General features: G+C 46.8%; 54 protein-coding genes (1 of these 54 only partly in view). 51 read left to right on the top strand and 3 right to left on the bottom strand.

The window, feature by feature from the left end:
• Positions 1-19: 19 nt before the first annotated feature.
• From AC0QUU_RS10295 to AC0QUU_RS10265, 7 genes are all read left to right on the top strand, one after another.
• Entirely contained in the window at positions 20-640 is a 621-nt protein-coding gene (locus tag AC0QUU_RS10295) for a hypothetical protein (protein ID WP_474542601.1), read from the top strand.
• Complete coding sequence (locus AC0QUU_RS10290) at positions 630-1,700, top strand: lysylphosphatidylglycerol synthase transmembrane domain-containing protein (RefSeq protein WP_474542600.1); 1,071 nt, start codon at positions 630-632, stop codon at positions 1,698-1,700. Before AC0QUU_RS10295 ends, AC0QUU_RS10290 begins: the two co-directional genes overlap by 11 nt.
• A 141-nt stretch (positions 1,701-1,841) precedes the next feature.
• On the top strand, positions 1,842-3,179 hold the full coding sequence (locus AC0QUU_RS10285) for an MATE family efflux transporter (protein ID WP_474545565.1): 1,338 nt from the start codon (positions 1,842-1,844) through the stop codon (positions 3,177-3,179).
• Between the two features lie 82 nt (positions 3,180-3,261).
• The gene (locus AC0QUU_RS10280) at positions 3,262-5,094 is read left to right on the top strand and encodes an ABC-F family ATP-binding cassette domain-containing protein (RefSeq protein WP_474542599.1); all 1,833 of its coding nucleotides are present in this window, start codon (positions 3,262-3,264) and stop codon (positions 5,092-5,094) included.
• Positions 5,095-5,266: 172 nt separating this feature from the next.
• A complete protein-coding gene (gene ilvN, locus AC0QUU_RS10275) occupies positions 5,267-5,764 on the top strand; it encodes an acetolactate synthase small subunit (RefSeq protein WP_474542598.1) in 498 nt (165 codons plus the stop codon).
• Between the two features lie 129 nt (positions 5,765-5,893).
• Positions 5,894-6,913, top strand: coding sequence for a ketol-acid reductoisomerase (gene ilvC / locus AC0QUU_RS10270; RefSeq protein ID WP_474542596.1), 1,020 nt, complete (start codon positions 5,894-5,896; stop codon positions 6,911-6,913).
• A 146-nt stretch (positions 6,914-7,059) separates the two neighbouring features.
• Positions 7,060-8,448, top strand: coding sequence for an MATE family efflux transporter (locus AC0QUU_RS10265; protein ID WP_474542594.1), 1,389 nt, complete (start codon positions 7,060-7,062; stop codon positions 8,446-8,448).
• A 37-nt stretch (positions 8,449-8,485) separates the two neighbouring features.
• Here the strand turns inward: AC0QUU_RS10265 and rpsT are convergent, their stop codons facing one another.
• Positions 8,486-8,749, bottom strand: a complete 264-nt coding sequence (gene rpsT / locus AC0QUU_RS10260) for a 30S ribosomal protein S20 (protein WP_474542593.1) — start codon at positions 8,747-8,749, stop codon at positions 8,486-8,488.
• A 255-nt stretch (positions 8,750-9,004) separates the two neighbouring features.
• On the opposite strand from rpsT, the gene gpr reads away from it, so the two are divergent.
• From gpr to rpsO, 14 genes are all read left to right on the top strand, one after another.
• On the top strand, positions 9,005-9,982 hold the full coding sequence (gpr, locus tag AC0QUU_RS10255; RefSeq protein WP_474542592.1) for a GPR endopeptidase: 978 nt from the start codon (positions 9,005-9,007) through the stop codon (positions 9,980-9,982).
• Positions 9,983-10,110: 128 nt separating this feature from the next.
• Positions 10,111-11,301: a stage II sporulation protein P gene (spoIIP, locus tag AC0QUU_RS10250; protein WP_474542591.1), complete on the top strand. Its 1,191-nt coding sequence runs from the start codon at positions 10,111-10,113 to the stop codon at positions 11,299-11,301.
• Positions 11,302-11,434: 133 nt separating this feature from the next.
• Positions 11,435-13,357 carry a DNA gyrase/topoisomerase IV subunit B gene (locus tag AC0QUU_RS10245; protein WP_474542589.1) on the top strand — a complete coding sequence of 641 codons (1,923 nt, stop codon included), beginning with the start codon at positions 11,435-11,437 and terminating at the stop codon, positions 13,355-13,357.
• Positions 13,358-13,372: 15 nt separating this feature from the next.
• Positions 13,373-15,622, top strand: a complete 2,250-nt coding sequence (locus tag AC0QUU_RS10240; RefSeq protein ID WP_474542587.1) for a DNA gyrase/topoisomerase IV subunit A — start codon at positions 13,373-13,375, stop codon at positions 15,620-15,622.
• 204 nt (positions 15,623-15,826) lie between these two features.
• A complete protein-coding gene (locus AC0QUU_RS10235) occupies positions 15,827-16,294 on the top strand; it encodes a ribosome maturation factor RimP (RefSeq protein WP_474542585.1) in 468 nt (155 codons plus the stop codon).
• An 18-nt stretch (positions 16,295-16,312) separates the two neighbouring features.
• The gene (gene nusA, locus AC0QUU_RS10230) at positions 16,313-17,551 is read left to right on the top strand and encodes a transcription termination factor NusA (protein WP_474542583.1); all 1,239 of its coding nucleotides are present in this window, start codon (positions 16,313-16,315) and stop codon (positions 17,549-17,551) included.
• Positions 17,552-17,571: 20 nt separating this feature from the next.
• The gene (gene rnpM / locus AC0QUU_RS10225; protein WP_474542581.1) at positions 17,572-17,850 is read left to right on the top strand and encodes an RNase P modulator RnpM; all 279 of its coding nucleotides are present in this window, start codon (positions 17,572-17,574) and stop codon (positions 17,848-17,850) included.
• Positions 17,837-18,166: a L7Ae/L30e/S12e/Gadd45 family ribosomal protein gene (locus AC0QUU_RS10220; RefSeq protein ID WP_474542580.1), complete on the top strand. Its 330-nt coding sequence runs from the start codon at positions 17,837-17,839 to the stop codon at positions 18,164-18,166. The genes rnpM and AC0QUU_RS10220 overlap by 14 nt, the downstream gene beginning before the upstream one ends.
• A 5-nt stretch (positions 18,167-18,171) precedes the next feature.
• The gene (infB, locus tag AC0QUU_RS10215) at positions 18,172-20,952 is read left to right on the top strand and encodes a translation initiation factor IF-2 (protein WP_474542578.1); all 2,781 of its coding nucleotides are present in this window, start codon (positions 18,172-18,174) and stop codon (positions 20,950-20,952) included.
• 25 nt (positions 20,953-20,977) lie between these two features.
• On the top strand, positions 20,978-21,352 hold the full coding sequence (gene rbfA, locus AC0QUU_RS10210) for a 30S ribosome-binding factor RbfA (protein ID WP_474542576.1): 375 nt from the start codon (positions 20,978-20,980) through the stop codon (positions 21,350-21,352).
• Entirely contained in the window at positions 21,345-22,328 is a 984-nt protein-coding gene (locus AC0QUU_RS10205; protein ID WP_474545564.1) for a DHH family phosphoesterase, read from the top strand. The genes rbfA and AC0QUU_RS10205 overlap by 8 nt, the downstream gene beginning before the upstream one ends.
• Entirely contained in the window at positions 22,325-23,275 is a 951-nt protein-coding gene (truB, locus tag AC0QUU_RS10200) for a tRNA pseudouridine(55) synthase TruB (protein WP_474542575.1), read from the top strand. The genes AC0QUU_RS10205 and truB overlap by 4 nt, the downstream gene beginning before the upstream one ends.
• Before the next feature lie 16 nt (positions 23,276-23,291).
• On the top strand, positions 23,292-24,185 hold the full coding sequence (locus tag AC0QUU_RS10195; RefSeq protein WP_474542574.1) for a bifunctional riboflavin kinase/FAD synthetase: 894 nt from the start codon (positions 23,292-23,294) through the stop codon (positions 24,183-24,185).
• Positions 24,186-24,322: 137 nt separating this feature from the next.
• Positions 24,323-24,589 carry a 30S ribosomal protein S15 gene (rpsO, locus tag AC0QUU_RS10190; protein ID WP_205150344.1) on the top strand — a complete coding sequence of 89 codons (267 nt, stop codon included), beginning with the start codon at positions 24,323-24,325 and terminating at the stop codon, positions 24,587-24,589.
• 62 nt (positions 24,590-24,651) lie between these two features.
• Here the strand turns inward: rpsO and AC0QUU_RS10185 are convergent, their stop codons facing one another.
• Positions 24,652-26,055, bottom strand: a complete 1,404-nt coding sequence (locus AC0QUU_RS10185; RefSeq protein WP_474542573.1) for an alanine/glycine:cation symporter family protein — start codon at positions 26,053-26,055, stop codon at positions 24,652-24,654.
• Positions 26,056-26,350: 295 nt separating this feature from the next.
• Between AC0QUU_RS10185 and AC0QUU_RS10180 the strand changes: the two genes are divergently transcribed.
• The 3 genes from AC0QUU_RS10180 to AC0QUU_RS10170 all read left to right on the top strand — a co-directional run bounded on the left by AC0QUU_RS10180 (position 26,351) and on the right by AC0QUU_RS10170 (position 30,776).
• Positions 26,351-28,447 (top strand): polyribonucleotide nucleotidyltransferase, encoded by a 2,097-nt coding sequence (locus tag AC0QUU_RS10180; RefSeq protein ID WP_474542571.1) that lies wholly within the window; start codon positions 26,351-26,353, stop codon positions 28,445-28,447.
• Between the two features lie 181 nt (positions 28,448-28,628).
• The gene (locus AC0QUU_RS10175; RefSeq protein ID WP_474545563.1) at positions 28,629-29,435 is read left to right on the top strand and encodes a nucleotidyltransferase domain-containing protein; all 807 of its coding nucleotides are present in this window, start codon (positions 28,629-28,631) and stop codon (positions 29,433-29,435) included.
• A gap of 27 nt (positions 29,436-29,462) precedes the next feature.
• Positions 29,463-30,776, top strand: coding sequence for a replication-associated recombination protein A (locus AC0QUU_RS10170; protein WP_474542569.1), 1,314 nt, complete (start codon positions 29,463-29,465; stop codon positions 30,774-30,776).
• An 80-nt stretch (positions 30,777-30,856) separates the two neighbouring features.
• Here AC0QUU_RS10170 and AC0QUU_RS10165 read toward each other — a convergent pair whose 3' ends face one another.
• The gene (locus AC0QUU_RS10165; protein WP_474542568.1) at positions 30,857-31,372 is read right to left on the bottom strand and encodes a hypothetical protein; all 516 of its coding nucleotides are present in this window, start codon (positions 31,370-31,372) and stop codon (positions 30,857-30,859) included.
• 221 nt (positions 31,373-31,593) lie between these two features.
• On the opposite strand from AC0QUU_RS10165, the gene spoIIIAA reads away from it, so the two are divergent.
• From spoIIIAA to AC0QUU_RS10030, 27 genes are all read left to right on the top strand, one after another.
• Positions 31,594-32,535 (top strand): stage III sporulation protein AA, encoded by a 942-nt coding sequence (gene spoIIIAA, locus AC0QUU_RS10160; RefSeq protein WP_474542567.1) that lies wholly within the window; start codon positions 31,594-31,596, stop codon positions 32,533-32,535.
• Positions 32,520-33,038, top strand: coding sequence for a stage III sporulation protein AB (locus AC0QUU_RS10155; protein WP_474542565.1), 519 nt, complete (start codon positions 32,520-32,522; stop codon positions 33,036-33,038). The genes spoIIIAA and AC0QUU_RS10155 overlap by 16 nt, the downstream gene beginning before the upstream one ends.
• 13 nt (positions 33,039-33,051) lie before the next feature.
• The gene (gene spoIIIAC / locus AC0QUU_RS10150) at positions 33,052-33,246 is read left to right on the top strand and encodes a stage III sporulation protein AC (RefSeq protein WP_474542564.1); all 195 of its coding nucleotides are present in this window, start codon (positions 33,052-33,054) and stop codon (positions 33,244-33,246) included.
• A gap of 12 nt (positions 33,247-33,258) precedes the next feature.
• Positions 33,259-33,645, top strand: coding sequence for a stage III sporulation protein AD (gene spoIIIAD / locus AC0QUU_RS10145; RefSeq protein WP_474542562.1), 387 nt, complete (start codon positions 33,259-33,261; stop codon positions 33,643-33,645).
• Positions 33,642-34,892 carry a stage III sporulation protein AE gene (locus tag AC0QUU_RS10140; RefSeq protein WP_474542560.1) on the top strand — a complete coding sequence of 417 codons (1,251 nt, stop codon included), beginning with the start codon at positions 33,642-33,644 and terminating at the stop codon, positions 34,890-34,892. Before spoIIIAD ends, AC0QUU_RS10140 begins: the two co-directional genes overlap by 4 nt.
• Positions 34,893-34,938: 46 nt before the next feature.
• Entirely contained in the window at positions 34,939-35,310 is a 372-nt protein-coding gene (locus AC0QUU_RS10135; protein ID WP_474542558.1) for a stage III sporulation protein AF, read from the top strand.
• Entirely contained in the window at positions 35,300-35,890 is a 591-nt protein-coding gene (locus tag AC0QUU_RS10130) for a stage III sporulation protein AG (RefSeq protein WP_474542557.1), read from the top strand. The genes AC0QUU_RS10135 and AC0QUU_RS10130 overlap by 11 nt, the downstream gene beginning before the upstream one ends.
• Before the next feature lie 16 nt (positions 35,891-35,906).
• The gene (locus AC0QUU_RS10125; protein ID WP_474542555.1) at positions 35,907-36,518 is read left to right on the top strand and encodes a SpoIIIAH-like family protein; all 612 of its coding nucleotides are present in this window, start codon (positions 35,907-35,909) and stop codon (positions 36,516-36,518) included.
• 117 nt (positions 36,519-36,635) lie between these two features.
• On the top strand, positions 36,636-38,228 hold the full coding sequence (locus tag AC0QUU_RS10120) for a peptide chain release factor 3 (RefSeq protein WP_474542553.1): 1,593 nt from the start codon (positions 36,636-36,638) through the stop codon (positions 38,226-38,228).
• A gap of 71 nt (positions 38,229-38,299) precedes the next feature.
• A complete protein-coding gene (locus AC0QUU_RS10115) occupies positions 38,300-38,686 on the top strand; it encodes an Asp23/Gls24 family envelope stress response protein (protein WP_474542552.1) in 387 nt (128 codons plus the stop codon).
• A 125-nt stretch (positions 38,687-38,811) separates the two neighbouring features.
• The gene (nusB, locus tag AC0QUU_RS10110) at positions 38,812-39,225 is read left to right on the top strand and encodes a transcription antitermination factor NusB (RefSeq protein WP_474542551.1); all 414 of its coding nucleotides are present in this window, start codon (positions 38,812-38,814) and stop codon (positions 39,223-39,225) included.
• The gene (gene xseA, locus AC0QUU_RS10105) at positions 39,222-40,448 is read left to right on the top strand and encodes an exodeoxyribonuclease VII large subunit (protein WP_474542550.1); all 1,227 of its coding nucleotides are present in this window, start codon (positions 39,222-39,224) and stop codon (positions 40,446-40,448) included. The genes nusB and xseA overlap by 4 nt, the downstream gene beginning before the upstream one ends.
• Before the next feature lie 49 nt (positions 40,449-40,497).
• Positions 40,498-40,677 (top strand): exodeoxyribonuclease VII small subunit, encoded by a 180-nt coding sequence (xseB, locus tag AC0QUU_RS10100; protein ID WP_474545562.1) that lies wholly within the window; start codon positions 40,498-40,500, stop codon positions 40,675-40,677.
• On the top strand, positions 40,667-41,557 hold the full coding sequence (locus AC0QUU_RS10095) for a polyprenyl synthetase family protein (RefSeq protein WP_474542548.1): 891 nt from the start codon (positions 40,667-40,669) through the stop codon (positions 41,555-41,557). Before xseB ends, AC0QUU_RS10095 begins: the two co-directional genes overlap by 11 nt.
• A 12-nt stretch (positions 41,558-41,569) precedes the next feature.
• Positions 41,570-43,444: a 1-deoxy-D-xylulose-5-phosphate synthase gene (dxs, locus tag AC0QUU_RS10090; protein WP_474542547.1), complete on the top strand. Its 1,875-nt coding sequence runs from the start codon at positions 41,570-41,572 to the stop codon at positions 43,442-43,444.
• A 1-nt stretch (position 43,445) separates the two neighbouring features.
• Positions 43,446-44,252 (top strand): TlyA family RNA methyltransferase, encoded by an 807-nt coding sequence (locus tag AC0QUU_RS10085; protein WP_474542546.1) that lies wholly within the window; start codon positions 43,446-43,448, stop codon positions 44,250-44,252.
• Between the two features lie 18 nt (positions 44,253-44,270).
• A complete protein-coding gene (locus AC0QUU_RS10080; protein ID WP_474542545.1) occupies positions 44,271-45,104 on the top strand; it encodes an NAD(+)/NADH kinase in 834 nt (277 codons plus the stop codon).
• A 4-nt stretch (positions 45,105-45,108) separates the two neighbouring features.
• Entirely contained in the window at positions 45,109-45,567 is a 459-nt protein-coding gene (gene argR, locus AC0QUU_RS10075) for an arginine repressor (RefSeq protein WP_474542543.1), read from the top strand.
• Positions 45,568-45,576: 9 nt separating this feature from the next.
• The gene (gene recN, locus AC0QUU_RS10070) at positions 45,577-47,253 is read left to right on the top strand and encodes a DNA repair protein RecN (RefSeq protein WP_474542542.1); all 1,677 of its coding nucleotides are present in this window, start codon (positions 45,577-45,579) and stop codon (positions 47,251-47,253) included.
• A gap of 291 nt (positions 47,254-47,544) precedes the next feature.
• The gene (gene spoIVB / locus AC0QUU_RS10065) at positions 47,545-48,555 is read left to right on the top strand and encodes a SpoIVB peptidase (protein ID WP_474545561.1); all 1,011 of its coding nucleotides are present in this window, start codon (positions 47,545-47,547) and stop codon (positions 48,553-48,555) included.
• A 125-nt stretch (positions 48,556-48,680) separates the two neighbouring features.
• Complete coding sequence (spo0A, locus tag AC0QUU_RS10060) at positions 48,681-49,475, top strand: sporulation transcription factor Spo0A (protein ID WP_474542540.1); 795 nt, start codon at positions 48,681-48,683, stop codon at positions 49,473-49,475.
• Positions 49,476-49,598: 123 nt separating this feature from the next.
• Complete coding sequence (glgA, locus tag AC0QUU_RS10055; RefSeq protein ID WP_474542538.1) at positions 49,599-51,047, top strand: glycogen synthase GlgA; 1,449 nt, start codon at positions 49,599-49,601, stop codon at positions 51,045-51,047.
• A 15-nt stretch (positions 51,048-51,062) separates the two neighbouring features.
• Positions 51,063-51,932 carry a methylenetetrahydrofolate reductase [NAD(P)H] gene (gene metF, locus AC0QUU_RS10050; protein WP_474542536.1) on the top strand — a complete coding sequence of 290 codons (870 nt, stop codon included), beginning with the start codon at positions 51,063-51,065 and terminating at the stop codon, positions 51,930-51,932.
• Between the two features lie 9 nt (positions 51,933-51,941).
• Positions 51,942-52,583 (top strand): vitamin B12 dependent-methionine synthase activation domain-containing protein, encoded by a 642-nt coding sequence (locus AC0QUU_RS10045; RefSeq protein WP_474542534.1) that lies wholly within the window; start codon positions 51,942-51,944, stop codon positions 52,581-52,583.
• A 54-nt stretch (positions 52,584-52,637) separates the two neighbouring features.
• Positions 52,638-55,019 carry a homocysteine S-methyltransferase family protein gene (locus AC0QUU_RS10040; RefSeq protein ID WP_474542533.1) on the top strand — a complete coding sequence of 794 codons (2,382 nt, stop codon included), beginning with the start codon at positions 52,638-52,640 and terminating at the stop codon, positions 55,017-55,019.
• A 219-nt stretch (positions 55,020-55,238) separates the two neighbouring features.
• Positions 55,239-56,687: a 4Fe-4S dicluster domain-containing protein gene (locus AC0QUU_RS10035; RefSeq protein WP_474542532.1), complete on the top strand. Its 1,449-nt coding sequence runs from the start codon at positions 55,239-55,241 to the stop codon at positions 56,685-56,687.
• Between the two features lie 106 nt (positions 56,688-56,793).
• Positions 56,794-57,671: the 5' portion of a 4Fe-4S dicluster domain-containing protein gene (locus AC0QUU_RS10030; protein ID WP_474545560.1), read on the top strand. It continues 631 nt past the right edge of the window; the window shows 878 of its 1,509 coding nt (coding positions 1-878); its start codon is at positions 56,794-56,796; the stop codon falls past the right edge of the window.

The following is a 57,671-nucleotide window of genomic DNA, read 5'->3' as shown; positions in this document are numbered from 1 at the left end:
GAGAATACAGGAGGAAAAAATGGCTGAGATTTACATTGCATTTGTGGATACGCCGGGTTTTTTTGCCGGAATTATACGCCGGGTGATCCATCAGAAATATATTCATGTAGCGCTGTCTCTGGATCCATATCTCAGGGAAACTTACAGCATCGGAAGAAGACATCCTTCCATACCGCTTATTGCAGGATTTGAGAAGGAGGATAAGAAGAAAATACTTAAAGCTTTCCCCGGGGCGGATTATATGGTATGCAGCATGACATGTACGGCCCGGCAGAAAGAGTATATTGAGCAGGAACTGAGAAAGGCCATGAAGACAAGGTTCCGTTACCATTATGCTGTGATCGGACTGCCTTTTATTCTTCTTGGCAGACCCTTTTATCAGAAGAATCATTTTACCTGTTCTTCTTATATTGCCAGACTTCTGGAAGAGGCGGGGGTGTGCAGATGGAACCGGCATTTTTCCCTTATTACGCCGAAAGATTTTTATGAGTATAAGGAAAAGCAGATCATATTTGAAGGCTCGCTTAAGGAACTGGTAGAGTGGGATCAGAGGCTGGAGGCTGAAAGAGTTCCGGCACTGCAGTTTATACGTCCGGCATTTGCCGGTATCCTGCCAAGAGGTGGATCCTATGAGCGGTAAGAAAAAAGTGATTCAGATTGCAATATTCCTGGCAGTAATGCTGCTGACTTTTTATGCGCTGTTCAGCGGAAGGGATCTGGAAGAGATAGCCCGCGCAGTCGGAAGAATGTCTCCTTTGTATCTGATTCCTGCCGTGCTGCTGGCAGTATTTTTTGTGTGTGCGGAAGGCCTTATGATCTGGTATCTGCTGAATGCTATGGGGGAAAAGAAAAACCAGGTATGGAGATGTATTCAGTATTCCTTTATCGGTTTTTTCTATTCGGGAATTACGCCTTCTGCTACAGGAGGACAGCCGGTGCAGCTGTATTATATGAATAAAGACGGGAACAGAGTCTCTGACAGTACAGTTGTACTTATGACAGTCGCAGTTGTATATAAATTTGTTCTTGTAATTATGGGGGCGGGAATTCTTATATTCTGGTACAGACCTCTGACAGAGGAGCTGAACCATTATTTTCCTCTGTTTATTCTGGGCCTGATGCTGAATGTAATTTTGGTTATTCTTATTCTTGGGGTAATGATTTTTCCTGAAATCATACGAAGAATTGCTCTGTTTTTTGAAAAGATTCTGATCCGTATGCATATATGGAAACCATCGGAGAAGAGACTGGAAAAAATCGATGGATTTATTGGAAATTATCAGCAGGCCGTAGGATGGCTGGGCAGGCACAAAGGAAAGCTGGGCGGGGTAGTCGTTCTTACATTTTTACAACGCTGCAGTGTATTTGTGCTGACTTATATGGTATATCTGGGGTTCGGGCAGACCGGTTCCAGTGCCCTGAAGGTAATTCTCCTTCAGGCTTCCGTATATATTGCTGTAGATATGCTGCCGCTTCCCGGCGCCCAGGGCATAACAGAACTGATGTACCAGACCGTGTTTGCCCATGTTTTTGCCGGCGCTTACCTGATCCCGTCCATGCTGGTAAGCAGGGGAATTAATTTCTATTTTCTTCTTGTTCTCAGCCTGGCTGTAGTGCTTGTAAACCGGTTTGTTTTTGACAGGAGAAGGGCCCGGCCTGTTGACAATCTGCAGAAACAACCGTATAATACCGCAAGATAAACTTTTGCTGTGGATTTTTCCGGACTTTTGTCATCTTTTCGCCACACAGTCGTTTTGACGGCTGTGCGGCGCTTTTTGTTTTACAAGGAAGAAAAGGAAGATCTGCGGCTGCAGGAGGTCATTCGGGTGAAAAATGAAGCAATGAGTGAAAACTTTATGAAGGAGAAACCGGTATTGCCGCTGATTTTGTCCATGGCGCTGCCTATGGTCATTTCCATGCTGGTAAATTCTCTGTACAATATTGTGGACAGTTTTTTTGTGGCAAAGATCAGTGAGGACGCTATGACGGCACTTTCCATGGTTTATCCGGTACAGAATTTTATCAATGCGGTCGGTATCGGCTTCGGTGTGGGCATGAATGCGGTCATTGCCCTGCATCTGGGCGCGGGAAATGAAGAAAAAGCCAACATTGCGGCTACACAGGGACTGGCTCTGGGCGTTGTCCATACAATTATTCTGACTGCAGGCTCTATTTTGATTATGCCTGAATTTCTTGGATTTTTTACGGACTCTGAAAAGATTATTAATCTGGGAATGCGCTACAGTGTAATTGTATTTGTTTTTACATTTTTCATTGTTACAGGTGTAGCATTTGAAAAAATCTTTCAGGCTGTCGGGCGAATGAAAGTTACAATGATCAGTCTGATGTGCGGCTGCATTCTGAATATAGTTCTGGATCCTGTGCTGATTTTCGGCCTGGGGCCCTTCCCGGAAATGGGAATCGAAGGCGCGGCTCTGGCGACAGGCCTGGGTCAGGCCAGTTCTCTCCTTTTTTATCTGGTGACATATTTTGTCAGTCCGATCAGGGTACGTATCGGACGAAAATATCTTGTGCCGGACAAAAAGATAATTTTCCGTCTGTATTCTGTGGGGATTCCGGCTACTTTGAATCTTGCCCTTCCTTCCATACTGATCTCGGCTCTGAATGGAATTCTGTCTTCTTTTTCCCAGGTATATATTCTGGTTCTGGGCATTTACTATAAACTGCAGACTTTTCTGTATCTGCCGGCAAACGGGTTTATTCAGGGCATGCGGCCTCTTGTGGGCTTTAACTATGGCGCGGGCGAATACAGACGGGTGAAACAGATCTATAATATCGTTCTGCTCATGAGCGGCGCGATTATGGCTGTGGGTACGGTTATCTGTCTGGCTGTTCCGGGACCGCTGATGGGGCTTTTTACGGAAAATCCGGAAACCATTCGGGCAGGAGAAACAGCGCTTCGGATTATCAGCGCCGGCTTTATCGTTTCTGCAGTTTCCGTAACTTCGTCCGGAGCTCTGGAAGGAATGGGAAAAGGGACCCCTTCCCTGATTATCTCTCTGTCCCGTTATATTGTCGTTATTATTCCGGCGGCATTTGTTCTGAGCCGGATTTTCGGGGCTCCCGGAGTGTGGAATGCTTTCTGGGTGGCAGAACTGATTACTGCGGCTGTTGCTTTTGCAGTATACCGGAAAGCATCCGGGAGCGGCACAGACTGACCGGATCGTGTTTTTTCTTGACATCTCCTTACAAACCGCTCAAAATAATGAAAGATGCGAGTGGAAGTAAGGAGATTTTTTTATGAACATTATCAATATAGAACATATCGGCAAAGTGTACGGGGAGAAGATTATTTTTGCAGATGCATCCTTTGGCGTTCAGCAGGGAGACAAGATCGGAATTGTAGGGATTAACGGGACCGGAAAGTCTACGCTGCTGAAAATGATTGCAGGAGAAGAAGCTCCGGATGAGGGGCAGATTATCCGGCAGAACGGACTGAAGATCGCCTGGGTTCCCCAGAATCCGATTTTCCCGTCAGGGGCGGATGTACGGTCCTGCGCGTTCGGAATCGGAGAAGGCGAAGAATGGCAGATAGAAAGCAATCTTCAGGAGCTGGGAATTACGCAGCTGAATCAGAAAATGGAAGAGCTTTCCGGGGGACAGAAAAGAAGAGTCGTGCTTGCGGGAACTCTGGCAGGAGATTTTGATGTGCTGCTTCTGGATGAGCCGACCAACCACCTGGATGCAGAGATGATCAGCTGGCTGGAAGAGTATCTCCGCTCTTACCGGGGAACCGTTCTGATGGTTACCCATGACCGGTATTTTCTTGACCGGGTTACGACACGGATCATGGAAATCAGCCATGGGAAAATATACGGTTATGATGCAGCTTATTCCGGGTTCCTGGAACTGAAAGCGGCCAGAGAAGAAATGGAACAGGCTTCGGAGCGGAAGCGCCAGAGTGTTCTGCGGATGGAGCTGGAATGGGCAAAGAGGGGCTGCCGTGCAAGGACGACAAAACAGAAAGCCAGGCTGGAACGCCTGGAAGCGCTGAAAAGCGGGAAAGCGCCGGTTCAGGATCAGACGGTGGAGCTTGGTTCTGTAGAGACCCGTATGGGAAAGAAAACAATAGAGCTGCATCATGTAAGCAAAAGTTACGGAGATAAAAAGATTCTGGAAGATTTCAGCTATATTGTGCTGCGCAATCAGCGTCTGGGAATTATCGGGCCTAACGGGTGTGGAAAATCCACGCTTCTTAAAATGATTGCAGGCCTGGTACAGCCGGATTCCGGAGAGATCGAAATCGGAGAAACCGTAAAAATCGGATATTTTGCGCAGGAAGAGCAGCATATGGATGACAGTCAGCGGGTAATCGATTATGTAAAGGATATTGCGGAATACATTACAACAACAGACGGAAAGATCAGCGCCTCAGCGCTTCTGGAACGATTCCTCTTCACCCCGGATATGCAGTATGCGCCTATAGGGAAATTATCCGGCGGGGAAAAAAGACGCCTGTATCTCCTGGGAGTTCTGGCGGAAAATGCCAATGTGCTTCTGTTCGACGAAGCGGGCAATAATCTGGATATCCCTACCCTTACGATTCTGGAAGATTATCTGAATTCTTTTTCAGGCATTGTGATCGCCGTGTCTCATGACCGGTATTTCCTGGATAATGTGGCGGACCGTATTTTTGAGCTGGACGGAGCCGGGCATGCCATCCAGTATGAGGGCGGTTATACAGATTATATGCGGGCCGTTACAGAAAGAAAATCAGGGCGGACAGAACCTGCAGGGAAAGAGGAGAAAAGTTCCGGTAAAAAAGTTTCATCTGAAGATGTCTCCGAAGAGAAGGAAGTTTCCAGAAAAGCATGGAAACAAAATCAACCCGCCAGACTTAAATTTTCTTATAAGGAGCAGCGGGAATTTGAAACAATTGACGATGATATTGCGGCCCTGGAGGACAGATTGGAGGAGCTTGACCGACAGCTGGAAGCAAATGCCACAAATTCGGTTAAACTCAGAGAATTGATGGAAGAACAGACGAAAATACAGGAGGCTCTGGATGCAAAGATGGAGCGCTGGGTGTATCTGAATGATCTGGCGGAACGGATTGGGGCACAGTATCAGTAGGGATTTTTTTGCAGAACAGCAGTTTTTTAGGCCAGCGGCTTGACAAAGGTGAGTTCAGTTGATAATATTATAGAAAACAGAATGCACTCTGTTTTATGGTCGGCGCTTCCGGCCTGATTTGTCCGGGAGACTTACGGACAGCAGAGGCAGGACAGAGAAAGAGAGGAATCAGATGAGAAAGCAGGTATTTTCATTGCTTGTAGATAACAATCCCGGAGTACTCAGCCGTATTTCAGGCCTGTTCAGCCGCCGGGGCTACAGTATTGACAGCATTACAGCCGGGATGACAGCGGATCCCAGATATACCAGAATTACAGTGGTATCTTCCGGCGATGAGCTGATCCTTTCCCAGATTGAGAAACAGGTCAGAAAACTGGAAGACGTTGTGGCGATCAAGGTTCTTAAGCCGGAAGAGTCTGTCTGTCGTGAGCTGATTATGGTAAAGCTTCGTGCAAACGCGGCACAGCGGGGTGAAATTATTTCCGTGGCAGATATATTCCGGGCGAAGATTGTTGATGTGGAAGAGGATTCTCTGATGATCGAACTGACCGGAACTCAGAGCAAACTGGAAGCTTTTCTGAATTTATTGAAAAACTATGAGATTCTTGAACTTGCAAGGACGGGAATCACCGGACTTTCGAGAGGCAGCAAAGACGTAGAGTTTCTGTAGGAATATGTTAGTAAGAGGCGCCGGGCAGACGGATTTCCGGAAAAGCCTTTCACTAAAAAACGGATGCTGGTCTGTTCAGGCCGTCTGTTTTTCATACATAATATATTTATTTTTTAGGAGGAATGTAAAATGGCAGCAAAAATCTATTATCAGGAAGATTGTAATCTTTCCCTTCTGGAAGGAAAGACAATCGCAATTATCGGCTATGGAAGCCAGGGACACGCACATGCGCTGAACTTAAAAGAGTCCGGATGCAATGTTATTATCGGGCTTTATGAAGGAAGCAGGTCTTGGGCAAAAGCAGAGGCACAGGGATTTGAAGTGTATACATCTGCCGAGGCAGCAAAGAAAGCCGATATCATTATGATTCTGATCAATGATGAGAAACAGGCTGCATTATATAAAAATGATATCGAGCCGAATCTGGAAGAAGGAAATATGCTGATGTTCGCTCATGGCTTTAACATCCATTTCGGACAGATTGTACCGCCGGCAAACGTTGACGTTACAATGATCGCTCCGAAGGCTCCGGGTCACACGGTAAGAAGCGAGTATCAGGCAGGAAAAGGTACTCCTTGTCTGGTTGCCGTTGAGCAGGATTATACAGGAAAAGCTCTGGATAAAGCTCTGGCATACGGACTTGCCATCGGCGGGGCAAGAGCAGGTATCCTGGAGACAACATTCCGTACAGAGACAGAGACAGACCTCTTCGGTGAGCAGGCAGTTCTCTGCGGCGGTGTCTGCGCTCTGATGCAGGCAGGTTTTGAGACACTGGTTGAGGCAGGATATGATCCGAGAAACGCTTACTTCGAGTGTATCCATGAGATGAAACTGATCGTAGATCTGATCTATCAGTCCGGATTCGCGGGAATGAGATACTCTATCTCCAACACAGCAGAATACGGCGATTACATTACAGGACCGAAGATTATTACAGAAGAAACAAAGAAGACAATGAAGAAGATCCTTTCCGACATCCAGGATGGTACTTTCGCAAAAGACTTCCTGCTTGATATGTCAGAGGCAGGCGGCCAGGCGCACTTCCGTGCAATGAGAAAACTGGCAGCTGAGCACCCGTCAGAGAAAGTCGGAGAAGAAATCAGAAAGCTGTACAGCTGGAGTGACGAGGATAAACTGATCAATAATTAATCAGATCAGTCAGAAATACCGGACAATCGGAAAACGGACAGCTCTAATAAAGAATATGCGGGTTATCATGGCTGAATGGGTTGTGGTAACCCGTATAAATTTGTCTGGGAATATAGAATGTCCGGCGTTTTTAAGGGAGTGAGAATTTGCAGACGGAAACAAATGATTTCAGCAGAGGAAGTATTGCACGGAATATTTTAAATCTGGCGCTTCCCATGACGGCGGCCCAGCTGATCAATGTACTGTACAGCATTGTGGACCGGATCTATATCGGAAGGCTGCCTCATACATCGGCGGAGGCACTTACGGGAATCGGGCTGACGCTGCCGGTCATTACGATTATCACAGCGTTTGCTAATCTGTTCGGTATGGGAGGGGCGCCTCTCTGTTCGATTGCCAGGGGTGAGCATAATGAGGAAAAGGCAGAAAAGGTAATGGGTAATTCCTTTGTTCTTCTTCTCATATCCGGAGGAGTCCTTATGATCCTCTGTCTGATCTTCAAACGTCCCCTTCTGTATCTTTTTGGCGCAAGTGATGTGAGCTGGCCCTATGCAGATCAGTATATTACAATATATCTGCTTGGAACGCTTTTTGTTATGATCAGTCTGGGAATGAATAATTTTATTAATGCACAGGGATTCGGGAAAACGGGAATGCTTACGGTCCTTCTTGGTGCTGTTCTGAATATTGTGCTGGATCCGGTTCTGATATTCGGGTTTGATATGGGCGTGAGGGGAGCTGCCATTGCAACTATAATTTCCCAGGGCGCCTCAGCTTTCTGGGTATTAAAGTTTCTGACGGGAAAGAAAGCGCTTCTGCACCTGAATCTTAAGGGAATGTGTCTGGAATGGAAACGGGTGAAGGAGATTGTTCTTCTCGGAACATCCGGATTCGTAATGTCTGTGACGAACGGACTGGTTCAGATCGCGTCCAATGCGATGCTTTCCCGGTACGGAGGAGACCTGTATGTGGGAATTATGACAGTGATTAATTCTGTGCGGGAGATTATAACCATGCCTGTAACCGGACTTACTTCCGGAGCGCAGCCCGTGATCAGTTATAATTATGGTGCAGGATGTTTTCAGAGAGTAAAAGCCTCCATTCGTTTTATGACAGCAGGATGTATCATTTTTACTGCGGTTATGTGGGCAGTGCTGTTCTTCGAACCGAGATTTTTTCTCCATCTGTTTACGTCAAGAACCGAGATGATCAAAAATGGGGTGCCGGCCATGAGAATTTATTTTTGCGGTATTTTTATGATGGCGCTTCAGTTCGCAGGTCAGTCCACCTTTGTAGCGCTGAACCGGCCGAAGCAGGCAGTCTTCTTCTCCCTGCTCAGAAAAGTCATTATTGTGGTTCCTCTTACTATACTGCTTCCCATGGCAGGCAGTCTGGGAACAGACGGTGTATTTATGGCTGAACCGGTGTCAAATGTAATCGGAGGAGCTGCCTGCTTTGTGACAATGCTTATTACGGTATGGCCGGCTCTGAAAGAATCTTCCGGTCAGATATATGAAAAAAAGACGTCCGCCTGACGGCAGCGGACGTCTTTTTATCTCTGTTCTCTATTCATTAAGCAATGGATTCAACAGCTTTTGACAGACGAGAGATTTTTCTGGAAACAGTTCTTTTGTGGTAAACACCCTTTGTTCCAGCTTTGGAAATCTCAGCAATTGCTGCGCGAAGCGCGCTTTTAGCTGTTTCAGCATCCTTCTGAGCAACTGCTGTTTCAACTTTTTTTACAGCAGTTTTTACTTTAGAACGGATTGCTTTGTTCCTTGCAGCTTTTGTCTCGTTTACTAAAATTCTTTTTTTAGCAGATTTAATGTTAGCCAATCTGTACACCTCCAGACTCAAATGAGATTTTCAAATGTGTATTCCTGTTTCGGCGGATTCGGACACGGACGTTCCGTTGAAACATACTCATTCATTTTATGCCAACTTCCAGGGGTTGTCAATACATAATTTAAGAAATAACGTAAAAACTGGTAACAGTCCGGTTGTAAGGCGAGAAGAAGCTGAAAAGCAGCGGATGTACGGCTGAACCGCTGCGGACTGTGAATAATTAATTTCGAAAAGCGAGGGTGAGATATGATCAGAAATTATTGTGTGCGGACGGATCTTGCACTGGAGGAGAAAGAAAGGTTTGAATCGGATGATGTGGAAATTTCGGGAGTAGTTCTTGAAGAAGAGTATGATGAGGAGAGGGAAATCCGTACAACCCGGGTAGTAATTGAAACAGAAAACGGGGCGGCAGCTATGGGAAAACCGGTGGGAACTTATCTCACGCTGGAAGCGCCGGATCTGGCGGTGCCGGACGAGGACAGCCAGATGGAGATTGCCGCGGAGCTCTGCCGCCGTATCCGGGAGCTGATTCAGAAAAAAAGGAAAGAGGAAAAAGATTTGTCTGTCCTTGTCGTAGGACTGGGAAACAGGGATATCACTCCCGATGCACTGGGCCCTTATGTAGTGGATCATCTGAATGTAACACGCCATATTGTAAAAGAATATGGAAAGTATGCCATGGGAATGGACCGGGCTGACCTGGTAAGCGCGGTTGTGCCCGGAGTTATGGGGCAGACAGGAATGGAAACAGCAGAGATTGTCAGAGGAATTGTCCGGGAAACATGCCCGGATCTGGTCATTGCCGTGGACGCCCTGGCTGCACGCAACAGCCGTCGGCTGAATCGTACGGTACAGATTGCTGATACAGGGATACATCCCGGCTCCGGAGTAGGAAACCACCGGCACGGGATGACGGAAGACTCTCTGGGAGTTCCGGTGATCGGTATTGGGGTACCGACGGTGGTAGATGCAGCTACGATTGTGAATGATACAATGGAGAATTTTATCCGGGCATTGGAATCTTCTGCCGCTTTGAAAGGAGTCGGCGAGGTACTCAGGTCGTACAGTCCGGGAGAAAAGTATCAGTTTGTAAAAGAACTGATCGCGCCTCATCTGAATGGGATGTTTGTTACCCCAAAAGACGTGGACGAAATGATACATCATATCAGCCATACGATTTCTGAGGCGCTGAATATGCTTTTTTCAGAAAATCAGGGCTCCTGAGGCAATGTACAGCCGCAGACTTTTTCTTCTGTTTTACCGGGCGGCAACCTGTCATAAGTCGTTCCCGGCTTGCATAATATTTCAGAAGACACAGTGGAATTATGCGATGGAAAGGAATGCAGGCCGGTATGAATCAATGGTTCAGAAACGGAAAAAGAAGATATGCCTTATTTACGGCGGCAGCTGTTTTTTTATGTGCCGGTATTATTTATATCGGGGCAGGCGGTATAACAGATCAGTGGAAATACCGGCTTCAGCAGACGTTGTTTCACTGCTCCGGAGAAATGTACATGCCGGGGATTCTCTATGCCGGAAGCCCGGAGAAGCAGGGGGCTTCCGGATGGCTCAGAGAAAAGGCTCTTGCCTGGATGCCTCTCATAGGTTATGTAGAGGACCATATTCTATATGAGGAGACAATGGAAGACGAAGAAACCATAGCAAAAATACTGGAAAGCCAGGCAAATGATGAGAATATGGTTGATGAAAGCGGCAATTTAATCGGAGATCCGGATGAATCAGAGACAGAAGTTCAGACAACTGTTCCGACGGCGGATCTGTCTATAGAAAAGCTGAGAGATTTTGATTATCTGCTCAGTCATTTTTATATCGTGGACAGCTCTACAATGATTGGGCCGGAACAGCTGAATGTAGATGACCTTCTGGGAAGAAGTATGAAAATAGATACCGGCACAGATGGTCCCAAGGTGCTGATTTATCACACCCATTCCCAGGAAGAATTCAAAGATTCCACACCGGGGGATCCTTCGGAAAGTATTGTGGGTGTAGGAGCATATCTTGCGGAGCTGCTGAATGAAAAAGGAATTGAAACCATTCATGACACCGGCGTGTACGATATTATTGACGGGAAACTGGACCGGAGCAATGCCTATGGGAAGGCAGAGGAGGCGGTCAGTACAATTCTGGAGGAAAACCCGTCGATTGAAGTGGTCATTGATCTGCACAGGGACGGAGTATCGTCAGATACCCGTCTGGTAACGGAAATCAACGGAAAACCTACGGCAAAGATTATGTTTTTCAACGGACTGAGCCGATCCCGTACAAACGGGGATATCGAATATCTGAGTAATCCGTACATACAGGATAACCTGGCTTTTTCTCTGCAGATGAAACTGGCCTGTGAGAAAGAATATCCGGGCTTTACGCGAAATATATATCTGAGAGCCTATCGGTATAATCTGCATCTGATGCCGAAATCACTTCTGATCGAGGCCGGGGCCCAGACCAATACAGTAGAGGAAATGATGAATGCAATGGAAGTGCTGTCGGATGTACTCTGTCAGGTAATTACCGGAAAATAGCCGGGAAGAAAATTCATTGAAATTTGGAAAAACCAGTGGTATAGTATGTAATGGACTGCCCTGCGGTAAAGCAGGGCGAAAGAACGCTTTTTCCCGCTGGCCCGGTCCTGCGGGAAGAAAAAGGAGAAGATAAATGGCGGCAAATCAGACGTACAATGCAGAAAATATTACAGTGCTGGAAGGACTGGAGGCGGTCCGGAAACGTCCGGGAATGTATATCGGAAGCGTGTCTGCAAAGGGACTGAACCATCTGATTTATGAGATGGTGGATAATTCCGTGGACGAACATCTGGCGGGATTCTGCTCGGAGATCCAGGTGATTCTGGAAAAGGACGGATCTGCCACGATATCTGACAATGGCCGTGGTGTTCCGGTGGATATGCATCAGAAGGGAGTCTCGGCCGCCCGTCTTGTGTATACAACGCTTCATGCCGGAGGAAAATTTGATGATTCTGCATACAAAACAAGCGGAGGGCTTCACGGTGTGGGATCCTCAGTAGTAAATGCGCTGTCGGTATATATGGATGTAAAAATCAGCAGAGACGGATATATTCATCATGACAGATATGAGAGAGGAATTCCGGTTGTAGAACTGGAAAACGGGCTTCTTCCAAAGATCGGGAAGACAAAAAAGACCGGAACTACGGTGAATTTTCTGCCGGATGATCAGATTTTTGAGAAAACCCGTTTCCGGGCTGAGGAAGTAAAAAGCCGACTTCATGAGACTGCATATCTGAATCCGGAACTGACTATCCGGTTTGAGGACAGAAGAAAGGAGCCGGAGGAGGCGGTTGTTTACCATGAGCCGGACGGAATTATCGGATTTATCCGGGATCTGAACAGTAAAAAAGAGACTCTCCATGATCCGGTTTTTTTCAGCGGAGAATCTGAAGGGATTAAGGTGGAGGCTGTCTTTCAGTATGTCAATGAGTTCCATGAAAATGTACTGGGCTTCTGCAATAATATTTACAATGCGGAAGGCGGTACTCATCTGACCGGTTTTAAGACAACTTTTACTACAGTAATGAATCAGTATGCCCGTGAGCTGGGCATTCTCAAGGAAAAGGATGCCAACTTTACCGGAGCGGATGTCCGGAACGGAATGACGGCTATTATTTCTATTAAACATCCGGATCCCCGTTTTGAGGGTCAGACAAAAACGAAACTGGATAATCCGGATGCTTCCAGGGCCGTGTCAAAAGTTACGGGAGAGGAAATCATACTTTTCTTTGACCGTAATCTTGATACGCTTAAAACCGTGCTGTCCAGTGCGGAAAAGGCTGCAAAGATCCGGAAAACCGAAGAAAGGGCAAAGACAAATTTACTGACGAAACAGAAATACTCTTTTGACAGCAACGGCAAGCTGGCTAACTGTGAAAGCCGTGACCCGAAGAAATGTGAAATTTTTATTGTAGAGGGAGATTCGGCGGGCGGCTCGGCAAAAACCGCGAGAGACAGAAACTTTCAGGCCATACTGCCTATCAGAGGAAAGATTCTGAACGTGGAAAAGGCAAGCATTGATAAAATTCTTGCCAATGCGGAGATCAAAACCATGATTAATGCTTTCGGATGCGGGTTTTCTGAAGGATACGGCAATGACTTTGATATCAGCAAACTCCGTTATGACAAGATTATTATTATGGCAGATGCGGACGTGGACGGAGCTCATATTTCCACTCTGCTGCTGACTTTGTTTTACCGGTTCATGCCGGATCTGATTTACGAGGGACATGTCTATATTGCTATGCCTCCTCTGTACAAAGCAATGCCGAAGAATGGAGAAGAAGAGTATCTGTATGACGATAAAGCTCTGGAAAAATACCGGAAAACGCATTCCGGGTCCTTTACTCTTCAGAGATACAAAGGTCTGGGAGAGATGGACGCGGAACAGCTCTGGGAGACAACCCTGGATCCGGAACGGAGAATTCTGAAACAGGTGGAAATTGAAGACGCAAGAATGGCTTCCGGCGTGACGGAAATGCTGATGGGAACCGAGGTTCCCCCGCGGCGGGCGTTTATTTATGAAAATGCAAGAGAAGCAGAGCTGGATATATAATTAAGGAGAAATCAGATGAGCAGTGAACCACAGATTATAAGAACCGAATATTCAGATCTTATGAAAAAATCTTATATTGATTATGCCATGAGCGTAATTATAGCGAGAGCGCTGCCGGATGTAAGAGACGGGCTCAAGCCTGTCCAGAGGAGAACTCTGTATGATATGTATGAGCTGGGTATCCGGTATGACAGGCCCTACAGAAAATGTGCCCGTATTGTGGGCGATACCATGGGTAAATATCATCCCCACGGAGACAGTTCCATTTATGAGGCCCTGGTCGTTATGGCGCAGGATTTTAAAAAAGGCATGGTTCTTGTGGACGGCCACGGAAACTTCGGATCAATTGAGGGAGACGGCGCCGCGGCTATGCGTTATACAGAGGCAAGACTTACAAAATTCACCCAGGAGATCTGTCTTGCCGATCTGGATAAAAATGTTATTGATTTCGGCCCCAATTTTGATGAGACAGAAAAGGAACCTGTCGTTCTTCCGGTACGTGTGCCGAATCTTCTTGTCAACGGCGCGGAGGGAATTGCCGTAGGTATGGCCACCAGCATTCCCACCCATAATCTGGGAGAAGTGATCGACGCGGTAAAGGCATATATGAAAAATGACGCCATCAGTACAAAGCAGCTGATGAAATACATAAAAGGCCCGGATTTTCCCACCGGCGGAATTGTAGTCAATAAAGATGACCTTCTTAATATTTATGAAACAGGTCAGGGGAAAATTAAAATCCGCGGAAAAGTGGAAGTCGAAGAATTAAAAGGCGGGAAAAAACAGCTGGTAATTACAGAGATACCCTACACAATGATCGGAAGCGGAATCGGAAAATTCCTGAATGATGTATGCGCTCTTGTTGAGTCTAAAAAGACTACGGACATTGTAGATATTTCCAACCAGTCTTCCAAAGAGGGCATCCGGATTGTCCTGGAACTGAAGCGCGGAGCAGATGCAGAGAATCTGAAAAATATGCTCTATAAAAAGACCCGTCTGGAAGATACTTTTGGCGTCAATATGCTGGCGGTGGCGGACGGACGTCCGGAGACGCTGGGCCTGAAAAAGATTATTGAATATCATGTGGACTTTCAGTTTGAACTGGCTACCAGAAAGTATAAGACGCTTCTGGCCAAAGAGCAGGAAAAGAGTGAAATTCAGGAAGGTCTGATCAAAGCCTGTGATGTAATCGATCTGATCATAGAGATCCTGCGGGGCAGCAAATCGGTTAAAGATGCAAGAGCCTGCCTTGTAAACGGAATTACAGAAAATATCCGGTTCAAGTCGCCGATTTCCAGAAAGATGGCCGCGCTTCTGAGATTTACAGAGCGCCAGGCCACGGCAATTCTGGAGATGCGTCTCTACCGTCTGATCGGTCTGGAGATCGAGGCTCTTCGGGCGGAGCATGAGCAGACACTGAAAAATATTGCCCGGTATGAGGATATTCTGAATAATTATGATTCTATGGCTCAGGTAATCATAGAGGAACTTGATGCCTGCAAGAAAGAATACGGAAGAAAACGACGTACCGTTGTGGAAAATGCCGCAGAGGCTGTATTCGAAGAAAAGAAAATCGAGGAGCAGGAAGTGGTATTCCTGATGGACCGTTTCGGATATGCCAGGACAGTGGATCCCTCGGTCTATGAGAGAAATAAGGAAGCGGCAGACAGCGAAAATAAATATATTGTGCATTGCATGAATACAGGCAGACTGTGTGCTTTTACGGATAAAGGAAAGATGCATCAGATCCGTGTTCTGGATCTGCCCTGCGGAAAATTCCGGGATAAGGGAACTCCGATAGACAATGTGAGTAATTATTCCAGCAGTGAGGAGCAGATTATTATGATCTGTGATGCGGAGCAGATGCGGTTCTCGCAGCTGCTGTTTGCTACAGCTCAGGGAATGATCAAAAAAGTTGACGGCAAAGAATTCCAGGTGTCCAAAAGAACGATTGCGGCTACAAAACTGCAGGAGGAAGATGTGCTTGTCTCGGTACAGGTAATAACGGAAAATCAGCATATTGTACTGCAGACAAGAAACGGCTATTTCCTCAGATTTCCGGCATCGGAAGTTCCGGAAAAGAAGAAGGCGGCAATCGGAGTCCGGGGAATCAGACTTCAGAAAAAAGATGTGCTGGAAAATGTCTATCTGTTCCAGGAAGGGACGGAAACAAAAGTGACTTACGGCAAAAAGACAGTCACACTGAACCGGCTTAAGACAGCAAAGCGGGACGGAACCGGTACAAAGACCAGACAGGCGGACTGAATCTGTACAGCACTCAGATGAGAATACTTTTTCGAAAAAACCCTTGATTTCTCTGGAAAAAGGTGTTAAAGTTTTTTATAGTTACATAAGGAATCCGGCAGAAGAGTGAACGAAAGTTCACTCTTCTTTGATGATACGGTTTTTTGCCTGTCAGCATCTTTCCTTGTGGAGCACAGACAAATCATTTGAGAAAGGGAGTTTAGTGTGTCCAGAAAAGAAGAATACGAACAGAAAACAGAAGAACTTCTCACACCGGTTGTCTCAGGTTTTGGCTTTGAACTGGTTGATGTGGAGTATGTAAAAGAAGGCGGAACATGGTATCTCCGCGCGTATATTGATAAACCGGGCGGAATTACTGTGGATGACTGTGAGGCGGTGAGCCGGGCTTTTTCGGATATCCTGGACGAGAAGGATTATATTGCCGACTCTTATGTATTTGAGGTCAGCTCCCCGGGACTGGGAAGACCGCTTAAAAAAGAAAAGGATTATGCGCGCAGTCTGGGCGAGGAAGTGGAGATTCGGACTTACCGTGCCATTGACAGGCAGAAAGAATTTGAAGGAATTCTGAAAAGCTATGATGAAAATACTGTGACGATTGCCTATGAAGACGGCGGGGAACAGACATTTGACAGAAGTGAAATCGCGCTGATACGTCTGGCGCTGGATTTTTAATTAAGGAGGAAGGACAGAATGAACACAGAGTTAATGGAAGCATTGACAATTCTTGAAAAGGAAAAAAATATCAGCAGAGATGTGATGATGGATGCAATAGAAAACTCACTGATCAGTGCATGTAAGAACCATTTCGGGACAGCGGAAAATATAAAGGTAATTATGGACCGGGAAACATGCGATTATGCTGTTTATGCGGAGAAGGAAGTTGTGGAAGAAGTTCTGGACCCGGCTCTGGAAATCAGTCTTGAGGACGCAGAAGAGATCGACTCATCTCTTCATATCGGCGATATTGCGCAGGTGCCGGTACAGTCCAAGGAATTCGGACGTATTGCGACACAGAACGCTAAAAATCTGATTTTGCAGAAAATCAGAGAGGAAGAGCGCAAGGTTGTGTTTGATCAGTACTTTGAAAAAGAAAAAGATATTGTAACAGGTATCGTTCAGAGATATGTCGGAAAAAATATCAGCATTAATCTGGGCAGGGCTGACGCCATGCTCACCGAGAACGAACAGGTGAAAGGGGAAGTATTCCAGCCGACGGAAAGAATCAAGCTGTATGTTGTAGAAGTAAAGAATACACCAAAGGGACCGAAGATTCTTGTTTCCCGTACACATCCGGAACTTGTAAAACGTCTGTTTGAGGCCGAGGTGGCCGAGGTAAGAGACGGTACTGTTGAGATTAAGAGTATTGCCCGGGAGGCCGGTTCCCGTACAAAGATGGCTGTATGGTCCAATGATCCGAATGTGGATCCTGTGGGAGCCTGCGTAGGCATGAACGGACAGAGAGTTAATGCAGTAGTCGATGAACTCCGGGGAGAGAAGATTGATATTATCAACTGGGATGAGAATCCGGCGCTTCTTATTGAAAACGCACTGAGTCCGGCTAAAGTGATTTCTGTAATGGCGGATCCGGATGAAAAGATGGCAAGCGTAATCGTGCCGGACTATCAGCTTTCTCTGGCAATTGGAAAAGAAGGACAGAATGCCCGTCTGGCGGCCCGCCTGACAGGGTATAAAATCGATATTAAGAGCGAAACACAGGCAATTGAGGCCGGTGATCTTCCGGAGAACTATATGGAACAGATGGGCCTGACTGAGGAGGAAGGATATACCGGCGAATACGATGATGAATATGAAGATGACGGCGTATATGATGATGCGTGGGATGAAAACCAGAATCCGGGTACAGATGAGTCGGAAGAGGAAGCAGATCCGGATGAGATAGAGTTTGTTGAGACAGAAGATAACGAGTAAGACCTGAAGGGGTGAAATATTTGGCAGTGAAAAAAAAGATTCCCATGCGCAAGTGCGTGGGGTGCGGCGAGATGAAGCCGAAAAAAGAGCTGATGCGCGTATTACGGACGGAAGAGAATCAATTTTGTGTTGACACCACCGGAAAGAAAAACGGACGGGGAGCATATCTCTGCCATAGTGTGGAATGCTTTAAAAAGGCGGTGAAAAATAAAGGACTGGAACGGTCTTTTAAGCAAAGCATACCGCCGGAGGTATATGACAGGCTTGAAAAGGAGATGGACGAAGTTGAAAAGGGATAAAGTGCTGTCTTTGATCGGCCTGGCCATGAAGGCCGGAAAGTGTGCAAGCGGAGAGACTATGACAGAGAGCGAGACAAAAGCAGGAAAGGCATTTCTTGTGATTGTTGCCCGGGACGCATCAGATAATACAAAAAAGAAATTTCGGGATATGTGTAAATATTACAGAGTTCCAATTTGTTTTTACGGAGATAAAGATACCTTGGGGCATGCAATGGGAAAAGAGTTCCGTGCATCTCTGGCGATATTGGACGAAGGATTTGCAGACGGAATTCAGACAGAACTTGGGAACAGAGAGGATATTGCATTAAGGAGGTAGTTGTTATGACTAAAGTGAGAGTACATGAACTGGCAAAAGAACTGGGGATGGAAAATAAAGAACTTGTAGACCTTCTTCAGAAGAAAAATGTCGATGTTAAAAATCATATGAGTACACTGGAAGAAGATGTGGCCAGCCAGATCCGGAAAGAGAGAGCCGGACAGGCGGAGAAAAAGGAAGAAAAGCCGGAAGGAGAGAATGCTGCTCAGGGAGCTGATAAGGCAGACGGAGCTCCGAAGAAGAAAAATCTGGCTTATGTAATCCGGCCTCAGAATTCCAGAAACAGCAGTAGAATACAGGGAAACCGGCAGGGACAGCGGGGACAGCGCCCGGCTCAGGGAGGAGGCAGACCGGCTGCTGACGGCCGTCAGAGCCGTCCGGAGAGAGGCGATCGTCCGGCCAGACCTGTCCAGGCAGGCCGCCCGGCAGGAGAGCGCCCGGCACGTCCGGCAGGAGAAAACCGTCCGGCACGTCCCGCAGGAGAGAATCGTCCGGTACGCCCGGCAGGTGAAGGCCGTCCGGCAACAGAGAATCGCCCGGCACGTCCTGCCCAGACTTCCGCAGGGCCGGCAGGAGAACGCCGTCCTTCCGGTGACAGCCGTCCGGCACGTCCGGCTGCTCAGGGAAACCGTACCCAGGGAGAAGGACGTCAGAATTTCGAAGGCCGTCAGAACCGTCCGGAGAGAGGAGAACGTCAGGGACAGCGCCCATTCGGCGAAGGCCGTCCTTCCGGTGAAAGAAGAGGGCCGCGTCCGGAAAGAGGCGGACGGGATCAGCGTACCGGCGGACAGGGACAGCGTTCCGACCGGAGAGGGGATTCCCGCAGAGAAGACAGAGAATCTCTTGCGGCTCCGATTGTAGAACAGCAGAAAAACCAGAGAAATAAGGCTAAAAATAAAGAAAGAGACAATAAGAAAAAAGAATACAGAGATGAATCTTTCGAAGGCAAGGCAAAGAAAGGCAGAAAGCAGAAACAGGTTGCCGAGGTAAAGAAACCTCAGCCGAAACCGCAGGAGAAAAAAGAAGAGCAGATCAAGCAGATTGTAATCCCAGAGGTGCTTACAATTAAGGAACTTGCCGATAAGATGAAGATTGTTCCTTCTGTGATTGTAAAGAAACTCTTTATGCAGGGAAAAGTTGTAACTGTGAACCAGGAAATTGATTACGATACAGCGGAAGAGATTGCTATGGAATTTGATGTGCTCTGCGAGAAAGAGGAAGTTGTAGATGTTATCGAGGAACTTCTGAAAGAGGACGAAGAAGATGAAAGCCTGATGGTAAAACGTCCTCCGGTTGTCTGTGTTATGGGCCACGTTGATCACGGAAAAACTTCTCTTCTGGACGCTATCCGCCATACAAATGTAATTGACCGGGAAGCCGGCGGAATTACGCAGCATATCGGTGCTTATGTGGTTGAAGTAAACGGGGAGAAGATTACATTTCTTGACACACCGGGCCATGAAGCGTTTACGGCGATGCGTATGCGCGGCGCAAATTCCACGGATATTGCGATTCTTGTAGTTGCGGCGGACGATGGTGTAATGCCCCAGACTGTAGAGGCGATCAATCATGCGAAGGCGGCAGGCATTGAAATTATTGTAGCGATTAATAAAATTGATAAACCAAGCGCTAATATTGAGCGCGTAAAACAGGAGCTGACAGAGTATGAACTGATTCCGGAAGACTGGGGCGGAAGCACAGTCTTTGTACCGGTATCCGCACATACGAAGGAAGGCATTCCGGAGCTCCTGGAAATGATTCTCCTTACAGCTGAAGTGATGGAACTGAAAGCAAATCCGAACCGTGCGGCCAGAGGTCTTGTGATTGAGGCACAGCTGGATAAAGGAAAAGGTTCTGTGGCTACTGTTCTTGTGCAGAAAGGAACGCTTCACGTAGGAGACGCCATTGCGGCAGGAAGCGCCCACGGACGTGTAAGAGCCATGATGGATGACAAGGGAAGAAGAGTAAAAGAAGCAGGCCCCTCCCAGCCGGTTGAAATTCTGGGCCTGAATGACGTGCCAAATGCCGGTGAAGTCTTTGTAGGTTGCGAGTCGGAAAAAGAAGCGAGAAACTTTGCCGAGACATTTATTGCTCAGAACAAAGTGAAGTTACTGGATGAGACAAAGAGCAAGATGTCCCTGGATGATCTGTTTAATCAGATTCAGGAAGGCAATCTGAAAGAACTTAATATAGTAGTGAAAGCGGATGTGCAGGGATCTGTGGAGGCACTGAAACAAAGCCTTCTCAAACTGTCGAACGATGAAGTGGTTATTAAAATTATTCACGGCGGTGTAGGAGCGATTAATGAATCAGATGTTATTCTGGCTTCTGCTTCCAATGCAATTATTATCGGCTTCAATGTCCGTCCGGATGCTACGGCTAAGGATATTGCTGACAGAGAAGGCGTGGATATGAGACTGTACCGCGTAATATACAATGCTATTGAGGACGTGGAAGCTGCGATGAAAGGCCTTCTGGATCCGGTATTTGAAGAGAAGATTCTCGGTCACGCGGAAGTACGTCAGACATTCAAGGCTTCCGGAGTGGGAACCATTGCCGGCGCATACGTGCAGGACGGTATCTTTGAGAGAAACTGTTCTGTCCGCCTGATTCGCGATGGAATTGTTGTATTTGACGGACCGCTGGCATCCCTGAGAAGATTTAAAGACGATGTAAAAGAAGTAAGAGCCGGCTATGAGTGCGGTTTTGTATTTGAAAACTATAACGATATCAAAGAAGGCGATCAGGTTGAGGCCTATAAGATGGTTGAAACTGAGAGAAAATAAGCCTTTCTGACGGAAAGGAGCGTCTATGAGAAAAAACAGTATTAAAAATACAAGAGTAAATGCAGAAGTTCAGAGAGAACTGAGCATTATCCTGCAGAACGGAATCAAAGATCCGCGAGTGGCCCCTATGACTTCCGTAGTTGCCGTAGAAGTGGCTCCGGATCTGAAAACCTGTAAGGCTTATATCAGCGTTCTGGGAGATGAGAAGGCGCAGCAGGATACGATTAAGGGCCTTCAGAGCGCGGAAGGATATATCCGCCGCGAACTGGCCCGCACGGTAAATATGAGGAACACTCCGGAAATTACATTTATTATGGATCAGTCGATTGAATATGGAGTGAATATCAGCAGAAAGATAGATGAAGTGACAAGAGATTTGAAAAATGGAGCTGATGAATAATATGAAAATTGTTTTGGATGATATTCTGAAAGAAAAACACAGCATTGCTCTGGGTGGCCATATCCGCCCGGACGGCGACTGTGTAGGGTCCAGCCTGGGGCTGTATATGTATCTGAAAGAGCAGTATCCGGAACTGGAAATTGATGTTTATCTGGAAGAAGTTCCGGAGGCATATCGTATAATTGCGTGTACAGATGAAGTGAAGAGTCAGATCCCGGAAAAAAAGAAATATGATCTTTTTATCTGCCTTGACTGTGGAGATCCGGGACGTCTGGGATTCTCTTCTCCGCTGTTTGAAAGCGCGGGAGAAACCCTGTGTATCGACCATCATGTCAGCAACAGCGCCTTTGCCGATCTTAACTACATAGTGCCGGATGCAAGTTCCACATCTGAACTTGTTTTTACACTTCTGGACAGCGGCAAGATCAGCAAACGGGCGGCGGAAGCTCTGTATATGGGAATTGCACATGATACCGGTGTATTTCAGTATTCCTGTACTTCTCCGGAGACTATGGAGATAGCGGCGGAACTGATGCGCAAAGGCATTGACGGAAATGAAATTATTGATAAGACGTATTATGAGAAGACTTATGTACAGAATCAGATTCTGGGACGCGCACTTCTGGAAAGCATGCTGATTCTGGATAAAAGGTGCATTGTGTCTGTAATCCGCAAAAAATCCATGGAATTCTTTCAGGCCAAGCCATCAGATCTGGAAGGCATTGTATCCCAGCTGCGGCTGACCAAAGGCGTGGAAGTGGCAATGTTTCTCCATGAGACAGAGGCACAGAAATTTAAAGTCAGCCTCCGTTCAAAGGGAAAGGTCGATGTCAGCAAAATTGCCCAGTATTTCGGTGGCGGCGGCCATGTGCGCGCTGCAGGCGTGACCATGCAGGGGTCAAGTCATGACGTGATCAATAACATTACCGAACAGATCGCGCTTCAGCTGGATAAGGGAGCCGCGGAAGAAGTATGATCAACGGAGTTCTGAATATTTATAAAGAAAAAGGATATACATCCCACGATGTTGTAGCCTGCCTGAGGAGAATTGTGGGACAGAAAAAAATCGGGCATACAGGCACCCTGGATCCGGATGCGGAAGGGGTGCTTCCTGTATGTCTGGGCAGAGCTACAAAGCTCTGCGATATGCTGACGGACAGAAACAAAACTTATGAGGCAGTGCTGCTGCTGGGAAAGACAACGGATACTCAGGATCTGTCGGGAACTGTTCTGAAAGAATGTGACACATCCTGTATTTCTCCGGAGGAAGCTGCAGATCATATATACAGATTCATCGGCGAGTATAACCAGATCCCGCCGATGTATTCTGCTCTTAAGGTAAATGGAAAAAAACTCTATGAGCTTGCCAGGGAGGGCAAAACAGTAGAGAGAAAAAGCAGGAAAGTACACATTTTTCAGATCAGGATTCTGGAGATGAGTCTGCCCCGTATCCGTATGGAAGTGGAATGTTCCAAGGGCACATATATTCGTACACTCTGCCATGATATCGGAGAAAGTCTGGGTACAGGCGGGTGTATGGAAAGTCTGAAACGTATCCGTTCCGGGAGATTTTCTCTGAAGGATAGTGTGAAACTAAGTCAGGTGGAAGAAAAAAAGCAACAGGGACGGTTAATGGAACTTGTGATTCCGGTGGATGAGATCTTTTCGGAACTGAAACTCGTTACCCTGAAAGAATCCTGCGCCCGGATCGCATACAACGGAGGCCCGTTTTCACCCGTATGTCTGCAGAAGCGGGCGGAATGTAATCCGGGGGAAGAGTACCGGGTATACGATGAAGCAGGACACTTTATTGCCATATACGTATATGACGGGGATAAACGGAAGTTTATACTGAAAAAAATGTTTCTTGATCCGGAAGAACTCCGGCCAGGGAAAACAACAGGCGACAAAACACAGCGATAGAAGGTGCAGGACAGATATGCAGATAATTACAGGAATCGAATCACACCGGTGGACAAAAAAAACAGCGGTTACGCTGGGAAAATTTGACGGCCTTCACAGAGGGCATCAGAAGCTGGTGAACAGAATTATGGAGTATAAGAGTCCGGAATGTGACAGCGTGCTTTGTGCCTTTGATATGGGCAGAGATTCGCTTATGACAAAAACCGAGAGAAAACAGAGACTGGAAGGGAAAATCGACTATCTGGTGGAATACCCGTTTACCAGGGCTTTAAGAGAGATGGAAGCAGAAGAATTTATTGACCGCATTCTTTGCGGTACCCTTCATGCATCTCACATTGTGGTAGGTACAGATTTCCACTTCGGATACCAGAAAAAAGGGAATACAGCTATGCTGGCAGATTTTGCAGAAAGCCGGGGATATACACTGGATGTTATTGAAAAGGAACAGTATCAGGGCCGGGTAATCAGCAGCAGCTATATCAAAGAGGCATTATCCCGGGGAGAGGTTGAACTGGCCAATGAACTGCTTGGATATCCCTATGAAATGTCCGGAATCGTCGAACATGGAAAACGTCTGGGGCGTACCCTGGGATTCCCGACAATGAATATTGAGCCCGGGGAACATAAAATTCTGCCCAGGTTCGGCGTCTATGCATGCCGGGTCCAGATTGACGGAAAGTGGTATGACGCCATCGGGAATGCAGGGATTAAGCCTACTGTGACAAATGAGCACAAACGTCTTCTGGAAGTCTTTGTATTTGACTATGAAGGGGACGCATACGGAAAAGAAATCCGGGCACAGTTTTGCGCGTTCGAGCGTCCGGAGACGAAATTTGCTTCTGTAGAAGAACTGAAAAACCAGGTGATGAGAGATATCCGGTTCGGTGAAGAATATTTTCAAAAAAGCTGATTTTTGGATTTACAATATGACAGAGCTGTGCTATACTGGTCGAGGTGTAAAAACAGCCGGTGTTCGGTAATTGGATTTACTCCAACCATTACTTAATATCAGGCGGTTTATCAAGAGTATTTTAAGGAGGAACAAAAATGATCGCAAAAGAAAAGAAACAGGCAATCATCAAAGAGTATGGAAGAAGCGAAGGAGACACAGGTTCACCGGAGGTTCAGATCGCTATTCTGACAGCAAGAATCAATGAGCTGACAGAGCACTTCAAGGCAAATCCGAAGGATCATCATTCAAGAAGAGGACTTCTGAAGATGGTAGGACAGAGAAGAGGACTTCTTGCATACCTGAAGAAAGTTGACATTGAGAGATACCGTTCTCTGATTGAGAGACTTGGACTTAGAAAATAATTTAAAAAGTCACTGTAAAAAAAGTGCCACATTCGGAATTGATTTCCAATGTGGCACTTTTTTTAATTCCAGAAATCTGTTTTGTCTTTCAGTCCGATATCGGCGGCTTTGAATACAGGATCTTTTCCCTCTTTTTTCTGTTTCATATAATCCCGCATACATTTCAGCGCCGGACCTCCCAGAATGATAATGACGGGGAGATTGATCAGCGCCATAAAGCCCATCAGGACGTCAGCAGTGCTCCACACAAGTCCGAATTCCATAACAGAGCCTGCCAGGACAATCAGAGCCGCGATAATGCGGAAGGCATTAAGCAGCGCTTTGCCGGGTGTTCTTCCGCAGAGATATTTCAGCCCCATTTCTGCGTAATAAAAGTTGCCGATCAGTGTGGTAAAGGCAAACAGGCACAAGGCAATGGAAATGAATATGGTGCCGAACTGCCCCAGGGAATTAGAAGCCGCTGCCTGAACCCAGGGCATACCTTTAAGCTCAGTGCTGGGTGCGACACCGGAGCAAAGCAGCATAAATGATGTGGCGGAGCAGATCAGAATGGTATCGATAAAAACAGACAGCATCTGAACAAGACCCTGTTTAACCGGATGAGAAACAGCAGCGCTTGCCGCCGCATTCGGAGCAGAACCGACTCCGGCTTCGTTGGAAAACAGTCCCCGTTTAATGCCGTGCATAATACAGGATCCGGCAAATCCTCCGAAGATGGCTCTGAAGTCGAATGCATTTGAAAAAATATCGGAAAACATCCGGGGAATCAGGCTGTAATGAGTGACAACAACATAAAGTGATACCAGCAGATAGAAGATGCCCATAAAAGGAACAAGAATCTCTGTGATTTTAGAGATCTGTTTACTTCCTCCAAAGATACTCAGAGCAAAAACAAGAGCAAGAACAATCCCGATAATCAGCGGAGTGCTGGCTTCATCAAAAAATCCGTAGGCCCGGAAGGAATCGGCGATATTGAAAGAAGCTACCAGATTGAAACCGCCCATGTATGTCAGAATCAGAAAAACGGCGAACAGTGCGCCAATCCAGTGCTTTTTCAGTGCGGCCTGGATATAGTAGGCAGGCCCGCCGTAGGAACTTCCGTCTTCGGCGCGGCGCTTGTAGATCTGGGCAAGCGTGCTCTCAATAAACGCAGACGCGCTTCCCAGAAGAGCGGTGAGCCACATCCAGAATACGGCTCCCGGGCCTCCCAGGCAGATCGCTGTGGAGATGCCTGCGATATTTCCTGTTCCGACCCTGGAGGCGGTGGATACCATCAGCGCCTGGAAGGAAGACAGTCCTTTATCGTCCGATCCGGGCTGCGCGACTATGCGTATCGATTCCGGAAAAAGGCGGAACTGTACGAATCGCGTCCTGATTGAAAAATAAATGCCTGTCCCCAGTAACAGGACAATCAGGATATTGCTGTAGAGCAGATCGCTCAGTGAGTTAATGAAATCTGTAAACAAAATAAAATCCTCTCTTTCCTCTTTTGGTTTTCCTTTTTTAAGTTAATATTTTCCAGTTAGACATGCCTTCATATAATATCGTATGACGTGGACTTTGTCCAGCAGATTCGGGGGATTAGGTTTAAAATTCTGTTTGCGTATCTATATATTATGTGATATAATCATTTAGATTATGAGCGGATGAATATAGCCGAGACCACTGAAAAGCATATTAATAGCTGTTTTTAGTATGTTTTTCAGTAGTTTCGGAGATTCCTGCCCATATGAAAAAGGAAAAGACAAAAAGGAGAAGACCATGCACAAAGAATACAAAAAATATGAAATGGAACTGGCCGGCAGGACTCTGAGAGTTGATGTTGACAGAGTGGCAAAACAGGCCAATGGCGCAGTACTGATGCACTATGGAGACACAACGGTACTTTGTACGGCAACAGCGTCTGAAAAGCCGAGAGAAGGAATTGATTTCTTTCCCTTAAGTGTAGAGTATAATGAGCGTCTCTATGCAGTGGGCAAGATTCCGGGAGGATTTAACAAAAGAGAAGGAAAAGCATCTGAAAATGCGATTCTGACAGACCGTGTAATCGACCGTCCCATGCGTCCGCTGTTTCCGAAAGATTATAGAAATGACGTAACACTGGAAAATCTGGTTCTTTCTGTAGACCAGGATTGCAGCCCTGAGCTTACAGCGATGCTGGGAGCCGCAATTGCGGTAAGTATTTCAGACATTCCGTTTGATGGTCCGATTTCTACAACACAGGTAGGACTGGTTGACGGTCAGTTTGTATTTAACCCGACAGCAGCCCAGAAGGAAGTTTCTGATCTGGCGCTGACTGTAGCGTCCACAAGAGAAAAAGTAATCATGATCGAGGCCGGTGCAAATGAAATTCCGGAGGCGCAGATGATCGATGCGATTTTTGCGGCGCACGAAGTAAACCAGGAAGTGATTGCTTTTATTGATACAATCGTGGCAGAGTGCGGAAAGCCGAAGCATGTGTATGAGAGCTGTGCCGTTCCGCAGCAGCTATTTGATGCGATCGAAGAAATTGTAACTCCGGATCAGATGGAAAAAGCAGTATTTACTGACGACAAGCAGACAAGAGAAGAAAATATCCGTGTGATTACAGAAAAACTTGAGGAGGCGTTTGCTGATAATGAAGAATGGCTTGATGTTCTTGGTGAAGCCGTATACCAGTATCAGAAGAAGACAGTGAGAAAGATGATCTTAAAAGATCATAAACGCCCGGATGGACGTGCGATTGATCAGATCAGACCGCTTGACGCGGAAGTTGACCTGATCCCGAGAGTTCACGGCTCCGCAATGTTTACAAGAGGACAGACTCAGATCTGTACCGTTACTACTCTGGCTCCGCTTTCCGAGGCACAGAGACTGGATGGGCTGGATGAGACTGAGACATCCAAAAGATATATGCACCACTATAATTTCCCGTCTTACTCTGTAGGTGAGACAAGACCTTCCAGAGGACCGGGACGCCGCGAGATCGGTCATGGCGCGCTGGCTGAACGTGCACTCCTTCCGGTGCTTCCGGATGAGAAAGAGTTCCCCTATGCAATCCGCACGGTATCTGAGACGTTCGAGTCAAATGGTTCCACATCTCAGGCCAGTGTATGTGCATCCAGTATGTCACTTATGGCTGCGGGCGTGCCGATTAAATCCGCTGTAGCAGGTATTTCCGCGGGACTTGTGACGGGAGAGACAGATGATGAGTATCTTGTCCTGACAGATATTCAGGGACTGGAAGATTTCTTCGGGGATATGGACTTCAAAGTAGCAGGCACTCATAAAGGAATCACAGCGATTCAGATGGATATTAAGATTCACGGACTGACAAGACCGATTATCGAAGAGGCAATTGCCGCAACTAAGAAGGCAAGAACTTATATTATGGATGAGGTGATGAGCAAAGCGATTGCCGAGCCGAGACCGGAAGTTGGACCTTATGCTCCGAAGATTATCCAGATGCAGATTGATCCTCAGCAGATCGGCGAGGTTGTGGGACAGCGCGGTAAGACTATTAACGCTATCATCGAGCAGACAGGTGTTAAAATTGACATTGAAGATGACGGTTTCGTATCTATCTGTGGTACAGAGAAAGAAGGTATGGATAAAGCTGCAAAACTGATCCATACAATTGTTACGGAGTTTGAGGCCGGACAGGTGTTTGAAGGAAAAGTAGTCAGCATCAAGGATTTCGGCGCATTCCTTGAATTTGCTCCGGGTAAGGAAGGACTGGTACACATTTCCAAGATATCCAAGCAAAGGGTAAATAAAGTTGAGGATGTACTTTCTGTCGGTGATGTTGTAAAAGCTGTCTGCCTTGGCAAGGACAAGATGGGGAGATTCAGCTTCAGTATCCGCGATGTAGCAGAATAATTTGATATAGTATAAAGAGATAAGCGATTAACAACAGAAGTTTCCGGGATATATCTTATAATGCAAAAGTGGTGTTTGCCTGTGCAGAAGAGATATATTCCGGATTTTTTTGCAACTGTTAGTTACTTTAAAACAAACACTTGTTCGATGATGCTTTTTGTGTTATCGTTTATAGAAATAGCTGCAGGGAAGCCGGGGCAGAGGCGAGGCTTCGGAGAACAGCGATATTGATCTTGTGGTAATACTTGATACGCTTTCCCCGGAAGATATCAGGAGATACGATGAAATGCTCGATTCTCTCCCGGACAGAGAGCTGATCTGTGGATTCCTTTCAGGAAAAGAAGAACTGTTAAACTGGGAACCTTCTGATTTATTTCAGTTTTATTATGACACGAAACCTCTCAAAGGATGTCTGGATGAATTGCTTCCGCTTCTGGATAAAGCAGCTGTGGAGCGAGCTGTGAAAATCGGCGCATGTAATATTTATCATGGCTGTGTCCATAACATGCTGTATGAAAAAAACGAGGAGATTCTGAAAAGCCTGTATAAATCAGCAGTATTTGTGATTCAGGCTTCCTGTTTTAAAAATACAGGAACTTATGTGAAAAAACACAGAGATCTGGCAGAGCAAGTGGGCGGAAATGCTGAAAAGATCATCCGAATCAGTGCGGAACTGAAGCGCGGGAATAAAGTGAATTTTAAGGAAATGTCTGAAATACTGTTTCAATGGGCAAAAGGACTGATCAATGAAGGGACTTTTGAACAGGGATATGAAAAGCTGGAAAAAAATATCATAGATGTAGTAAAGGAACAGCAGTCTAAGCTGGGATACAGAAAAGAAAAAATAAGGCTGTACTATCCCCGGAATTCCCTGAAGCATTTTTTCTCCAATGTGAGTGAGGAGAGTTGGATGAAAAGGCTTCCGGAGGACTACAGAGAACTGGAGCCGGATAATAATCAGGATGTCCCGAATGGAAAAACAGTGTAACAGCAGAACAGTCTGGAGGGTGAAGAGATGGAACAGATGACGTTATTTGAAAACAACAAATCCATGACTCCTCTGGCCAGCAGAGTCAGGCCGGATTCTCTGGAGGAGTTCGTGGGACAGGAGCATCTTCTGGGCAGGGGAAAAATACTGCGCCAGCTGATCGAACAGGATCACATATCTTCGATGATCTTCTGGGGACCTCCCGGTGTAGGAAAAACAACCCTTGCCAGTATTATTGCGGGCAGGACTCAGTCTGAATTTATCAATTTCAGCGCCGTGACAAGCGGAATCAAGGAAATAAAAGAAGTGATGAAACGGGCAGAGCAGAGCCGGAGAGTCGGACTTCGCACCGTTCTTTTTGTGGATGAGATTCATCGGTTCAATAAGGCGCAGCAGGATGCCTTTCTTCCTTTTGTGGAGCGGGGGAGTATTATTCTGATCGGCGCGACAACGGAAAATCCGTCTTTTGAAATCAATGCGGCGCTTCTCTCGCGGTGCAGAGTGTTTGTGCTGAAAGCGCTGGAAGAGGAAGACCTGGTAAAACTGCTTTGCAATGCTTTGAAAAGTCCGAAAGGATTCGGCGGACAGAATGTCCGGATTTCCGATGACAGCGTCCGGGCGATTGCGGCGTTTGCAAACGGAGACGCGCGTACTGCGTTAAATACTCTTGAAATGGCAGTGCTCAATGGCGAGATCAGCCCGGAAGGCATAACTGTTGCGCCGGAAATTCTGGAACAGTGTATCAGCAGAAAATCTCTTCTGTATGATAAAAACGGTGAAGAACATTACAATTTAATTTCTGCCCTGCATAAATCCATGCGCAACAGTGATCCGGACGCAGCCATCTACTGGATGATGCGGATGCTGGAAGGCGGAGAAAATCCATTGTATATTGCAAGAAGGCTGATTCGTTTTGCCAGCGAGGATGTGGGAATGGCAGACAGCCGGGCGCTCCAGGTGGCGGTAGCCGCATATCAGGCCTGTTATTTCCTTGGCATGCCGGAATGTGACGTCCATCTGACTCATGCAGTGGTATATCTGTCTATGGCACCGAAGTCAAATGCGCTGTATACCGCATGCGAGTCATGCAAAAAAGATGTGCGTACGCTTCGCGCAGAACCGGTGCCTATGCAGATCAGGAATGCGCCTACCGGACTTATGAAGGAGCTGGGATATGGAAAAGGATATGAGTACGCCCATGACACGGAAGAAAAACTGACTCATATGCAGTGTATGCCTGACAGTCTGAAAGATCATACTTATTATTATCCCACAGAAGAAGGAGAAGAAAAAGAGACTGCGCGGCGGCTGCGCGAGATAAAAGATTTCCGCCGGGAATAGGATCAGAAAAACAAGCTTTCCGATTCCCGGTAAAACAGTGCCGGAGAGTGAAACAGCGGAATCCCGCTGTTTCATTTTGTTCAGGTATCCATTTCACAATAATAAAGAATCCTTGAATCTGAATCATATACAGCTACGGTAAAATTGAGTGAATCACGGCGCAGAATATCAGCGCCGGCCGCCCTGCCGTTCTTCGCCTGTCTGTCATACAGGAAATAATAACCATTTGTTATTTCAGGAATTATTGCATTGTTATTTTCATCTGTTATGTATGGCTCGCATATTAGTTCATCAGATTCATATCCATAAAGCAGCGTCTGAACGGTTTTATCCAATGGACAAGACTTCCAGTTTCTCTTTCCTTTGACCGCATTTTGAAAGGAATCATCCGAAAACTGAATGGCGGTTATAGAAGTTCCGTCATTAAGAAAGCCGGAATGTGAATCTTCATTTATAACAATTTTTCCATTAGCTATGTCTGTATCCAGACGGTTGCTGATTTCCTGCATTATACGGTGATCATTTCCGACCGTACAGCCTGAACATCCCAGTAACACACCTAAAATCAGCAGATAGCAGCATAAATATTTCCTCATTTTATTACCTCCTCATATATATTAGCAGACTGAAAAGTGAATTCTGATTCAGCCTCTGACTGCATTATATGCGCCGCATTATCATATGTCAATAATTATTTATTGATATTCGATAAAAATGGCGAATATCAATAAAGCGACTGGACGGGACTGAAGAAACTTCTGTACTTCCCGGCATATTTTCTGATTCTGGTCATATATTGTGTAAAGAGGTGGACAAGATGGAGAGACAGAACAGAAAATCACAGATTTTAAATATCCTTGCCAAGAGTGTTCGCAGGGTTGTGGAGGAGGATATCCCGGATTTTGATGATTTGCAGGAAATCCGGCTCCGGACGGGAAAGCCGCTTATAGTAATTTACCGGAACCGGGAAGTAGTGCTTCCGACGGAAAGAAAACAGCATATTACAACGAAAGAAGAGATAAGGGAGACAATGGAATATATAAGCCATTACTCCCTTTATGCATATGAGAACGAATTAAGACAGGGATTTCTGACAGTGGAAGGAGGGCACAGAGTCGGAGTGTCGGGAAAGGTGATTGTGGAAAAGGATAAGGTAAAAAACATCCAGCATATCTCCTCTGTTAATATCAGAATGTCACATGAGGTTATTGGCTGCGCAGATGGTCTGCTGCCGTATATTACGAAAAACATGCAGGTGTGCCATACGTTGATTATTTCTCCGCCCCGCTGCGGAAAAACGACGCTTATTCGTGATCTGATCCGGCAGATTTCAAATGGAAATGCGTATGTAAAAGGTAGTTCCGTAGGAGTGGTTGATGAACGCTCTGAGCTCGGCGGCTGTTATCTGGGGGTCGCCCAGAATGATCTGGGAATCCGGACAGATATTCTGGACTGCTGTCCGAAAGCAGAGGGCATGATTATGCTGATCCGATCCATGGCGCCACAGGTTATCGCTGTGGATGAAATCGGCACAAGCGAGGATATTCATGCTATAGAATATGCCATGCAGTGCGGATGTAAGCTGATCGCCAGCGTCCATGGCCTGGATATGCAGGAGGCTTCCAGAAAGCCTGTTCTGGGGGAACTCATCCGGAGACGGATGTTTGAAAGATATGTGGTGCTGGGAAACGGCAAACATCCCGGGGAAATCCGGGGGATCTATGATGAGCGGGGGAGTGTGCTGTGCAGAGACTGGTAGGAGGGATACTGATTATTACGGCCACTGCAGGAGCCGGATATGTGTATGGGACAGAATTAAAAAAATATCTGGGAAAAATACAGTATCTCCGATATATAGTGGGATTGATGAAAGGAGAAATTGAATATACGGGGGCACCTCTGTCCGAAGTGTTTTCTTCGGTGGCGCGGCGGGTGAAAGAGCCATATAGAAACTGGCTGGGACAGCTGTCTGCGCGGACAGAAAGCAGGGATGAGTCCGGGTTTTCCAGAATATGGAATAAATGTATTAACCGGTATCTCAGAGAACTGAATCTGAAGACGGAACATTCTGTCCTTTTGAAGGAGCTCGGTACTTTTCTGGGTCAGATGGACAGAGAGACTTTTAACCGGTCTATGCAGCTCTATCTCAATCGAATGGATCTGGAAATCGAAAAACTCAGAGAGGGACTGGCGGCAAAGAAAAAAATCGGCGGATGGCTCGGAATCATGTCCGGAATCTTTCTGGTTGTGATTCTGATTTAACCGGGGAGGGATCATGAACATAAATCTGATATTTAAAATAGCGGCTGTGGGAATTCTGGTATCCATTTTAAGTCAGGTGCTTAAACACAGCGGCAGAGACGAACAGGCATTTCTGGCAAGCCTTGCGGGACTTATTCTTGTTCTGTCCTGGATCCTGCCGTACATATATGATCTGTTCCTTTCCATTCGTCAGTTGTTTTCTCTGTAAGGAGGTGTGAAGATGAATGTGATCCAGGTGGCGGCCATTGGTGTAATTGGAGCGCTGCTCGCTCTGCAGCTGAAAGGCGGAAGGGCGGAATACGGAATATATATGAGCGTGGCGGCAGGAATTTTTCTGTTTGCCTGCATTATAGACCGGCTGGAGATTTTTATACGGACAGTAGAACAGATCGGCTCGTATATCAATCTGGATGCAGGATATCTGGGAACCATGCTGAAGATGATTGGCATAACCTATATAGCAGAATTTTCTTCCGGGGTATGCAGGGACGCGGGATATCAGACAATAGCCGTACAGATTGAGATATTCAGCAGACTGACGATTCTGGCTCTGGGAATGCCGGTCCTTCTTGCTCTCCTTGAGACAATCCGGGAGTTTCTTGCATGAGTCGGAGAAAACCGCAGCTCTTTCTCACTTTTTTTCTGGTACTTCTTATTTGGGGTCTGGGAAGCCGGATTGTAAATGCCGCAGAGGAAAAAGCAAAAAGCGGAACAGGGCGGGAGCAGGCGGAAACACAGGAAGAATCAGGAAAAAACGGCCGGCCAGAAGCCCTGACGGAGGAAGAAGCGGATGCTATACAGCAGGAAACAGAGAAGGCGCTGATGGACCGGTTTGATTTTGAGGAAATTGAGTCAAGCCTGGATCAGATGTTTCCAAAAGAAAAGCTCTCTTTTCAGGAAGTGGTTACCGCCATGATGTCCGGCGATATGGAACAGACAGGTGAAACTTTCCTGCGGTTTTTAAGAGATCAGATTTTCTATGAATTCCGATATAACAGGCATAATCTTGTATATATTCTTCTGATTGCGCTGATTGCTGCCATATTCTCAAATTTTACGGAGGCATTTCAGAATAAAAGAATATCGGAGATCAGTTTTTATGTTTTGTACATGCTGCTCATTACATTTTGCCTGACTGCTTTTCAGACTGCGATGGAGGGAGTGGAGGGAAAGCTGGACTCCCTTGTGAATTTTATGCGTGTATTATGCCCCAGCTATTTTCTGGCGGTTGCATTTGCTTCCGGAAGTTCCTCATCACTGCTTTTTTATAATGTAATTCTTTTTCTGATCTATCTGGTAGAAATTGTGATTGTACGTTTCCTGCTGCCGGTTGTCCATATTTATATTATGGTGCGGGTTCTTGGGAATCTGACAGGAGAAGATTTCCTTTCAGAATTTGCTGATCTGATCAGAAGATGTGTGGAGTGGATTATAAAAACAATGACAGCCTGTGTGATCGGAATTAATGTAGTTCAGGGACTGCTGGCTCCTGCAATTGACACACTGAAAAGAAGCGCTCTTACCAGGACAGCAGAATCACTGCCCTGGATCGGCAACGCAATGGGAGGAGTGACAGAGATTGTGCTGGGAACGGCCGTGCTGATTAAGAATGGAATCGGTATGGCCGGGGCAGTTGTAACTGTGGCGATCTGCGCGGTTCCCGTTCTGCAGATGCTGATACTTGCCTTTTTGTATAAGCTGGCCGCAGCGCTGGTACAGCCTGTGTCGGACAAACGGATAACCGGGTGTATCGGCGGTGTAAGCGAAGGATATGAGATGATGGTAAAAATTATTTTTGCTGCGGGCCTTATGTTTCTTCTTACAGTGGCGGTAGTGGCAGCCTCCACTTCGTAGGCCGCCGGTCAAAGCAGAAAAGGACAGAAAACGGAGGTGTCCGGATATGCTGGAAGAGCTCTACGGATGGATTCAGAATATAGCTGTTTATCTTATTGTAACATCAGCAATTATGCATGCGATTCCGGGAAAAGAGTATGAAAAATATGTCCGCTTTTTTTCCGGACTGGTGCTGATTCTGCTTCTGTTTACTCCACTGCTGAAACTGACGGGAAAAGAAGGGGTTTTTCAGAATATTTACCGGAGTAATGAATATGAACTGGACAGGAAAGCAATTGAAGAAGCAGAGCAGTGGTTTGAGGATGAGTCGTTTCTGGAATTTCTTCCGGAGGAATATACCGGAGGACAGCGCGCATATGATGGAGAAGAAGGACAGGAGGGAAGCATAGAAGTGGAGGAGATCAGGATTGGAGAGTAAGTGGAAATCATATGTTGCCGGATTAAGGAAAGGGGAAAAGCTCCCCAGAAAAAGCCAGCTTCTTATTCTTCTGCTTGTCGGAATCCTGCTGATGGTAATCGTGCTTCCTGTACCTGACGGAGGGGAGGGATCAGAAGACGAGAATAATCAGACAGATGTAAAGATAACAGATGCCGGCGACTATGAGGCATATCTGGAAGAAAAAACCGCCCGGACGCTTCAGTATGTTGAGGGGGTAGGAAAGGCGGAGGTTATGATAACTCTAAAATCAAGCTCGCAGAAGGTTATCGAAAAAGATCAGCAGAGCTCCAGCCAGACTACAGAGGAAGAAGACAGCGAGGGCGGAACCCGGACTTTGAATGATATTTCCTCGGATAAAACGAGTATCTATGAACAAAATTCCGACGGCTCCCAGTCTCCTTATGTAAGCAAAGAGCTCACGCCGGAAATTGAAGGAGTTGTAGTTATAGCAGACGGCGGAGACAATGCGGTTGTGGTGCAGAATATTACGGAGGCGGTTCAGGCATTATTTGGCGTTGAGGCGCATAAGATAAAAATAATGAAACGGGCGGATACATAAAAAGGAGGATGGACAGTTGAAACGGTTGTTTAAGAAAAATCAGATTATCATTGCAACCCTGGCGGTTATGATCGCGGTTGCCGGGTATCTGAATTACTCCGGCAGGCTTTTCGGGGAGACAGATGACAGCACCACTGAAGCAAATGCGGATCTGGCAAATCAGGAGCTTCTCGATATATCCCAGGAGGATATAGAGACATCAACCGAAGATATCGCAAGCAATGATTCGGAGATTGAGGGAACTCCCGGTGAAGCGGTACTTACAAACGGAAGCGCCCAGACGACGGTTGCTCAGGCAAAAGTTACAAGGGAACAGGTAAGGGCACAGAACAAGGAAACGCTTCAGGCGATTATTGACAATACGAATCTGAGCGACGCTGAAAAACAGGATGCGGTTGCGCAGCTGGTGGAGATCACAGAAATGACCGAACAGGAGGCGGCCATAGAGACCCTGATGGCTTCCAAAGGCTTTTCGGAAGCCGTAGTCAGTCTCACCAATGATTCGGCGGATGTAGTAGTTAAGGCGGATGAACTGACCGATGCCAACCGGGCTCAGATCGAAGATATCGTTACCAGAAAGACAGATATTGCTCCGGAAAATATTGTGATAACACCAATTTCTGAATAGACATCCAGACACTCTTGTGATAGACTGGATATGCCGTCGGTGTGCCGCGAATCAAAAATTCGGCTGTGCACACCGGCACTTTCATGTTCTAAATCAGAAAAACAGGAGAAGAGGATTATGTCAGATATTACGAATGAAATAAAGAAAAGAAGGACTTTTGCCATTATATCTCATCCGGATGCAGGAAAGACAACGCTGACAGAAAAGTTCCTGCTCTATGGAGGAGCGATTAACCAGGCAGGGTCCGTAAAGGGAAAAGCCACAGCAAAACATGCGGTTTCCGACTGGATGGAGATCGAGAAGGAAAGAGGAATTTCCGTCACATCATCTGTTCTGCAGTTTAATTACGGAGGATACTGCATCAACATTCTGGATACACCAGGACATCAGGACTTTTCAGAGGATACTTACCGTACGCTGATGGCGGCGGATTCTGCAGTGATGGTAATTGACGCGTCAAAGGGTGTGGAGGCTCAGACCCGGAAGCTGTTTAAAGTCTGTGTTATGAGACATATCCCTATTTTCACATTTATCAATAAAATGGACCGGGAGGCAAAAGACACGTTTGATCTTCTGGACGATATTGAAAAAGAACTGGGGATTGCGACCTGCCCTGTAAACTGGCCCATCGGTTCGGGAAAAGCATTTAAAGGCGTGTACGACAGACAGAAGAAGGAAGTGGAGCTTTTCTCGGATACAAAAAAGGGTACCGCAGTGGGAGAAGTGAAAAAAGTGGATATCAACAACCCGGAGATTGACTGGCTGATCGGGACAGAGGCCAAGGTGAATCTGAAGGATGAAATAGAACTGCTGGACGGGGCGGCTGCGGAATTTGATCAGGAGCTGGTGGATAAAGGCGAGCTTTCTCCGGTATTTTTCGGATCAGCGCTGACCAACTTCGGAGTAGAAACATTCCTTGAACATTTTCTTGCCATGACAACGTCTCCCCTGCCGCGGATGTCAGATCACGGGGAGATTGATCCTATGAAAGAAAAAGAGTTCTCTGCGTTTGTCTTTAAGATTCAGGCAAATATGAACAAGGCGCACCGGGACCGGATCGCGTTTATGCGAATCTGTTCCGGAGAGTTTCAGGCGGGAATGAGCGTGTATCATGTACAGGGGCAGAAGGAAGTGCGGCTTTCCCAGCCTCAGCAGATGATGGCAAGTGAGAGAAAGATTATCGAAAAAGCCTGCGGCGGCGATATTATCGGTGTATTTGATCCTGGTATTTTTTCCATAGGAGATACTCTGACCACATCCAAAGAACATTTTGCCTATGAAGGCATCCCCACTTTTGCGCCGGAACATTTTGCGCGGGTTCGTCAGGTAGACACCATGAAGCGTAAGCAGTTCGTGAAAGGGATCAATCAGATCGCTCAGGAGGGGGCGATTCAGATTTTCCAGGAATACAATACCGGTATGGAAGAAATAATTGTGGGTGTTGTAGGGGTTCTTCAGTTTGATGTGCTTAAGTACCGTCTGAAGAACGAATACAATGTAGAAATTATTCTGGAAAATCTGCCCTATGAGCATATTCGCTGGATTGAAAATGAAGAAATTGATATGGATCGTCTCAGCGGCACGTCAGATATGAAGAAAATCAAAGATTTAAAAGGACGTCCTCTGCTGCTTTTTGCGCATGAGTGGAGCATCCGCATGACGGCAGAGCGGAATGAAGGACTGAAGCTTTCCGAGTTTGGAAGGTCTTAAGTTTTTCCTTTGCAAATGTGAGGAACTTTGCTATAATGAGAAAAGAGATTACAAAACGGGAGGTTTTGAATATGGCAAAGGACGAAAGAAATACGTATTCTATACAGAGTGATGCCAGTCTCGGTGAAGTGAAGATCGCAGACGAGGTGGTCGCAATTATTGCGGCACTGGCGGCAACAGAAGTTGACGGAGTTGCTTCTATGGCCGGAAACATTACTAATGAACTGATCAGCAGACTGGGTATGAAGAATCTGTCCAAGGGCGTAAAAGTGGACGTGCTGGAAGGCGTGGTAACAGTCTCCCTTTCTCTGAATCTGAAATATAACTACAGTATTATGGATGTATCGGCAAAAGTTCAGGAGAAGGTAAAGAACGCGGTGGAAAACATGACCGGTCTGGAAGTGGCAGATGTCAACATTAAAGTGGCAGGCGTGGAGATGCCGGCCAACGGACAGTAGGCGTACCTTTTCGTTGCAAAAGGACACGGACATATAGTATAATAAGGGATGTCGCAAGACATCCCTTTTATATAGGCCGCATGACACCGGCTGTAGAAAAAGAAGTTTTGAAGAAAGGAACCGGAATGCTAAGATCAGAGCAAAGGGAGCACATCTTTAAAATGCTGTTCCAGATAGAATTTAACGAGGCGGCGGATATGCCGGAACATATAAGGTTATACTGTGAATCGCTGGAGAATGCAGCAGAGAAGGATAAAGAATATATACAGAAAAAGTATGAGGCAGTCGTTTCCCGTGTGCCGGAAATTGACGCGCTTATCAATGAAAACGCAAAAGGCTGGAAAACTTCCCGTATGAATAAGGCAGATCTTACAGTATTAAGACTTGCTGTATATGAGATGAAATGGGATGAAGATATTCCCACAGGCGTGGCCATCAATGAGGCAGTGGAGCTTGCCAGAAAGTTCGGCGGAAGCGGAAGCCCGGCTTTTGTGAACGGTATACTTGGAAAACTGGCAGAACTGGAGTCGCAGGGATGAAAAACGTCTATACGGTACGGCAGGTAAATTCCTATATAAAGAATATGTTTAACCAGGATTTCATGCTGAACCGGATCTATGTGAAGGGCGAGGTGTCCAACTGTAAATACCATACATCAGGGCATATATATTTTTCTCTGAAAGATGAGTCCGGCACGATTGCCTGCATTATGTTTGCAGGCTCTAGGTCAGGGCTTTCTTTTCGTATGCAGGAAGGACAGCAGGTGATCGTTCTCGGCTACATCAGTGTGTATGAACGAGACGGCAGATATCAGCTCTATGCCCGGGAAATTGTCCGTGACGGCGCCGGCGCTCTTTACGAAAAGTTTGAAGCGCTGAAAAAAGAACTGGCTGAAATGGGAATGTTCGCCCCGGAGTATAAGCAGCCCATTCCACTCTATGTAAGGACAGTCGGGATTGTGACGGCTCCCACGGGAGCCGCTGTGCGTGACATTATCAATATTGCAAAGCGGAGAAATCCGTTTGTGCAGCTGATTTTATATCCTGCTCTTGTACAGGGAGAAGGGGCGGCTCAGAGTATTGTCCGGGGAATTCAGGCACTGGAAAAACAGGGTGTAGACGTCATAATTGCAGGCCGGGGCGGCGGAAGTATGGAAGATCTGTGGGCATTTAATGAAGAGTGCGTGGCGCGGGCAGTGTTTGAGTGCAGCGTGCCGGTTATTTCCGCGGTAGGCCATGAGACGGACACTACAATTATTGATTTTGTGGCAGATCTGCGGGCTCCTACGCCGTCAGCTGCCGCGGAGCTGGCTGTGTATGAGTACCGGGCTGCCAGAGAGCAGATGGAAGTGTACAGAAATGCAATGAAAAAGGCGGCTGCAGTGAAAATTACAGCCGCCAGGATAAAAGCTGAGCGGGCTGCCGCCCGGCTGCGTATCGCGCATCCGAGGCAGAAACTGGATGAAAAGCGTCAATATGCCGTGGACCTGGAGAACCGCCTGAAAAATGAAATGAATCGGAAACTTACCAGAGACAGACACCGTCTGGAAGTGTGTGTGGAGAAAATGAAGATCCTCTCGCCTCTTTCCAGACTGAGCAGCGGCTATGCGTATATGCAGGGACCTGACGGTCAGGGAGTAACCCGGATTGACCAGGTCAGTGAAAAAGATTATATTACAGCCTATGTATCGGATGGCCGCATCCGGGCCCGGGTTGTTTCCCGTGAAGCGTTTGACTATCCGGTAAGCGGGGCAGAGGAATAAAGGAGGTGCGCTGCTGGTGGAAAAAGAAGAAAAACAAAGTCTGGACCAGATGTTCGGACAGCTTGAAGAAGTAATCGGCAGGATGGAAGGGGAGGATGTTTCCCTGGAGGAATCATTTGAGCTGTACAGCCGCGGGATGAATCTTCTGAAACAGTGCAGCCAGGCAATTGATGAAGTAGAAAAAAAGGTGCTGGTTCTGGATGAGAATGGAGAGACACATGAATTTTAAAGAAGAATATGAGGCAAAAAAGGGTCAGATAGAAGAGATCTTAAAAGAATACCTTCCACCGAAGGAGGGATATCAGAAAATAATAATGGAAGCCATGGAGTACAGCCTTATGGCAGGGGGGAAACGTCTGCGTCCTATGCTGATGATGGAGACATTCCGTCTGTTTGGAGGAACCGGAGATGTGATCCGTCCTTTTATGGCTGCCATTGAGATGATCCATACCTATTCTCTTGTCCATGATGATCTTCCGGCTATGGACAATGATGAATACAGAAGAGGAAGAAAGACGACCCATGTGGTTTATGGAGAAGACATGGGCATCCTGGCAGGCGACGCCCTTCTCAACTATGCCTTTGAAACAGCTTGCCGGGCCTTTGATCAGGCACCGGAACAGAGCGCGCGTATCGGCCGGGCGCTGAAGATTCTGGCCGGGAAAGCCGGGATATACGGCATGATCGGCGGCCAGGTCGTGGATGTAAAAGAATCCGGACATAAGGTGGCCGGAGAAGTTCTGGATTTTATTTACCGTCTGAAAACCAGCGCGCTGATTGAGTCATCCGTGATGATCGGGGCTGTGCTTGCCGGGGCGGATGAAGAGAAAATAACCTGTATGGAACAGGTGGGACGGAAGATCGGACTGGCATTTCAGATTCAGGACGATATTCTGGATGTAACAGGAACAGCGGAAACCCTGGGTAAACCGATTCACAGTGATGAGAAGAATGAAAAAATGACTTATGTAGTGTGGAAGGGCCTGGAAGAGTCCAGAAAAGCTGTGAAAAGCATGACAGAAGAAGCATTGGAGGAACTGGAAAAAATTCAGGCAGAAGATGATTTCCTGGCACAGCTTCTTCGTTCTCTTGTATACAGGGAAAAATAAGGAGGACTCTTAATGGTGCTGGAAAAGATTCAAAAGGAAAATGATATAAAAAAACTCAGTCCGGGAGAGCTGAACAGTCTTGCAGATGAAATCCGGCAGTTCCTGATCGAAAAACTCAGTGTGACAGGAGGACACCTTGCTTCAAATCTGGGCGTAGTAGAGCTGACGATGGCTCTTCATCTTGAGTTCAGTCTGCCGCAGGACAAACTGATCTGGGATGTGGGACATCAGTCCTATACCCATAAACTCCTGACCGGGAGAAAAGGCGGATTCGATGTTCTGCGGAAATACAGAGGCATGAGCGGTTTTCCGAAACGGCGCGAGAGTGACTGCGATGCTTTCAATACAGGACACAGTTCTACATCTGTTTCCGCCGGCCTGGGGTATGTCGCGGCCCGGGAACTGTCCGGAGAGAATTACAGTGTAGTGTCTATAATCGGAGACGGCTCCATGACGGGAGGAATGGCCTATGAGGCTTTGAACAATGCCTCCCATCTGAAGAGTAATTTTATAATTGTACTGAATGACAACAATATGTCGATTTCTGAAAATGTGGGCGGAATGTCCCGGTATCTTAACGGACTGCGGACTGCTCAGGCCTATACCGGGCTGAAAAAAGGAGTGGAGGACACGCTGAAAAAGTTCCCGAAAGGAGGGGAACGGATTATCAGTCAGGTAAAACGGACGAAAAGCGGCATCAAACAGCTCTTTGTCCCGGGCATGTTTTTTGAGGATATGGGGATCACCTATCTTGGCCCGGTAGACGGACATGACGTGCGCAGACTTGTCCGGGTGCTGCATGAAGCCAGAAGAGTGGATCATGCGGTCCTCGTTCATGTGATTACGAAAAAAGGAAAAGGATATGGACCTGCGGAGCAGAATCCGGCCCGTTTTCATGGCACGGGTCCTTTTGAAATAGAAAGCGGAGAACCCAAAGATAAAGAGCTAAAAGATTCTTACACGGATGTGTTCTCCAAAGTGCTGGCGGATATCGGAAAACACGATGAGAAAGTAGTGGCTATTACAGCGGCAATGGCGGACGGAACCGGACTTTCCAGATTTGCGCGGATGTTTCCGAATCGTTTTTTTGACGTGGGTATTGCCGAAGAACATGCCATGACTTTTGCCGCCGGACTTGCGGCGGGAGGCATGAAGCCGGTCTTTGCCGTCTACTCTTCCTTTTTACAGAGGGCCTTTGACCAGACCATCCATGACGTCTGTCTTCAGAATCTTCCGGTAGTAATTGCAGTGGACCGCGCGGGTCTTGTGGGAAGCGACGGGGAAACACATCAGGGGGTGTTTGATCTGTCCTACCTGTCTATGATACCGAATATGACGATAATGTCTCCGAAAAACCGCTGGGAGATGGCGGATATGCTGAGGTTCGCCGTTGAATTTCCTGGCCCGGTGGCTCTGCGCTATCCCCGGGGAACCGCGTATGAGGGACTCAGGCAGTTCCGCGCTCCCGTGGAATTCGGAAAAAGCGAGATCCTGTATGAAGAAGGCGACATTGCCGTGATTTTTGTAGGGCATATGTCTGAGCTTGCAGAGCAGGTGAGAATGGAACTGAAAGACACAGGATATGCCTGCAGTCTGGTAAATGCCAGATTTGTAAAACCGCTGGATACACAGATGCTGGAAAATCTGGCGGAAGACCACAGCCTGTTTGTGACAATCGAAGAAAATGTATTTTCAGGCGGATTCGGTGAGCAGGTGCTGGAATATGTAAACCGGGCAAAATTAAATGTCCGTGTCCGAAATATAGCTATTTCAGATGATTATGTGGAACATGGAAATGTAGAACTTCTTCGGAAAGAAGTGGGCCTGGATAAAGAAGCGATTGTAAAGCAGGCAGTTTCGGACTATTTGATGATAAAGGACAGATAATATGAAAGAACGTTTAGATGTATTGCTTGTAAAAAGAAATCTGGCAGAGTCCAGAGAAAAAGCCAAGGCAGTAATTATGGCAGGGAATGTGTTTGTGGACGGACAGCGGGAAGACAAGGCCGGCACAACTTTTCCTCCGGAGGTCAGTATCGAAGTGAAAGGGCATACACTGCCGTATGTGAGCAGAGGCGGTCTGAAGCTGGAAAAAGCACTTGCGGTATTTGATGTGAACGTGGAGAATAAAGTATGCACGGATGTAGGATCTTCTACGGGCGGTTTTACCGACTGTATGCTTCAGAACGGCGCCTGTAAGGTTTATGCCATTGATGTGGGACGCGGACAGCTGGACTGGAAGCTGAGGCAGGATTCACGTGTGGTCTGTATGGAAAAGACAAATATCAGGTATGTAACTCCGGAGGATATCGGAGAGGCAATCGATTTTTCTTCTATTGACGTTTCTTTTATTTCTCTTACCAAAGTGCTGGAACCGATCCGGAACTATCTGAAAGAAGACGGAGAGATTGTGGCTCTGATCAAACCGCAGTTTGAAGCGGGAAGAGAAAAAGTTGGAAAAAAAGGCGTAGTAAGAGACAAGGCGGTTCATCGGGAAGTAATTATGAAAGTGGCGGACTATGCGCGGAATATCGGCTTTGGCGTAATGGAGCTGGATTATTCGCCGATCCGCGGCCCGGAGGGAAATATTGAATATCTGATCCATCTGAAAAAAGGGGCAGAGGGTATGGAAAAAGACATGGAAGAGGCTGCAGCTTCGGTAACAGATAAGGCATTTGAAGAACTGGCAAAATGATAAGAGGTTAGACGGGACATGGATTCTTTTTATATCATTACGAACATGCTGAAGGATAAAGATCTGCGGATTACAAACGAGATACGGGCTTATATTGAAAGCAGAGGAAAACGGTGTGTCCTTTGCCGGAAGGACGCGGAAGGCCATATTATTCCGGATACAGTTCCGGATGATGTGGAGTGTGGACTTGTGCTTGGCGGAGACGGAACTCTGATACGGGCAGTCCGGGATCTGGGCAGGAGAAATCTGCCTCTTCTGGGCATTAATCTGGGAACCGTGGGATATCTTACGGATGTGGAGCTGAAGGATTACCCTCAGGCTCTTGACCGTCTGTTCCGGTGTGATCCGATTGTGGAGGAACGGATGATGATTCAGGGTGTTTTCCGGGGAGGAGAGAAAGATCTGGCGCTGAATGATATTGTTCTTGCGAGAGAGGGAAAAATACGGATTGTTCAGTTTCATATTTATGTAAACGGAACTCTGCTGAATACCTATCTGGCAGACGGGGTGATTATTTCCACTCCTACCGGAAGTACCGGATACAATCTTTCTGCCGGAGGGCCGGTGGTGGAGCCGACGGCCCGTCTGATGGTGATTACTCCGATCTGTTCTCATGCGCTTAATACAAGCAGTATTGTGCTTTCAGAAGAGGATATTATAGAAATCGAAATCTGTGAGGGCAGATATGGGAAGACGGAGCATGTATCGCTTTGTTTTGACGGAGCGGAGCAGATGACTCTGGTAACCGGTGAGCGGGTCCAGATCCGGAAGGCTGCACAGACAGCCCGCCTGATAAAGCTGGGCAAAGAGAGTTTCATGAAAACCATGCGGGAAAAAATGAAAGGAAATTAGGAAGATGAAAGTAAGTCGTCATGCAAAAATCATAGAACTGATCAGTCAATATGATATCGAGACCCAGGAAGAACTGGCAGAATATCTGAATAATGCCGGCTTTAAAGTTACCCAGGCAACAGTTTCCAGGGATATCAGAGACCTGAAGCTGACGAAAATTTCCACAAACGGCGGAAAACAGAAGTATGTGATTCACAAGCAGGAAGAACGGGGGATGAGCGAAAAATATATTCGCGTTCTGAAAGACGGGTATGTGTCTATGGATATGGCGCAGAATATTCTGGTTATAAAGACCGTATCGGGAATGGCGATGGCAGTGGCCGCTGCGGTTGACGCTATGAACTGGAATGAAGTTGTGGGCTGTATTGCGGGAGACGATACGATTATGTGCGCGATTCGGACTGTAGAGGATACAACAGCGGTAATGGAAAAGATACGAAAAATTGTTTCAAAAGAAATGTAGGGAACGGATATGTTACAGAATCTGCATGTAAAAAATCTTGCGTTGATTGATGAGACAGAAGTGGAGTTCGGACCTGGCCTTAATATTCTGACCGGGGAGACCGGCGCGGGAAAGTCAATTCTGCTCGGATCCGTACAGCTTGCTCTGGGAGGCCGCTACAGCGCGGATCTTCTTCGCAGCGGGGCTAAGAGCGGTCTGGTAGAACTTACATTTTCTGTGGAAAATGAGAAAATAAGACGGCGGCTTGAAGAAATGGAGATTGAGCCGGAAGACGGGGCGGTTACATTAAGCCGGAAACTGATGGAAGGCCGCAGTGTGTGCAGAATCAATGGCGAGACGGTAAATATGGGTACTTTAAAAGAGGCCGCGGGTCTTTTGATCGACATACACGGTCAGCATGACAGTCAGGATCTTCTTCAGCGCAGGAATCATCTTGCTCTTCTGGATCTGTTCGGGAAAGAAGAAATTTATCCTCTGAAAGAAGAGATGGCCGCTGCGTTTAAAAAATATCAGGAACTTGTTAAAAAACGGGATGCTTCCTCGCTGGATACAGAAAGCCGTGCAAGAGAACTGGATCTTGCCGGATATGAAGTTTCGGAGATTGAAGAAGCCGCTCCGCTGCCCGGGGAGGATGAAGATCTGGAAGAGCTGTATCACAGAATGACCCAGAGCCGGAGAGTTACTGAGGCGGTGGCAGAGGCTTACAGGTATACCGGTGAAGACACCCGGGGCAATGCAAGCGATTTGTTAAGCCGCGGGATCCGCGCTCTGCAGGATGTTGCAGAGATTGACAGCCAGGGAGAAAAGCTCTGCGGACAACTCGCGGAAATTGACAGCCTTCTCAATGATTTTAACCGGGAGCTGTGTGAATATGCCAAAAGTTTTGATTTTTCAGAGGAAGAATTTCGGGATACAGAAGAACGGCTGAATTTGCTGAATCACCTTAAGGCAAAATATGGAAAAACGATTCCTGATGTTCTGGAATATTGTGAAGAAAAAAAGAGAAGAATAGAAGAACTGAGAGATTATGATTCATTTCTGGAGCGGATACGTACCGAAGCTGACGCGGCGGAAAAGCATGCCGGACAGATTTCCTCCCGTCTTCATAAGGCGAGGGAAAAAGTTGCCGTCACGTTTGCCGGGGAGATCAGGGAGCAGATGTCAGAACTGAATTTTATGGATACCAGACTGGAGATTAGAATTTCGGATCTGGGGCATTACTGCGCTTCCGGAAGTGATGAAGCAGAGTTTTATCTGGCCACCAATCCGGGAGAACCGTTAAAGCCTCTTGGGAGTATTGCCTCCGGCGGAGAATTATCCCGTGTAATGCTTGCGATCAAAGCAGTGCTTGCCGGAGAGGAAGACACGCCGACTCTGATTTTTGATGAAATTGATACAGGCATTTCCGGCATAACAGCGGGTAAGGTCGGGGAAAAACTCCGTCTTATAGCGGAAAACCGCCAGATAATCTGTATTACTCATCTTCCCCAGATCGCGGCGGTTTCGGACTGCCATTATCTGATACAGAAGGAAACAGATGGAAATACCGTGGAAACCAGGATTACTGTTCTGGATCATGAAGCGTCGGTTCGCGAACTGGCGCGTATGCTGGGCGGCGCAAATGTAACGGGAAAAATTCTGGAAAGCGCAGAAGAAATGAAGGAATTGGCAAAGCGGGAAAGATAATACCAGTGTGAAATACCGATCAGTCACACATAATAGAAACGGATGCAGAGATGTATCCGTTTTTTGTTTGCGGTTTGGCTGCGAAAGCAGCGGTGTTTTTTGCATTTATAAAGGCGGATTAGCCGGGGCAGGCCGCAAAAGAGAAAAATACGCGCCGGCTGGAGACGGTGCAGAAAGGATGTGTGACAGTATGAAAAAAGGATGTGATGCTGCTATATGATTCAGAAACATAAAGAAAGACCAAAGTGGAGGACTTCGCGGTTGTTTCTGTACGCGCTGTCCGCTGCCTGCATGGTGATTCTTGCCTCGTTTTCCGGCTTTATAAAAATTCAGCCCCGGCAGGCCAACGTAAACGCCGCGGGGGCAGATACGGACACTGTTCTGCTGGGCGGCATGCCGGTAGGAATTTATATGGAGACTGACGGCGTTATGGTACTGAGTACGGAAACAGTAGAGGGGACTGACGGGAATTTTTATGAACCTGCCCGAAATCTGGTGAAGGCCGGAGATTATATTACAGCCGTGAATAACCGGAATATAGAAGGAAAAGCAGATCTTCTGAACGCAGTGGAAGAGTTTGGAGACGGAAATGTGATTCTTACAGTCCGGAGAGACGGCGAATCTTTGGATGTGAAGATTCATCCGGTTGAATATGAAGCGGGTGAATACAGACTGGGCATCTGGGTGCGGGATAATGTACAGGGACTGGGAACTATAACATTTCTTACCGGTCAGAGCAGATTTGGCGCTTTAGGTCACGGAATTCACGATACTGATACAAATGTTCTGATGTCGATTTCTGATGGTACGGTCTATAGGACAAGCATACAGGATATTACAAAAGGCTCCGATGGAAATCCGGGAAGTATGGAGGGAATTATTATTTACAATAATTTCAATGTTCTGGGCACTATTGATAAGAATACAGACGCAGGGATATATGGAACAATCGACAGAATCGGCGATCTGTTTGAAGAACAGATTCCTATAGAAACTGCAAAAAAAGAAGAAATCGTAAAAGGCGATGCCACGATCCGGTGCTTTATCGACAACGAGCTTAAGGAATATGATATTCAGGTGACAGATATCGACATGTCTGAGACAGAAATCAATAAAGGACTGGTCATAAAAGTGACGGATAAGGAACTGCTCGGGAAAACAGGAGGGATAATCCAGGGGATGAGCGGAAGTCCAATTATCCAGAACGGAAAACTGATTGGTGCGGTGACCCATGTATTTGTACAGGATTCAACGATGGGATATGGTATATTTATAGAAAATATGCTGGAACAGGCAGAGTAGTCTTTTTTGTCGAATAAATTGTCGAAATAGTGTTACAAAATCTCCTTGATTCCGCAAAATTGTCCGGATATAATAAGCAGGTGGCGTTTTCAAAGCTGGTTCTCAAGCGTGAGGGAGAGAAGAGAATGGAGCATTTGAATGTGGCCATCGCTGATGATAATCAGAAAATTCTCGATATGCTGGAGAATATTATCGGCATGGATAAAGAACTGAATCTGGTTGGAAAAGCGAAAAATGGTGAAGAGATGTGTCAGATTATCAAAAACAGACAGCCGGACGTCGTTCTTCTCGACTTGATTATGCCGAAAATGGACGGATTAACGGTTATGGAACAGATAAGTCAGGATAATTCTGTCAATAAACGTCCATATTTTATCGTGATCACAGCGGTTGGCCAGGAAAGGATTACTGAAGATGCCTTTAACAAAGGCGCGAATTACTATGTTATGAAGCCGTTCAACAACGAAGTGCTGCTGGACAGGATAAAATCCGTCAGAAAAATGTTCCGAAATTATGAAAAGAAAACAGAGGATGGGAGAGAAGGTACAGTAAAAGGAGAAGATCTGGAAAACCGGGTGACCAATATGCTCCATGAGATTGGAATCCCGGCGCATATTAAAGGGTATCATTATCTGAGAGATGCCATAATCATGGCGGTAAGGGATATGGATGTACTTAACGCTATAACAAAAATTCTTTATCCGACAGTTGCCAAAAAATATCAGACAACTTCAAGCAGGGTGGAGAGGGCGATCCGTCATGCTATTGAGGTGGCCTGGAGCCGGGGGAAGCTGGACACACTGGACGAGCTGTTTGGCTATACAGTAAGTACAGGGAAGGGAAAACCTACAAATTCAGAGTTTATAGCGCTGATTGCAGATACAATCCAACTGGAGTACAAGAAAAAAGGCGGTATCTGAAGACAGATGACAGAAATTAGTATGGTAAAGCGATAAAATTCTTTCCAATACGCCTGAAATGAGGTATAATGTTCAATAGTGAAATGCCCGGTGGCGATTAATGCAGAAAACGGAGGATAGTATATGAAAAACATTTTATTTGCGTCTTCAGAATGTGTGCCTTTTATAAAGACAGGCGGACTTGCCGATGTTGTGGGTTCACTTCCCAAAGAATTTGACAAAGAAAAATATGATGTGCGCGTTGTACTGCCTAATTACACATGCATGAAGCAGGAATGGAAGGAAAAACTGGAATATGTGACTCATTTTTATATGGATATTGCAGGACAGAATCAGTACGTGGGTGTGCTCAAGACGGTTCTGAATGATATCACATTCTATTTCATTGACAATGAACATTATTTCAGCGGCTTTGCGCCATATGACGGGGATCCGAAATGGAATATCGAGAAGTTTGCGTTTTTCTCAAAGGCAGCTCTGAGTATTCTTCCTGTTATCGGATTCCGGCCGGATCTGATTCACTGCCATGACTGGCAGACAGGACTGATTCCGGTATATCTGGACAATTTCCGTTACCTGGGAGAGTATTACAGGGGAATTGCCACAGTTATGACTATCCACAATCTGAAATTCCAGGGAGTGTGGGATACAAAGACGGTAAAAGCGATTACCGGACTTCCGGATTACTATTTTGTACCGGATAAAATGGAAGCATATAAAGATGCGAACCTGTTAAAGGGAGGTATCGTTTATGCGGATAAGGTGACGACCGTCAGCAATAGTTACGCAGAAGAAATCAAGACCCCGTTTTACGGAGAAGGACTGGACGGCCTTATGTCTGCAAGGGCAAATGATCTGTGCGGTATTGTAAACGGACTGGATTATGACGACTGGAATCCGGAAACGGACCGAAGAATTGCCAGGAACTTTGGCATTGATAATTTCAGGAAGAACAAACCAATGAATAAGACAGCTCTTCAGGAAGAACTGGGACTGAACAAAGATTCTCATGTAATGCTGATCGGTATGGTGTCCCGTCTTACAGATCAGAAAGGATTTGATCTGGTGGATTATGTGATGGATGAACTTTGTCAGGATGCGGTACAGATTGTGGTGCTGGGAACCGGTGATGTAAAATATGAGAATATGTTCCGCCATTTCGCATGGAAGTATTCGGGAAGAGTATCAGCGAATATTTATTATTCCGATGAACTTTCTCACAAAATATATGCATCCTGCGACGCTTTCCTGATGCCGTCTCTTTTTGAGCCCTGCGGCCTGAGTCAGCTTATGAGCCTGCGTTACGGAACGCTTCCTATTGTCAGGGAGACCGGCGGTCTTAAAGATACGGTTGAACCGTATAACGAATATGAAAAGACCGGTACAGGATTCAGCTTCTGCAACTACAATGCCCATGAGATGCTGAATACAGTCCGCTATGCGGAGAGAATTTATTACGACAGAAAGAGAGACTGGAACAAGATTGTAGAGCGTGCCATGAGCCAGGATTTCTCATGGAAAAATTCTGCGGCAAACTACGAGAATCTTTACAGAAGCCTGATCGGCGAGTAGGAGTACACTTACAGCATGAAAATTATAGACAGACTGAAAGAAGACAGAATACACATATCCTTTGAAATATTTCCGCCAAAAACCGACGAAGGGTTCGACAGTGTAATTGCAGCAGTGGATGAGATGGCAGAACTCAATCCTGCATTTATAAGCGTTACATATGGAGCCGGCGGTGGCACCAGCAAAAATACGGCAAAAATCGCATCTCACATAAAGGATAAACTTCATGTGTTAAGTCTGGCACACCTGACCTGTGCGTCTTCCACAAAGGAGGAAGTCAGAGAGGTGATCGGAAATCTGAAAAGTCTGGGAATTGAGAATATCCTCGCACTTCGCGGGGATATTCCGGCGAATATGACATTTCCGGACAAAAACCGGTTCCGTTACGCCAGTGAACTGGTACAGGAGATAAAAAAGCATGGAGATTTCTGTATTGGCGCGGCATGCTATCCGGAAGGACACGTGGAAAACGAACACAAGGCGGATGATATCCGATATCTGAAAGAGAAAGTGGACAGTGGAGTGGACTTTCTGACTACGCAGATGTTTTTTGACAATGATATCCACTACAATTTTCTCTACCGTATCAGGGAGGCCGGCATTACGGTGCCTGTACTTCCGGGCATCATGCCGATAACCAGCGCGTCCCAGATGAAGCGCAGCAAGGAACTTTCCGGAACTGTTTTCCCGCGGAGATTTCTGGCAATTCTGGATCGGTTCGGAGGGTCTCCCTCCGCTATGAAGCAGGCGGGGATTGCCTATGCCACGGATCAGATTATTGATCTGCTGGCAAACGGAGTGAAGAACATTCATATTTATACCATGAACCGGCCGGATGTGGCTGCGGCAATTATGAATAACCTCTCCGAAATAGTTAAGGTTTAGGTGGCAGAAATGGAAAGAAAGATACAGGAGGCCATCCGATATCTTGGAATAAAAAAAGGTGCGGCAGATGCGGGGACCCGCGCTCTGGTTGAAAGCTCATTTCAGGAGCTTATGAAAGAGGCGGAACCGAAATCAATCTGCCGCATTTTTGAATTACAGGAGCTCGGAGACGGGGCCGTTCAGATCGGAAAACTGAAAATAGAAAGCAGAAGCCTGGTAAGAAATCTGAAAAACTGCCGCAGGGCAGTGCTTTTCGGGGCAACTCTCGGGACGGGTACAGACAGACTGATTACACGAACCGGGCTGAAAGATATGGCCAGAGCCGTTGCACTGCAGGCGTGCGCGGCCGCTTTGCTGGAAGAGTACTGTGATCAGCGCCAGGAGGAAATCGGCCGTGAACTGGAAAAAGAAGGGGGATATTTACGGCCCCGTTTCAGTCCCGGATACGGAGATTTTGACATCAGCTATCAGGAGCCGATCATGCGGATGCTGGACTGCGCAAAGCAGATCGGACTGAGCATGACGAAGGGGTGTATGATGACTCCTACAAAATCGGTTACTGCTGTAATCGGAGTCAGCCCGGTAAAAGAACGCTGCCCCGTGCAGGGATGCGAGGCCTGCGGAAGTACGGGCTGTCCTTACCGGAGATAAGTTGACAGAACACTACAGAAGCACATGGCAGAAAGGATAGATAAGGAATACACTATGATACGAGAACGACTTGGAAAAGAACTGCTTTTTTTTGACGGCGGAATGGGAACACTGCTCCAGGAAAAGGGGCTGGAACCCGGAGAACTTCCCGAGCTGTGGAATGTGACTCATCCGGAAGAAATCCGCGGGATACACAGACGTTACATGGAAGCGGGCAGCGATATTGTCCTGACCAATACATTCGGCGCAAATGCACTTAAATTTCACGATGATTCCTGCTCTCTGGAGGAAATTATCAAGGCCGCCACAGGACATGTAAAAGCGGCGGCAGAGCAGTGCGGCAGGAAGAACAGCGTCCTGACGGCCCTGGATGTAGGACCTACAGGAAAACTGTTAAAACCCATGGGAGATCTGGAATTTGAGACGGCATATGAGGCTTTCCGGGAAGTCATGATCCTGGGAGAAAAAGCGGGCGCGGATCTGATTCATATTGAGACAATGAGTGATACCTATGAACTGAAGGCCGCCGTACTTGCAGCCAAAGAAAACACGTCTCTTCCTGTGTTTGCAACTGCGATTTTTGATGAAAGAGGAAAACTGCTTACGGGAGCAGATGTACCTGCTGTTGTGGCTCTGCTGGAAGGTCTGCGGGTGGACGCTCTTGGTATAAACTGCGGTATGGGACCGGAGCAGATGATTCCGGTTCTGGAACAGCTTCTGAAATATACCTCTCTTCCGGTTATTGTAAAGCCGAATGCGGGGCTTCCGAAGCAGAGGGACGGACAGACCGTCTATGATGTGTCCCCGGAGGATTTTGCCGGAGTGATGAAACGGATTGTAAAAATGGGAGCTGCAGCTGTAGGAGGATGCTGCGGCACAACGCCGGAGCATATTTCTGAGATGGTCAGAAGCTGCAGAGGAATTCCGGTAGTCCCCGTAAAAGAAAAAGAATTAACCCTGGTGTCTTCTTATGGCTCCAGTGTGTTTCTGGGAACCGGCTCCAAAATTATCGGAGAGCGTATCAATCCTACCGGAAAAAAACGATTTAAGCAGGCTTTAAAAGAACATGACATTGACTATATTTTAAGAGAGGGCATTGAACAGGAAGAAAGAGGAGCTCATATCCTGGATGTAAATGTCGGCCTGCCTGATATTGATGAAACGGCTATGATGAAAGAAGCGGTCTGCGGCCTGCAGAGTGTGACAAGTCTTCCGCTTCAGATTGACACAGTAGATCCTGACGCCATGGAAGCCGCCCTGCGTCTCTATAATGGGAAGGCAATGGTGAATTCCGTCAGCGGCAAACAGGAATCCATGGATCAGGTATTTCCGCTGATTGCCAGATACGGCGGCGTTGTAATCGGGCTGACGCTGGATGAAGACGGAATTCCCGCAGATCCCCAGGGACGTGTGAGGATAGCGGAAAAGATTATAAAAGAAGCGGCAAAATATGGAATTAAAAAGAAGGATATTGTAATCGATGCTCTTGCCATGACCATCAGTTCAGAGCCGGAAGGAGCAAAGGTGACACTGGAGACACTGCGCAGGCTCCGGGATGAAACAGGTGTGTGTACAGTGCTTGGCGTATCAAATATTTCTTTCGGACTTCCCGGCCGTCCGATTGTCAACGCGGCATTTTATACAATGGCCATGATGAACGGATTGAGCGCAGGAATCATTAATCCTGCTTCTGAGGACATGATGAAGGCGTGGTACGCCTTTCATGCGCTGATGAACCTGGACAAAAACTGTGAGCGGTATATCGCAAAGTATGCAGCAGCACCGGCTGTAAGTACGTCCGTTCCGGCAGGGACAGGCAGCATCTCTTTGCAGACCGCTATAGAAAAAGGGCTGAAAGATGATGCACGCATGGTCACTCAGTCTCTTGCGGAGACCGGAGCTCCTCTGGATATTATCAATACGGAATTAATTCCTGCTCTCAATCGTGTGGGAGACGGATTTGAAAAGGGAACGGTCTTTCTGCCTCAGCTTCTTATGAGCGCGGAAGCGGCAAAAAGTGCATTCGCTGTTTTGAAGGATCGGATGGACAGCAGCGGAGAGGTGCAGGAAAAGAGAGGAACAATCGTACTGGCAACGGTAAAAGGTGACATACATGATATTGGCAAAAATATTGTGAAGGTTCTGCTGGAGAACTACAGTTTTGACGTTATTGACCTTGGGAAAGACGTGCCGCCGGAAACGGTGGCAGATACGGTTGTAGAAAAGAGAATACAGCTGGTGGGGTTAAGCGCTCTGATGACAACGACTGTGGTGAGTATGGAAGAAACAATCCGCCTGCTCAGAGAAAAAGCACCCTGGTGCAGAGTGATGGTAGGCGGTGCCGTTCTGAATCAGGAATATGCAGATATGATCGGCGCGGATTTCTATGGCAAAGATGCAATGCAGTCCGTACATTACGCGCAGCAGATTTTCTGAATCCTACTTTCTGCGCGGCAGCCTGTTCCGTCAGTGTGTCTTAAACACCGGATGAAAAGAAGAACATCTGAAAGAGGGATTGTTCTGTAAATAATACATAGGATTGTAGCGAAAATCACTAGGAAAATTTTCGGGCTCATGTTATCATAAAAGACGGAAAGAAAAGGCATCAGAGTTTTGTGCTGCACTGAAAAATACAGTTATGGAGGGAAAGAAGTTTTGAGGTACGCAGATGCAAATGTAATCAAAATCAAACATGCAGTTCTGGAAGAAGTTGCACGCCTGGCTTTTGCCGGAGAACTGGAGGAGCGCAAGGATGAGATTCCGTTCAAGCTCATTCCGGGACCTACAGCTCAGTTCCGCTGCTGTATTTATAAGGAGAGAGAGATTATCCGTCAGCGCGTCCGCCTGGCGGAAGGAAAGGCTCCCGGAGTGGAAGATAACGGAAATGTGATTCAGGTTATCAGCTCCGCATGTGAGGATTGTCCGATTTCCAGCTATACAGTAACAGAAAACTGTCAGAACTGTATCGGAAAGGCGTGTATCAACGCATGTAAATTCGGAGCAATTGAACCAGGCCGATCCCGTACACATATTGATCCGTCAAAATGTAAAGAATGTGGAAAATGTGCGGAGGCCTGTCCGTACAATGCCATTGCGCATCTGAAAAGACCGTGTAAGTTCAGCTGTCCGGTAGACGCGATTTCTTATGATGAATACGGCATTTCCGTAATTGACGATGAGAAATGTATCCGATGCGGAAAATGTATTCACAGCTGTCCGTTCGGCGCAATTGGCTCAAAAACCTGGATTGTAGATGTGATTAAGGCAATTCAGTCAGAAAAACCTGTTTATGCTATGCTGGCGCCTGCTACAGAAGGACAGTTCGGACCGGATATTACTATGGCAAGCTGGAGAAAAGCCATGAAAGAACTGGGATTCACGGAGTTTGTAGAAGTGGGCCTGGGCGGAGACCTGACTGCAAAATATGAGGCAGAAGAGTGGCGCGAGGCTTATCAGGAAGGTAAGAAGAAAGTGACTTCCTGCTGCCCCGGTTTTGTGAATATGGTCCGGAAACATTATCCGGAATTAAGCGACGCGGTTTCTACAACAGTTTCGCCAATGTGCGCTGTTTCCCGTATGATAAAGGCGAAGGACCCGGAGGCTGTTACCGTATTTATCGGGCCCTGTCTCGCGAAGAAATCAGAGGTTGTAGATCAGAAAATTGAGGGCAATGCAGATTATGTTCTGACATACAGTGAGATTCGCGCCATGATGCGCGCAAAGGGTGTCGCTCTGGAACCGGTGGAGAATACATACCAGGAAGCTTCTGTATTCGGAAAGAGATTCGGCAATTCCGGCGGAGTTGCGGCGGCCGTACAGGAGAGTTTAAAAGAATCCGGAAATGACATTGATGTAAAAGTATATAAGGCAAACGGAGCTGCAGAATGCAAGAAAGCGCTTCTTCTTATGAAAGTCGGACGTCTTCCGGAAGACTTTATCGAAGGCATGGCATGCGACGGAGGATGTGTGGGAGGCCCCAGCTCTTTTAAGGACCAGATGATGGCGAAAAAATCAAGAGACGCTCTGATTAGAGAGGCAGATGACAGAGGTATTTACAAGAATCTGAGCAATTATGATGAAGACTCTTTCTCTATGCACAGATAAAATATACACATAAAAACAGATGTACAGATGAAATGTATGTCAGATGCAGGCATATGGAGAAAAATGTGACAGATCACAGAGGAGGAATTTGCGAATGGAACTGAATATGAGAGGTCTTCATACAACAGTGAGGGCTATCCGCAGGCGCGTTTTCACGGAAGTGGCAAAGCTCGGCTTCAAAGCCAATGCAGAGACGCTCCTTGACGATATGGAAGCGATCCCTTATATGATCGTTAACGACGATACACAGAAGTACCGTGAAAGTACATACCGTTCCCGCGCAATTGTAAGAGAAAGGCTGCGGCTGGCAATGGGACTTTCGTTGCGGCCGGAAAATAAACCCGTTCATCTGACCGCAGGCGTGGGGGCCAGCAATATTTCGGAAAAATACTATGAGCCGCCGCTTATGCAGGTGATTCCTTCCGCGTGTGAGAGCTGCGAAGAGAACAAATATGAAGTAAGCAATATATGCAAGGGCTGTCTCGCTCACCCATGCCAGGAAGTATGCCCCAGGGGAGCCATATCTATGGTAAACGGACGTTCCTGCATTGATCAGGAAAAGTGCATCAAATGCGGAAAATGTAAGTCTGTCTGTCCTTATGACGCGATTGCGAAAAAAGAACGTCCATGCCAGAAGGCGTGCGGTGTCAATGCGATTGTGTCCGACAAGTACGGCAGAGCCTTTATTGATAATGATAAGTGCGTTTCCTGCGGTATGTGTATGGTAAGCTGTCCCTTCGGCGCAATCTCGGACAAGTCACAGATTTTCCAGCTTGCCAGGGCATTGTCTGAAGGAGAAAAGATTATTGCAGAGATTGCTCCTGCATTTGTGGGACAGTTCGGAGATAATATTACTCCGCGCAATATCAAGGCGGCGCTAAGAGAGCTGGGTTTTTCTGAAGTGTTCGAGGTGGCTCTGGGAGCGGATATCGGCGCTGTTGCCGAGGCACACCATTATGTGAATAAAGTGGTCACAGGGGAACT

The sequence above is a fragment of the Mediterraneibacter sp. HA8405 genome (genome assembly GCF_056148955.1).
The sequence above is the reverse complement of the archived record's forward strand: the minus strand, read 5'-3'. Positions and strand labels throughout refer to the sequence as shown.

Bases quoted from the DNA above. Each gene is read 5' to 3' on its own strand.
- AC0QUU_RS10295 (WP_474542601.1), top strand. From the start codon at position 20: ATGGCTGAGATTTACATTGCATTTGTGGATACGCCGGGTTTTTTTGCC.
- AC0QUU_RS10290 (WP_474542600.1), top strand. From the start codon at position 630: ATGAGCGGTAAGAAAAAAGTGATTCAGATTGCAATATTCCTGGCAGTA.
- AC0QUU_RS10285 (WP_474545565.1), top strand. From the start codon at position 1,842: ATGAGTGAAAACTTTATGAAGGAGAAACCGGTATTGCCGCTGATTTTG.
- AC0QUU_RS10280 (WP_474542599.1), top strand. From the start codon at position 3,262: ATGAACATTATCAATATAGAACATATCGGCAAAGTGTACGGGGAGAAG.
- ilvN (WP_474542598.1), top strand. From the start codon at position 5,267: ATGAGAAAGCAGGTATTTTCATTGCTTGTAGATAACAATCCCGGAGTA.
- ilvC (WP_474542596.1), top strand. From the start codon at position 5,894: ATGGCAGCAAAAATCTATTATCAGGAAGATTGTAATCTTTCCCTTCTG.
- gpr (WP_474542592.1), top strand. From the start codon at position 9,005: ATGATCAGAAATTATTGTGTGCGGACGGATCTTGCACTGGAGGAGAAA.
- spoIIP (WP_474542591.1), top strand. From the start codon at position 10,111: ATGAATCAATGGTTCAGAAACGGAAAAAGAAGATATGCCTTATTTACG.
- AC0QUU_RS10245 (WP_474542589.1), top strand. From the start codon at position 11,435: ATGGCGGCAAATCAGACGTACAATGCAGAAAATATTACAGTGCTGGAA.
- AC0QUU_RS10240 (WP_474542587.1), top strand. From the start codon at position 13,373: ATGAGCAGTGAACCACAGATTATAAGAACCGAATATTCAGATCTTATG.
- nusA (WP_474542583.1), top strand. From the start codon at position 16,313: ATGAACACAGAGTTAATGGAAGCATTGACAATTCTTGAAAAGGAAAAA.
- infB (WP_474542578.1), top strand. From the start codon at position 18,172: ATGACTAAAGTGAGAGTACATGAACTGGCAAAAGAACTGGGGATGGAA.
- rbfA (WP_474542576.1), top strand. From the start codon at position 20,978: ATGAGAAAAAACAGTATTAAAAATACAAGAGTAAATGCAGAAGTTCAG.
- AC0QUU_RS10205 (WP_474545564.1), top strand. From the start codon at position 21,345: ATGAATAATATGAAAATTGTTTTGGATGATATTCTGAAAGAAAAACAC.
- truB (WP_474542575.1), top strand. From the start codon at position 22,325: ATGATCAACGGAGTTCTGAATATTTATAAAGAAAAAGGATATACATCC.
- AC0QUU_RS10195 (WP_474542574.1), top strand. From the start codon at position 23,292: ATGCAGATAATTACAGGAATCGAATCACACCGGTGGACAAAAAAAACA.
- rpsO (WP_205150344.1), top strand. From the start codon at position 24,323: ATGATCGCAAAAGAAAAGAAACAGGCAATCATCAAAGAGTATGGAAGA.
- AC0QUU_RS10180 (WP_474542571.1), top strand. From the start codon at position 26,351: ATGCACAAAGAATACAAAAAATATGAAATGGAACTGGCCGGCAGGACT.
- AC0QUU_RS10170 (WP_474542569.1), top strand. From the start codon at position 29,463: ATGGAACAGATGACGTTATTTGAAAACAACAAATCCATGACTCCTCTG.
- AC0QUU_RS10165 (WP_474542568.1), bottom strand. From the start codon at position 31,372: ATGAGGAAATATTTATGCTGCTATCTGCTGATTTTAGGTGTGTTACTG.
- spoIIIAA (WP_474542567.1), top strand. From the start codon at position 31,594: ATGGAGAGACAGAACAGAAAATCACAGATTTTAAATATCCTTGCCAAG.
- spoIIIAC (WP_474542564.1), top strand. From the start codon at position 33,052: ATGAACATAAATCTGATATTTAAAATAGCGGCTGTGGGAATTCTGGTA.
- spoIIIAD (WP_474542562.1), top strand. From the start codon at position 33,259: ATGAATGTGATCCAGGTGGCGGCCATTGGTGTAATTGGAGCGCTGCTC.
- AC0QUU_RS10140 (WP_474542560.1), top strand. From the start codon at position 33,642: ATGAGTCGGAGAAAACCGCAGCTCTTTCTCACTTTTTTTCTGGTACTT.
- AC0QUU_RS10135 (WP_474542558.1), top strand. From the start codon at position 34,939: ATGCTGGAAGAGCTCTACGGATGGATTCAGAATATAGCTGTTTATCTT.
- AC0QUU_RS10120 (WP_474542553.1), top strand. From the start codon at position 36,636: ATGTCAGATATTACGAATGAAATAAAGAAAAGAAGGACTTTTGCCATT.
- AC0QUU_RS10115 (WP_474542552.1), top strand. From the start codon at position 38,300: ATGGCAAAGGACGAAAGAAATACGTATTCTATACAGAGTGATGCCAGT.
- nusB (WP_474542551.1), top strand. From the start codon at position 38,812: ATGCTAAGATCAGAGCAAAGGGAGCACATCTTTAAAATGCTGTTCCAG.
- xseA (WP_474542550.1), top strand. From the start codon at position 39,222: ATGAAAAACGTCTATACGGTACGGCAGGTAAATTCCTATATAAAGAAT.
- xseB (WP_474545562.1), top strand. From the start codon at position 40,498: ATGTTCGGACAGCTTGAAGAAGTAATCGGCAGGATGGAAGGGGAGGAT.
- AC0QUU_RS10095 (WP_474542548.1), top strand. From the start codon at position 40,667: ATGAATTTTAAAGAAGAATATGAGGCAAAAAAGGGTCAGATAGAAGAG.
- dxs (WP_474542547.1), top strand. From the start codon at position 41,570: ATGGTGCTGGAAAAGATTCAAAAGGAAAATGATATAAAAAAACTCAGT.
- AC0QUU_RS10085 (WP_474542546.1), top strand. From the start codon at position 43,446: ATGAAAGAACGTTTAGATGTATTGCTTGTAAAAAGAAATCTGGCAGAG.
- AC0QUU_RS10080 (WP_474542545.1), top strand. From the start codon at position 44,271: ATGGATTCTTTTTATATCATTACGAACATGCTGAAGGATAAAGATCTG.
- argR (WP_474542543.1), top strand. From the start codon at position 45,109: ATGAAAGTAAGTCGTCATGCAAAAATCATAGAACTGATCAGTCAATAT.
- recN (WP_474542542.1), top strand. From the start codon at position 45,577: ATGTTACAGAATCTGCATGTAAAAAATCTTGCGTTGATTGATGAGACA.
- spoIVB (WP_474545561.1), top strand. From the start codon at position 47,545: ATGGTGATTCTTGCCTCGTTTTCCGGCTTTATAAAAATTCAGCCCCGG.
- spo0A (WP_474542540.1), top strand. From the start codon at position 48,681: ATGGAGCATTTGAATGTGGCCATCGCTGATGATAATCAGAAAATTCTC.
- glgA (WP_474542538.1), top strand. From the start codon at position 49,599: ATGAAAAACATTTTATTTGCGTCTTCAGAATGTGTGCCTTTTATAAAG.
- metF (WP_474542536.1), top strand. From the start codon at position 51,063: ATGAAAATTATAGACAGACTGAAAGAAGACAGAATACACATATCCTTT.
- AC0QUU_RS10045 (WP_474542534.1), top strand. From the start codon at position 51,942: ATGGAAAGAAAGATACAGGAGGCCATCCGATATCTTGGAATAAAAAAA.
- AC0QUU_RS10040 (WP_474542533.1), top strand. From the start codon at position 52,638: ATGATACGAGAACGACTTGGAAAAGAACTGCTTTTTTTTGACGGCGGA.